The sequence below is a fragment of the Marinirhabdus gelatinilytica genome (genome assembly GCF_003353425.1).
GTDB classification, from domain to species: domain Bacteria; phylum Bacteroidota; class Bacteroidia; order Flavobacteriales; family Flavobacteriaceae; genus Marinirhabdus; species Marinirhabdus gelatinilytica.
The window spans coordinates 407510-465180 of record NZ_QRAO01000002.1; the positions used below are offsets into that span (position 1 = coordinate 407510).

Annotated in this window: 60 protein-coding genes and 1 tRNA gene (2 of these 61 running past the window's edge); 35 read left to right on the plus strand and 26 right to left on the minus strand. The window is 41.7% G+C overall.

The genetic code is table 11. The features are described 5' to 3' along the window. The 5 genes from C8D94_RS07955 to C8D94_RS07975 form a co-directional block, all read left to right on the plus strand. Positions 1-520: the 3' portion of a non-canonical purine NTP diphosphatase gene (locus C8D94_RS07955; protein ID WP_115123394.1), read on the plus strand. It extends 56 nt beyond the left edge of the window; the window shows 520 of its 576 coding nt (coding positions 57-576); its start codon lies beyond the left edge, outside the window; it ends in the stop codon at positions 518-520. A 184-nt stretch (positions 521-704) separates the two neighbouring features. After that, complete coding sequence (locus tag C8D94_RS07960; protein ID WP_115123395.1) at positions 705-2516, plus strand: DEAD/DEAH box helicase; 1812 nt, start codon at positions 705-707, stop codon at positions 2514-2516. Positions 2517-2673: 157 nt separating this feature from the next. After that, positions 2674-3438 carry a carboxypeptidase-like regulatory domain-containing protein gene (locus C8D94_RS07965; protein ID WP_115123396.1) on the plus strand — a complete coding sequence of 255 codons (765 nt, stop codon included), beginning with the start codon at positions 2674-2676 and terminating at the stop codon, positions 3436-3438. 45 nt (positions 3439-3483) lie between these two features. Continuing rightward, positions 3484-4848 carry an aldehyde dehydrogenase gene (locus C8D94_RS07970; RefSeq protein WP_115123397.1) on the plus strand — a complete coding sequence of 455 codons (1365 nt, stop codon included), beginning with the start codon at positions 3484-3486 and terminating at the stop codon, positions 4846-4848. Next, positions 4818-5159 (plus strand): DUF6122 family protein, encoded by a 342-nt coding sequence (locus tag C8D94_RS07975; RefSeq protein WP_245946239.1) that lies wholly within the window; start codon positions 4818-4820, stop codon positions 5157-5159. Before C8D94_RS07970 ends, C8D94_RS07975 begins: the two co-directional genes overlap by 31 nt. 9 nt (positions 5160-5168) lie before the next feature. Here C8D94_RS07975 and rlmH read toward each other — a convergent pair whose 3' ends face one another. Continuing rightward, entirely contained in the window at positions 5169-5642 is a 474-nt protein-coding gene (gene rlmH, locus C8D94_RS07980; RefSeq protein WP_115123398.1) for a 23S rRNA (pseudouridine(1915)-N(3))-methyltransferase RlmH, read from the minus strand. A gap of 158 nt (positions 5643-5800) precedes the next feature. On the opposite strand from rlmH, the gene nadC reads away from it, so the two are divergent. The 5 genes from nadC to priA all read left to right on the plus strand — a co-directional run bounded on the left by nadC (position 5801) and on the right by priA (position 11330). Beyond that, positions 5801-6658, plus strand: coding sequence for a carboxylating nicotinate-nucleotide diphosphorylase (nadC, locus tag C8D94_RS07985; RefSeq protein ID WP_115123399.1), 858 nt, complete (start codon positions 5801-5803; stop codon positions 6656-6658). Continuing rightward, positions 6658-7626, plus strand: a complete 969-nt coding sequence (locus C8D94_RS07990; RefSeq protein WP_115123400.1) for a YihY/virulence factor BrkB family protein — start codon at positions 6658-6660, stop codon at positions 7624-7626. The genes nadC and C8D94_RS07990 overlap by 1 nt, the downstream gene beginning before the upstream one ends. A 22-nt stretch (positions 7627-7648) precedes the next feature. Further along, positions 7649-8212 carry a chalcone isomerase family protein gene (locus C8D94_RS07995; RefSeq protein ID WP_115123401.1) on the plus strand — a complete coding sequence of 188 codons (564 nt, stop codon included), beginning with the start codon at positions 7649-7651 and terminating at the stop codon, positions 8210-8212. 17 nt (positions 8213-8229) lie between these two features. Further along, on the plus strand, positions 8230-8658 hold the full coding sequence (locus tag C8D94_RS08000) for a DUF2147 domain-containing protein (RefSeq protein WP_115123609.1): 429 nt from the start codon (positions 8230-8232) through the stop codon (positions 8656-8658). A 221-nt stretch (positions 8659-8879) separates the two neighbouring features. After that, positions 8880-11330, plus strand: a complete 2451-nt coding sequence (priA, locus tag C8D94_RS08005) for a replication restart helicase PriA (protein ID WP_115123402.1) — start codon at positions 8880-8882, stop codon at positions 11328-11330. On the opposite strand, the gene C8D94_RS08010 is transcribed toward priA, so the two are convergent. Then, the gene (locus C8D94_RS08010; protein WP_115123403.1) at positions 11327-12040 is read right to left on the minus strand and encodes a LytR/AlgR family response regulator transcription factor; all 714 of its coding nucleotides are present in this window, start codon (positions 12038-12040) and stop codon (positions 11327-11329) included. The two genes, priA and C8D94_RS08010, sit on opposite strands and share 4 nt — an antisense overlap. Positions 12041-12293: 253 nt before the next feature. On the opposite strand from C8D94_RS08010, the gene rpsF reads away from it, so the two are divergent. The 4 genes from rpsF (at position 12294) to C8D94_RS08030 (ending at position 14006) form a co-directional block, all read left to right on the plus strand. After that, positions 12294-12641 carry a 30S ribosomal protein S6 gene (gene rpsF, locus C8D94_RS08015; RefSeq protein ID WP_115123404.1) on the plus strand — a complete coding sequence of 116 codons (348 nt, stop codon included), beginning with the start codon at positions 12294-12296 and terminating at the stop codon, positions 12639-12641. Between the two features lie 3 nt (positions 12642-12644). Next, positions 12645-12941: a 30S ribosomal protein S18 gene (rpsR, locus tag C8D94_RS08020; protein ID WP_115123405.1), complete on the plus strand. Its 297-nt coding sequence runs from the start codon at positions 12645-12647 to the stop codon at positions 12939-12941. 12 nt (positions 12942-12953) lie between these two features. After that, complete coding sequence (gene rplI, locus C8D94_RS08025) at positions 12954-13409, plus strand: 50S ribosomal protein L9 (RefSeq protein ID WP_115123406.1); 456 nt, start codon at positions 12954-12956, stop codon at positions 13407-13409. 108 nt (positions 13410-13517) lie between these two features. Next, positions 13518-14006, plus strand: a complete 489-nt coding sequence (locus C8D94_RS08030; RefSeq protein WP_115123407.1) for a DUF6495 family protein — start codon at positions 13518-13520, stop codon at positions 14004-14006. 64 nt (positions 14007-14070) lie between these two features. Here the strand turns inward: C8D94_RS08030 and C8D94_RS08035 are convergent, their stop codons facing one another. Further along, positions 14071-15312: an ABC transporter permease gene (locus tag C8D94_RS08035; protein ID WP_115123408.1), complete on the minus strand. Its 1242-nt coding sequence runs from the start codon at positions 15310-15312 to the stop codon at positions 14071-14073. A 252-nt stretch (positions 15313-15564) separates the two neighbouring features. On the opposite strand from C8D94_RS08035, the gene hisS reads away from it, so the two are divergent. From hisS to C8D94_RS08055, 4 genes are all read left to right on the plus strand, one after another. Next, entirely contained in the window at positions 15565-16932 is a 1368-nt protein-coding gene (hisS, locus tag C8D94_RS08040) for a histidine--tRNA ligase (protein ID WP_115123409.1), read from the plus strand. Positions 16933-16989: 57 nt separating this feature from the next. Continuing rightward, positions 16990-17063, plus strand: a tRNA-Met gene (locus C8D94_RS08045). A 130-nt stretch (positions 17064-17193) separates the two neighbouring features. Beyond that, positions 17194-17580, plus strand: a complete 387-nt coding sequence (locus C8D94_RS08050; RefSeq protein ID WP_115123410.1) for an START-like domain-containing protein — start codon at positions 17194-17196, stop codon at positions 17578-17580. Between the two features lie 64 nt (positions 17581-17644). Then, the gene (locus tag C8D94_RS08055) at positions 17645-18490 is read left to right on the plus strand and encodes an aminotransferase class IV (protein WP_115123411.1); all 846 of its coding nucleotides are present in this window, start codon (positions 17645-17647) and stop codon (positions 18488-18490) included. Here the strand turns inward: C8D94_RS08055 and C8D94_RS08060 are convergent. The 5 genes from C8D94_RS08060 to C8D94_RS08080 all read right to left on the minus strand — a co-directional run bounded on the left by C8D94_RS08060 (position 18487) and on the right by C8D94_RS08080 (position 23043). Beyond that, positions 18487-19047 (minus strand): YqgE/AlgH family protein, encoded by a 561-nt coding sequence (locus tag C8D94_RS08060; protein ID WP_115123412.1) that lies wholly within the window; start codon positions 19045-19047, stop codon positions 18487-18489. The two genes, C8D94_RS08055 and C8D94_RS08060, sit on opposite strands and share 4 nt — an antisense overlap. Before the next feature lie 135 nt (positions 19048-19182). After that, positions 19183-19455, minus strand: coding sequence for an HU family DNA-binding protein (locus C8D94_RS08065; RefSeq protein ID WP_115123413.1), 273 nt, complete (start codon positions 19453-19455; stop codon positions 19183-19185). A 185-nt stretch (positions 19456-19640) separates the two neighbouring features. Continuing rightward, positions 19641-20588: a methionyl-tRNA formyltransferase gene (gene fmt / locus C8D94_RS08070; RefSeq protein ID WP_115123414.1), complete on the minus strand. Its 948-nt coding sequence runs from the start codon at positions 20586-20588 to the stop codon at positions 19641-19643. Further along, a complete protein-coding gene (locus tag C8D94_RS08075; protein WP_115123415.1) occupies positions 20588-22486 on the minus strand; it encodes a RecQ family ATP-dependent DNA helicase in 1899 nt (632 codons plus the stop codon). The genes fmt and C8D94_RS08075 overlap by 1 nt, the downstream gene beginning before the upstream one ends. After that, positions 22483-23043: an AAA family ATPase gene (locus tag C8D94_RS08080; RefSeq protein ID WP_115123416.1), complete on the minus strand. Its 561-nt coding sequence runs from the start codon at positions 23041-23043 to the stop codon at positions 22483-22485. The genes C8D94_RS08075 and C8D94_RS08080 overlap by 4 nt, the downstream gene beginning before the upstream one ends. Before the next feature lie 169 nt (positions 23044-23212). Here C8D94_RS08080 and C8D94_RS08085 point away from each other — a divergent pair, with 169 nt between their 5' ends. The 3 genes from C8D94_RS08085 to murA are packed head-to-tail and all read left to right on the plus strand — an operon-like array spanning position 23213 to position 25528. Further along, positions 23213-23503 carry a DUF493 family protein gene (locus C8D94_RS08085; protein WP_115123610.1) on the plus strand — a complete coding sequence of 97 codons (291 nt, stop codon included), beginning with the start codon at positions 23213-23215 and terminating at the stop codon, positions 23501-23503. A 60-nt stretch (positions 23504-23563) separates the two neighbouring features. Then, positions 23564-24199, plus strand: a complete 636-nt coding sequence (locus C8D94_RS08090; protein ID WP_115123417.1) for a DUF4290 domain-containing protein — start codon at positions 23564-23566, stop codon at positions 24197-24199. A 15-nt stretch (positions 24200-24214) separates the two neighbouring features. Beyond that, positions 24215-25528 (plus strand): UDP-N-acetylglucosamine 1-carboxyvinyltransferase, encoded by a 1314-nt coding sequence (gene murA, locus C8D94_RS08095; protein WP_115123418.1) that lies wholly within the window; start codon positions 24215-24217, stop codon positions 25526-25528. Positions 25529-25839: 311 nt separating this feature from the next. Here the strand turns inward: murA and C8D94_RS08100 are convergent, their stop codons facing one another. From C8D94_RS08100 to C8D94_RS08125, 6 genes are all read right to left on the minus strand, one after another. Then, complete coding sequence (locus C8D94_RS08100) at positions 25840-26433, minus strand: hypothetical protein (RefSeq protein WP_147278517.1); 594 nt, start codon at positions 26431-26433, stop codon at positions 25840-25842. Between the two features lie 92 nt (positions 26434-26525). Continuing rightward, complete coding sequence (locus C8D94_RS08105; protein ID WP_115123611.1) at positions 26526-26762, minus strand: (4Fe-4S)-binding protein; 237 nt, start codon at positions 26760-26762, stop codon at positions 26526-26528. Between the two features lie 97 nt (positions 26763-26859). Then, positions 26860-28164, minus strand: coding sequence for a cryptochrome/photolyase family protein (locus C8D94_RS08110; RefSeq protein ID WP_115123420.1), 1305 nt, complete (start codon positions 28162-28164; stop codon positions 26860-26862). Between the two features lies 1 nt (position 28165). After that, the gene (locus C8D94_RS08115) at positions 28166-28858 is read right to left on the minus strand and encodes an SDR family NAD(P)-dependent oxidoreductase (RefSeq protein WP_115123421.1); all 693 of its coding nucleotides are present in this window, start codon (positions 28856-28858) and stop codon (positions 28166-28168) included. A 10-nt stretch (positions 28859-28868) separates the two neighbouring features. Next, on the minus strand, positions 28869-29330 hold the full coding sequence (locus C8D94_RS08120) for an SRPBCC family protein (protein WP_115123422.1): 462 nt from the start codon (positions 29328-29330) through the stop codon (positions 28869-28871). Positions 29331-29678: 348 nt separating this feature from the next. After that, positions 29679-30356 carry an aquaporin gene (locus C8D94_RS08125; protein WP_115123423.1) on the minus strand — a complete coding sequence of 226 codons (678 nt, stop codon included), beginning with the start codon at positions 30354-30356 and terminating at the stop codon, positions 29679-29681. A 104-nt stretch (positions 30357-30460) separates the two neighbouring features. On the opposite strand from C8D94_RS08125, the gene C8D94_RS08130 reads away from it, so the two are divergent. Continuing rightward, positions 30461-31306 carry a DUF2911 domain-containing protein gene (locus tag C8D94_RS08130; RefSeq protein WP_115123424.1) on the plus strand — a complete coding sequence of 282 codons (846 nt, stop codon included), beginning with the start codon at positions 30461-30463 and terminating at the stop codon, positions 31304-31306. Between the two features lie 50 nt (positions 31307-31356). Here the strand turns inward: C8D94_RS08130 and C8D94_RS08135 are convergent, their stop codons facing one another. Continuing rightward, positions 31357-31803, minus strand: a complete 447-nt coding sequence (locus C8D94_RS08135; RefSeq protein WP_115123425.1) for a type I restriction enzyme HsdR N-terminal domain-containing protein — start codon at positions 31801-31803, stop codon at positions 31357-31359. 70 nt (positions 31804-31873) lie between these two features. Between C8D94_RS08135 and holA the strand changes: the two genes are divergently transcribed. After that, a complete protein-coding gene (gene holA, locus C8D94_RS08140; protein ID WP_115123426.1) occupies positions 31874-32878 on the plus strand; it encodes a DNA polymerase III subunit delta in 1005 nt (334 codons plus the stop codon). A gap of 1 nt (position 32879) precedes the next feature. Here holA and C8D94_RS08145 read toward each other — a convergent pair whose 3' ends face one another. Further along, complete coding sequence (locus C8D94_RS08145; protein ID WP_115123427.1) at positions 32880-33254, minus strand: DoxX family protein; 375 nt, start codon at positions 33252-33254, stop codon at positions 32880-32882. A gap of 198 nt (positions 33255-33452) precedes the next feature. On the opposite strand from C8D94_RS08145, the gene C8D94_RS08150 reads away from it, so the two are divergent. The 11 genes from C8D94_RS08150 (at position 33453) to C8D94_RS08200 (ending at position 47622) form a co-directional block, all read left to right on the plus strand. Next, positions 33453-37334, plus strand: coding sequence for a choice-of-anchor I family protein (locus tag C8D94_RS08150; RefSeq protein WP_115123428.1), 3882 nt, complete (start codon positions 33453-33455; stop codon positions 37332-37334). A 93-nt stretch (positions 37335-37427) separates the two neighbouring features. Next, positions 37428-38330, plus strand: a complete 903-nt coding sequence (menA, locus tag C8D94_RS08155) for a 1,4-dihydroxy-2-naphthoate octaprenyltransferase (RefSeq protein ID WP_115123429.1) — start codon at positions 37428-37430, stop codon at positions 38328-38330. 225 nt (positions 38331-38555) lie between these two features. Next, positions 38556-39236 carry a metal-dependent hydrolase gene (locus C8D94_RS08160; protein WP_115123430.1) on the plus strand — a complete coding sequence of 227 codons (681 nt, stop codon included), beginning with the start codon at positions 38556-38558 and terminating at the stop codon, positions 39234-39236. Positions 39237-39474: 238 nt separating this feature from the next. Further along, complete coding sequence (locus C8D94_RS08165; RefSeq protein WP_211308905.1) at positions 39475-40524, plus strand: o-succinylbenzoate synthase; 1050 nt, start codon at positions 39475-39477, stop codon at positions 40522-40524. A gap of 51 nt (positions 40525-40575) precedes the next feature. Next, a complete protein-coding gene (locus C8D94_RS08170; RefSeq protein WP_115123431.1) occupies positions 40576-41529 on the plus strand; it encodes a CPBP family intramembrane glutamic endopeptidase in 954 nt (317 codons plus the stop codon). A 6-nt stretch (positions 41530-41535) separates the two neighbouring features. Continuing rightward, on the plus strand, positions 41536-42612 hold the full coding sequence (locus tag C8D94_RS08175) for an AMP-binding protein (protein WP_115123432.1): 1077 nt from the start codon (positions 41536-41538) through the stop codon (positions 42610-42612). A gap of 116 nt (positions 42613-42728) precedes the next feature. Beyond that, complete coding sequence (locus C8D94_RS08180; RefSeq protein ID WP_115123433.1) at positions 42729-43016, plus strand: hypothetical protein; 288 nt, start codon at positions 42729-42731, stop codon at positions 43014-43016. Between the two features lie 9 nt (positions 43017-43025). Next, positions 43026-44897 (plus strand): DNA mismatch repair endonuclease MutL, encoded by a 1872-nt coding sequence (mutL, locus tag C8D94_RS08185; protein WP_115123434.1) that lies wholly within the window; start codon positions 43026-43028, stop codon positions 44895-44897. A 35-nt stretch (positions 44898-44932) separates the two neighbouring features. Continuing rightward, complete coding sequence (locus C8D94_RS08190) at positions 44933-45709, plus strand: rhomboid family intramembrane serine protease (RefSeq protein ID WP_115123613.1); 777 nt, start codon at positions 44933-44935, stop codon at positions 45707-45709. Position 45710: 1 nt separating this feature from the next. Further along, positions 45711-46583, plus strand: a complete 873-nt coding sequence (locus C8D94_RS08195; protein ID WP_115123435.1) for a rhomboid family protein — start codon at positions 45711-45713, stop codon at positions 46581-46583. A 4-nt stretch (positions 46584-46587) separates the two neighbouring features. Beyond that, positions 46588-47622, plus strand: a complete 1035-nt coding sequence (locus C8D94_RS08200) for an endonuclease/exonuclease/phosphatase family protein (RefSeq protein WP_170134739.1) — start codon at positions 46588-46590, stop codon at positions 47620-47622. 1 nt (position 47623) lies between these two features. On the opposite strand, the gene C8D94_RS08205 is transcribed toward C8D94_RS08200, so the two are convergent. The 10 genes from C8D94_RS08205 to panB all read right to left on the minus strand — a co-directional run bounded on the left by C8D94_RS08205 (position 47624) and on the right by panB (position 57242). Further along, the gene (locus tag C8D94_RS08205) at positions 47624-48247 is read right to left on the minus strand and encodes a WbqC family protein (protein WP_115123437.1); all 624 of its coding nucleotides are present in this window, start codon (positions 48245-48247) and stop codon (positions 47624-47626) included. Between the two features lie 36 nt (positions 48248-48283). After that, positions 48284-49846, minus strand: a complete 1563-nt coding sequence (gene lepB / locus C8D94_RS08210; RefSeq protein ID WP_115123438.1) for a signal peptidase I — start codon at positions 49844-49846, stop codon at positions 48284-48286. Positions 49847-49940: 94 nt separating this feature from the next. Beyond that, positions 49941-50639 (minus strand): 4-hydroxy-tetrahydrodipicolinate reductase, encoded by a 699-nt coding sequence (gene dapB / locus C8D94_RS08215; RefSeq protein ID WP_115123439.1) that lies wholly within the window; start codon positions 50637-50639, stop codon positions 49941-49943. Further along, complete coding sequence (locus C8D94_RS08220) at positions 50636-51232, minus strand: DUF5683 domain-containing protein (RefSeq protein ID WP_115123440.1); 597 nt, start codon at positions 51230-51232, stop codon at positions 50636-50638. The genes dapB and C8D94_RS08220 overlap by 4 nt, the downstream gene beginning before the upstream one ends. Next, positions 51222-52121 (minus strand): ParB/RepB/Spo0J family partition protein, encoded by a 900-nt coding sequence (locus tag C8D94_RS08225; protein ID WP_115123441.1) that lies wholly within the window; start codon positions 52119-52121, stop codon positions 51222-51224. The genes C8D94_RS08220 and C8D94_RS08225 overlap by 11 nt, the downstream gene beginning before the upstream one ends. A gap of 32 nt (positions 52122-52153) precedes the next feature. Beyond that, positions 52154-52918: a ParA family protein gene (locus C8D94_RS08230; RefSeq protein WP_115123442.1), complete on the minus strand. Its 765-nt coding sequence runs from the start codon at positions 52916-52918 to the stop codon at positions 52154-52156. Positions 52919-53125: 207 nt separating this feature from the next. Further along, positions 53126-54259, minus strand: coding sequence for a putative porin (locus C8D94_RS08235; RefSeq protein WP_147278518.1), 1134 nt, complete (start codon positions 54257-54259; stop codon positions 53126-53128). A 112-nt stretch (positions 54260-54371) separates the two neighbouring features. Beyond that, positions 54372-55166, minus strand: coding sequence for a hypothetical protein (locus tag C8D94_RS08240; RefSeq protein WP_115123444.1), 795 nt, complete (start codon positions 55164-55166; stop codon positions 54372-54374). A 266-nt stretch (positions 55167-55432) separates the two neighbouring features. Next, complete coding sequence (locus C8D94_RS08245) at positions 55433-56317, minus strand: SDR family oxidoreductase (protein WP_115123445.1); 885 nt, start codon at positions 56315-56317, stop codon at positions 55433-55435. A 106-nt stretch (positions 56318-56423) separates the two neighbouring features. Next, entirely contained in the window at positions 56424-57242 is an 819-nt protein-coding gene (gene panB, locus C8D94_RS08250) for a 3-methyl-2-oxobutanoate hydroxymethyltransferase (RefSeq protein ID WP_115123446.1), read from the minus strand. Between the two features lie 63 nt (positions 57243-57305). Between panB and C8D94_RS08255 the strand changes: the two genes are divergently transcribed. After that, positions 57306-57671: the 5' portion of a nuclear transport factor 2 family protein gene (locus C8D94_RS08255; RefSeq protein WP_115123447.1), read on the plus strand. 99 nt of this gene lie beyond the right edge of the window; the window shows 366 of its 465 coding nt (coding positions 1-366); its start codon is at positions 57306-57308; its stop codon lies beyond the right edge, outside the window.

Here is a 57671-nt window from a genome sequence, read left to right on the forward strand (position 1 = left end):
CTTACCTCAGCACATAGAGTTATTGAGCCTAACCGATATAGGCTGTACCGAGGACATTCCAGAAACAGCCGACACGATTGAAGGTAACGCAGTATTGAAAGTGGAACACGTTCGCAACCGCTACAATTTAGATTGCTTCGCAGATGATACTGGCTTGGAGGTTTCAGCTTTAAACGGAGACCCCGGGGTGTACAGTGCCCGCTATGCCGGCGAGGGAAAAAGGGCTAACGACAATATTGATAAACTCCTTAAAAACCTATCGGGAGTAGAAGACCGTTCCGCCCGTTTTAAAACAGCCATTGCAATGACCATTAATTTAGAGTCGGTCATGTTCCTTGGGGTTTGCGACGGAACCATAACAAAATCCAGAAGAGGAGACAAGGGCTTTGGTTACGATCCTGTTTTCCTCCCGGATGGGCATAACCAGACCTTTGCCGAAATGCGTTTGGAGCAAAAAGGCAAGATAGGCCATCGTGGCAAAGCCTTACAACAACTTATTGCCTATTTGACAAAAAGTTAATTGCTAATATATTGTCAAGACCGCTCCCAGTATTAAATTAAAGAGTATCTTTGCGCCCTCGTATTCCAAAGTTTTACTGCGGAAACTTGAAAAATCCTCAGGGTGAGGTAGTACTGCACGAAGTGAGAAGGTTTATTTGTCGAGACGCTTCAGTAGGTACAAATAAACTTTTTTATCATTTTATATGACATTTTTAGACTTAGGCCTAGAGGAAAAACTCCTTCAGGCAATTACCGACATGGGCTTTGAAACCCCAAGTGAGGTACAAGAAAAAGCAATCCCAATTTTATTAGAAGAGGATACAGACCTCGTGGCACTGGCACAGACCGGAACGGGTAAAACCGCAGCGTTTGGGTTTCCTATGCTTCAAAAAATAGATGTGGATAGCCGTACTACGCAAGGGCTCATTCTTTCTCCTACTCGTGAGTTGTGTATGCAGATCACCAACGAAATGAACAACTACGGAAAGCATTTAAAAGGCCTTAATGTAGTTGCAATTTATGGAGGGGCGAGTATTACCGAACAAGCCAAACAAATTAAAAAAGGTGCCCAAATTATAGTTGCTACTCCAGGGAGGATGAAGGATATGATTGGCCGCCGGATGATAGATATCTCAAAAATTGAATATTGTGTCCTTGACGAAGCGGATGAGATGCTGAACATGGGCTTTTATGAAGATATCACCGAAATATTATCACATTCGCCACAGGATAAAAGCACTTGGTTATTTAGCGCAACAATGCCTAAAGAAGTAGCTTCCATTGCGAAAAAATTTATGCACGACCCCATCGAGGTTACCGTAGGTTCCAAAAATGTTGGGGCAGAAAACGTTTCCCACGAATATTATTTGGTAAATGCAAGGGACCGCTATCAAGCTTTGAAACGACTTGCCGATGCCAACCCAGATATATTTTCGGTAGTGTTTTGTCGTACCAAGCGAGATACCCAAAAGGTAGCCGAACAACTTATAGCCGATGGCTACAGTGCTGGAGCCATCCATGGGGATTTGAGCCAAAACCAGCGTGATATCGTGATGAAGCAGTTCCGAACGCGCCAGATACAAATGATGGTCGCTACCGATGTGGCTGCACGTGGAATTGATGTGGACGATATAACCCACGTAATCAATTACCAATTGCCGGACGAGATTGAAACCTACACCCACCGTAGTGGTCGTACAGGTCGGGCGGGAAAGGAAGGGATTTCTATGGTAATCGTTTCCAAGAGTGAGGTTCGAAAGATCAAGCAGATTGAAAAGATTATCCAACAGAAATTTGAAAAGAAGGACATCCCTTCAGGAATAGAAATTTGCGAAAAGCAGTTGATGCACCTCGCGAACAACATAAAGGAAACCGAAATAAATCACGATATAGACGCCTACCTTCCACAGATAGATGAAGCGTTAAAAGATTTCAGCAAAGAAGAACTTATAAAGAAATTCTTCTCGGTAGAGTTTACACGCTTCTTCAATTACTATCAAAAGGCGAAAGACTTGAACCTTGCTGCCGGCGATACCAATTTCAAGGACAAAGAAGACAGTGTTCGTTTCTTTTTGAACGTGGGCGAACGTGACGATTTCAACTGGATGAGCCTAAAGGATTTCTTGAAGGAGCTGCTCCAATTGGGACAAGATGAGGTATATAAAGTGGATGTAAAAGATAACTTTTCATTCTTTAATGTTGATAGTAAACACAAGGACTTGGTGCTGGGTGTATTCAACGATTTTCAGATGGACGGAAGAAATGTAAATGTTGAAATATCAACAGATACTGGCCGTGGCGGAAAAAAACGAGGTCGTGGAGGCCGTAGAGATGGCGGTGGCTTTAAGGGAAAAGGTAGAGGAGAACGACGTGGCGGAAGAAAAAGTAGCGACCGTGGCGGTTTCAACAAAAAATCTGGATCCGGCGAGGAGTCTAAATCTAAATTTTCGGGAAAGCGAAGGGGCAAGAGCAAGCCCGACAGTAAAGGTACCGGCGGAAGACGAAGAAGGGGATAACGCTATGTGGGTGTTGGAATTTCTCCAAATTTCGCTTTGGTTTGATGGAGCCAAAGTTTGCTGAATGATTTTTGGCGCATTAGCAAATAAAATTATCTCCAAGCGAAACTTTGGCATCATTTTTCAGTCTAATTAGTTACTTTTACACCGCAGCGCTATGAAAAAACTATTTTTACTTTCCTTATTTTTTATATCTACAATTGCTTTGGCACAGGATGTTGAGGTTATTGATGGTAAAGTACTCAATAGCGCTACCGATGAACCTTTGGAGAATGTGAACATAGTAAACCTGAACACCGTTAAGGGTGCTACTACCAACCTTGAAGGTGATTTCACGATTAAGGCACAGGTAAACGATACGCTGTATTTTAGCTATTTAGGGTTTAAATCCATTAGGGTTCGAGTTACGAACGATTGGTTGAAATTTGGTGACATTAAAGTAAAAATGACCGAACTGGGCATTGCACTTGAAGAAGTAGTGATTAAACCTGTGGAGTTAACGGGGTACATAGAGGTAGATGCCAAGCTCATTCCCGTTTACGACGATTATAGGTACCGGATTTCTGGTATAGGTTCCGGTTACGAGGGAGGCGATAATTCCCCTGGTGCGGTCTCAAAAGTATTGAGCGCTATTTTTAATCCAGCCGATTTTCTGTATAATGTTTTTGGGAAACGCCCCAAACAAATGCGGAAGCTACGAAAGATGAAGGAGGACGACGAGATACGCAACCTGCTGCAATCCAAATACGACCGTGAGACACTTATGGCTGTACTACAACTGGAAAAGGTGGATATTGATGAAATACTGAACAAGTGCAACTACTCCAAGAATTTTATCACTACCGCAAACGACCTTCAAATTTTGGATGCCATTAGCGATTGCTACGAAGAATATCGCGTGTTGAATAGGGGAAAGGAGTAGGTTCAATTTTTGTAACTTTACTGAAACCCAAGAGATCCCCAAAAAATGCACCATATAGTAGAGAACCAGCGTAATTTTTTCAATACAAATACCACTAAAAATTTACAGTTCAGGCTTACACAACTGGACAAACTCTATTCGGTTTTAAAGAATAACGAACAAGCACTCTACGATGCTATTTACAAGGATTTTAAAAAATCTGAGTTCGATACCTACACCAGCGAACTGGCCTTGATATTCCACGATATTAAAGATGCCAAGCGTAATATCTATAAATGGGCCCGTAGGAAAAAGGTAAGAACCAATTTAATGAATTTTCCCGGCAAGAGCTATATAATCAAGGAACCCTTGGGCGTTTGCTTGGTCATTGGTGCTTGGAACTATCCCTATCAACTATCGCTCTCGCCAGTCGTGGCGGCACTGGCAGCAGGAAATACCGTTATTTTAAAACCCAGTGAATTACCAGCACATTCAAGTAAGGTAATGGCAACACTCATCAACAAAACCTTCGATCCAAAAATCCTTAAAGTGGTAGAAGGCGGCGTTCCCGAAACTACCGAACTATTGGAACAGGACTTCGATAAAATATTTTTTACGGGAAGTACAAGAGTGGGGAGGATTGTATATGAAGCAGCTGCCAAAAATCTTACGCCCGTTACCTTGGAACTGGGAGGCAAGAGTCCCGCCTTTATTACGAAGGATTGTAATTTAAAAATAACGGTAAAACGTTTGGTGTGGGCAAAATTCCTCAATGCCGGACAAACCTGTATTGCGCCAGATTATGTTTTTGTAGAGAAGGCAATTGAGCAAAATTTTATGGAAGCCATAAAAGCCGAAATTGAAAAAGAACAGTTTGCCTTTGAAAACAACAACTACGTTCAGATTATTAACGATAAAAATTTTGAACGCTTAGAAAAAATGATAGTCCCTGATAAGGTCGCTTACGGTGGATCTACAAATGCTCCTGAAAGATATATCCAGCCCACTATCCTTCACAAAGTAACTTTTAACGATCCTTCGATGCAGGAGGAGATATTTGGTCCTATTTTGCCTGTGCTTAGCTATACGACACTTCAGGAAGCCATTGAAAGATCAAGGCAGCTTCCAAAGCCTCTTTCGGCCTATATTTTCACTGGCTCAAAAAAAAATAGAGAAGAAGTCTTGCAGCAACTTTCTTTTGGTGGTGGCGCCGTAAACGATGCCGTAATGCATATAAGCAATCCTAAATTGCCTTTTGGTGGAGTGGGCCATAGTGGTATAGGCAGTTACCACGGTAAGGCCGGCTTCGATGGTTTTTCGCACAAGAAGAGTATCCTGCACAGGGCTACGTGGTTGGAGTTGCCTTTAAAATACTTTCCGCATTCAGCTTCAAAACTCAAATGGATCAAACGCTTAATGAAACTACAATAATGCTTCAACAATTGGTACATTATGGGTTGCATTTTGTTGCACCATTGCTTATTGCACTGCTCTTATTTAAGGGCCACTGGTTGCGTGTGTATCTAATCCTTTTGGCTACAATGTTAGTAGATTTGGACCATTTGTTCGCTACCCCAATGTTCGATCCCAACCGTTGCAGTATCGGTTTCCATTTCTTGCACAGCTATTGGGCTATTGCGGTTTATTTACTACTATTGTTTTTCCCAAGAACTAGAATTTTAGGCATTGGCCTCACACTCCACATGGCTACCGATTATCTGGATTGTTTGTGGATGGGTTAAAATGGCAAACTACCTGTGGTGATAGGGTTCGTTACGTAAAATGGTAAAGCCGCGGTACAGTTGTTCTACCACGAACAAACGCACCATTTGGTGTGAAAAGGTCATTGCAGAGAGGGATACTTTCCCCTGCGCACGGTCATATATTTCTTGGCTAAAACCATAGGGGCCACCTATTACAAAGACAAGGTTTTTTAATCCGCTGTTCATTTTCTTCTGAAGAAAGTTCGCAAATTTTATTGATGAATAAGAAACCCCTTTCTCATCCAGAAGGATAAGGTGGTCGGTAGTACTGGTTCTTTTAAGTATTTCGTTCCCTTCCAATTGCTTTTGTTGCTCCTCGCTCAAGTTTTTGGTTTTCTTTATATCGGGGATCACCTCTAGCGTAAATGGAACGTAATGGGATAAGCGCTTTTGGTAAACATCAATAAGCTTCTGAAGGTTTTTATCATCGGTTTTTCCAATGGCTAACAGGGTTATCTTCATAGTGCAAAAGTAGTGATTCTGAACTTTGGAGTACTTCAAAAAAGTTTCGATTTTAAATGTATGTACCTTTCTGAAATACTTCCGCACACAAAAAATCCTTTGCCGTCAAGGCATAATGCTACGCTTTTCCTACCTTAGCTAAAAATTGATTTTAGAAAATGATTTCAGAAAAAAAATTTCAGAAAGAAATAGATGGTATCATTGCCAATGCCATTAGAGAGGATGTAGGAAATGGTGATCACAGTTCCTTGGCGTGCATTCCCGAAGACGCAACCGGGACAGCAAAATTGCTCGTAAAGGATGAAGGTATTATCGCAGGGGTAGATTTTGCAAGGCAAGTGTTCGATTATGTGGACAACGGGCTTGAGGTAGATGTAAAGATTCAGGATGGTGAGACAGTGTCTTATGGAGATATTGCCTTTTTTGTCTCTGGAAGTTCGCAATCTATTTTAAAAGCAGAACGTCTGGTCCTAAATGCCATGCAGCGTATGAGCGCCATTGCAACAAAAACCAATAAGTTTGTACAATTGCTCGAAGGAACGGGCACCAAGATTCTCGATACCCGAAAAACAACTCCCGGTATTCGCGCCCTGGAAAAATGGGCCGTAAAGATTGGTGGTGGCGAGAACCACCGGTTTGCATTGTACGACATGATTATGCTGAAGGACAACCACATAGATTTTTGTGGTGGAATTACAAAGGCTATCCAGACCACAAGAAATTATCTTGAAACCAACAGTCTGGATCTAAAAATAATTGTTGAGGCAAGGAACTTGGAAGAAATAGCCGAAATTCTAGAAAATGAAGGCGTTTACAGAGTGTTGATAGATAATTTTAACTACGAGGATACCCGAAAGGCCGTTGCAATGATTGGCGATACATGCCTTACCGAATCCAGCGGAGGAATCAATCTGGAAACCGTTAGAAAATATGCCGACTGTGGCGTAGACTATATTTCCAGTGGCGCCTTGACGCACTCGGTTTACAATATGGATTTGAGTTTAAAAGCTGTATAATGGTCCAAGAGGAGGTTTCTGAAAATACCGATCCTCAAAAAAGATCCTTGCTAAAAAAACTGGCATCGATTTTTTTACCTATAGGCACCTATTTTCTTAAAAAAAGTAAAAAGATAATAGTCCCGGGTTCTAATGGGCTGTCGCTTTATCAACTGCTGGATATTTATGGAACGGGTATTATAAAAGGTACGTTTTCCTCTCGTGCCAGCTCTATTGCGTACAGTTTTTTTGTGGCCCTGTTTCCGTTTTTACTTTTTATATTGAACCTGATACCCTACGTGCCCATTGAGGGGTTCCAACAACGGTTTTTGGTGTTTATCGGAGAATTGCTGCCCGCACAAACAACAGAGTTTTTCTATCCCATAATTGCAGATATTGCCGTAAATACAAGGGGAGGGTTGCTATCGGTCTCCATTATGTTGTCGCTTTTCTTGGCAGCCAATGGTGTAAATGCCATATTCAGTGCTTTTGAGTATTCCTTTCATGTAACCATTAACCGAAACTTCTTCAGACAGTACGGTATTGCCTTTCTTGTTTCTATCTTTTTGGCATTGTTGTTGTTAATTACGGTTGGGGTCATCTTGTACGGCGAATATGTAATTGCCAATTTAGTAGGAAGAGAGTATATCAGTGACGATGTTTTTTGGATAACCCTGCTGCAGTTCACGGTCTTTACCATAATGATATATATAGTAATTGCAACTCTGTACTACTATGGTACCAAAGAAGGGAAACACTCCCGTTTTGTGTCTATTGGAGCAATTGTTACAACGTTACTTTTTTTGGTAACTACCTATTTGTTCACTGTTTACATCAATAATTTTTCAAATTATAACGAACTCTACGGTTCTATTGGAGCATTATTGATTATGATGTTATATATTTGGATAAATTCGAACCTCTTGCTGCTAGGGTTCGAGCTCAATATTTCACTGCAGCGATTAAAGGATAAAAATTCAAACACTTAAATAAACCTTAACACTCAAAACCATGAAAAAAATACTAATACTTCTCGCCATTGTCTTCACGGCAAACACTGCTGTGGCCCAAACCCAAGTTGGTGCTGTAACACTTCCAAACTCTGTTAATTTTGGTGGTGAAGATCTGGCCTTGAACGGTGCCGGGATACGTAAAAAGGCCTTTGTGCTTAAATTGTATTCAGGAGGATTGTACCTTCAAGATAAATCTTCTAATGCAAAGAGCATTATAAATGCAGATGAGACCATGGCCATAAAGCTGCACATTACCTCCAGTTTTGTTTCCAGTGAGGCTATGAGCGATGCTGTTCGTGAAGGATTTGATGCTTCCTTGGATGGTAACACTTCTTCTCTTTCTTCTGAAATAGAAAAATTCATTGGCTTCTTCAGCGATGAAATAGTTGAAAACAATGTTTTTGATATTACTTACCAAAAAGGAAAAGGCGTAGTTGCCTACAAAAATGGTAAAGAATTGGGAACCATCTCTGGTATGGCCTTTAAGAAAGCACTATTCGGGATTTGGTTGGGAGATGATCCAGCCGACAGCAAACTGAAAAAAGCAATGTTAGGTAAATAAAAAATTAAATGAAAATTATGAATAAATTATGCACTACCCTTGCAGTCCTATTGATTGCAGCAACTTCTGTTACTGCACAAAGTGTATTGGGTAAATGGAAAACTATTGACGATAACACAGGGGTTGCAAAATCTATTGTAGAAATTTACGAACAAGACGGTAAAGTATACGGAAAGGTTGCCGAAATCCTTAACGAAGACCGTGTGGATGCCGTTTGTACCGAATGCGAAGGAGACGATAAGGATAAGCCTATCCTTGGTCTAGTGATCATAAGAGGTCTCGAAAAAGATGGAGACGAGTATAACGACGGTAAGATCCTGGATCCGGAAAGTGGAACCCTTTACAAATGCTATATAGAACTAGAAGAACCCAATAAACTGAAAGTGCGCGGTTACGTAGGTTTTTCACTACTGGGAAGAACACAATACTGGTTAAGGGCAGAATAACCCTGTTGATAAGTAACACCAAAGGTCGTCCAAATACTGGACGGCCTTTTTTATTTTTACCTTGTTGCTAAGGCATCCCTCTAGCCCCCTTCAAGGGGAAGATAAAATCCCTCCCCTTCGAAGGGGAGGTAAGGAGGGGGTGTTTTTATTCAATTTTCAGTTAGTAAGATAAAAAAAGTAAATCCTAACTCACCAATTAACAAACCCACCAACCCGCCACCGTGTACTTCATAAACGTAATACTGCCCATTCCTTTAAAGCAAACTTTTACCTACAGCGTAAACAAGGACGAAGCACATTTTTTACGCCCGGGGATGCGGGTAGCGGTGCCATTTGGGAAGACCAAGGTGTATACTGCAATAGTGTACAATGTACACAGTAACAATCCCCCTGCCTATGAGACCAAGGACATACACCAGATCCTTGATGAAGATCCAATTATAACACCAAAACAGTTGCAACATTGGGAGTGGATAGCATCGTATTATATGTGTACGTTGGGAGAGGTGGTCCGCGCAGCACTGCCAAGTGCATATTTGCTGGAAAGTGAGACCATTATTGTATTGAACGAAGAAAGTTCGGTGGACGAGTCGAAATTTTCAGACGATGAGTTTATGGTGTTGGAAGCCCTTCGCAACCAATCCTCGCTGCATATAAACGATGTTAGAAATATTTTGGACCGAAAAAATGTGGTTTCGGTTACCAAAGCCTTATATGAAAAAGGGGTAATTACTATTGAAGAGGAAGTGTACGAGCAATATGTCCCAAAAATGAAACGGTACGTGAAACTCGCTCCCCAATATACTTCCGAAGAAAATCTGAGATCGCTTCTAGATAAAATGAACAGTGCCCCCAAGCAAAAAGAAGTGTTAATGACGCTCTTTATGCTTTCTTCCCAACAAAAAAAACCAATAGAGGCACTCGCACTACAAAAAAAGAGCAATACTACCGCTACGGTAATCAAGGCACTATTGGACAAGAACATTTTAGAGGAATTTTACGAGCAACGGGATAGGGTTCAATATTCCGGGGAAGAGACCAAGCCCATTAAAGCACTCAGCGAGCAACAGGAACAGGTTTTTAATGCGATTAAAAAATCCTTTGATGAAAAAGAGATTACGCTCCTTCACGGTGTTACCTCTAGCGGAAAAACTGAAATATACGTAAAACTAATTGCTGAAACTTTAAAGAAAGGAAGACAGGTGCTGTACATGCTTCCTGAAATTGCCCTAACTACCCAACTCATAACACGTTTGCAAAATTATTTTGGTGAAAAGGTTTCTGTGTACCACTCAAAATATTCTGTGAATGAGCGTGTTGAAGTATGGAACAACGTGCTGGAAAACTTACAAAAAGCACAAATTATAATAGGGGCAAGGTCTTCCTTGTTTTTACCGTTCCAGGATTTGGGCTTGGTAGTGGTGGACGAGGAGCACGAACCCTCTTTTAAACAATTCAATCCATCACCACGTTATCACGGTAGGGATGCGGCCATAGTGCTGGCTGGTCTTCACGGGGCAAAAACACTTTTGGGAAGCGCCACTCCTTCTTTGGAAAGCTACTACAATGCCCAACATGATAAATATGGTTTTACCGAACTGAAACAACGTTTCGGGAATGTATTGATGCCTGAGATTGAATTGGTGGACATTAAGGAGAAGCACAAAAAAAAGTTGATGAAGGGGCATTTTAGCGATAGGTTGTTAGAAGCTATACAAGAAGCGTTGGCTAATGAAGAACAAGTAATTTTGTTCCAGAACAGGCGTGGGTTTTCGCCATTTGTAGAGTGTACGACTTGTGGAACCGCCCCCCAATGTCCCAATTGCGATGTAAGCCTCACGTATCATAAACACAAGGGGCAGTTGCGTTGCCATTATTGTGGTTACCATATGCAAATGATGGCTGCCTGCTTTGCTTGTGGAAGCCCAACGCTGGATACCAAGGGTTTTGGCACCGAACAAATTGAAACAGAATTAAAAGCCATTTTCCCAGAACACTCCATTGCTAGGATGGACCAAGATACTACGCGTGGGAAACACGCCTACGCAAAACTTATTGAAAAACTGGAAAACCGTGATATAGATATTTTGGTGGGTACCCAAATGGTGGCAAAAGGCTTGGATTTTAGGAATGTGAGTTTGGTGGGAGTGATGAATGCAGATACATTGCTCAACTTTCCAGATTTCAGGGCGCACGAGCGTTGCTTTCAGCTTTTACAGCAAGTGTCGGGTAGGGCAGGACGTACCAAAAAGAGGGGGACAGTGTTGGTACAAACCTTTAATCCGTACCACCAAATATTGCAAATGGTGAGCACGAACGATTATGGAGGAATGTACAAACAACAAACCGAGGATAGGTACCAGTTTAAATATCCACCCTTTTACAGAACGATAAAGTTTACATTTAAGCACCGTAATTACGATACCATGCAAAAGGCTTCCCAATGGTTCGCTAAAGCATTGCAACTTCAGTTTAGGGAATATGTGCTAGGACCAGAGCCTCCTCCAGTAGGTAGAGTGCGAAACCAATTTATCAGCAATGTAATGGTTAAGATTCCCAAACAACAATCTTTGGCAAAAACCAAGGCCGTCATTCAAAAAGTTGAACACAGTTTCAACGCCATCAAAGATTTTTCGGGCGTTAGGTTAATAATAGATGTAGATAATTATTAAGCGCGCATATTGGCTGCAAGGGCTTCTACGAGATCGGTTTTTCGGTTTCGGCTCAGCGGTAATTGCTCGGTATCCAACTCGATGATCTTACTGTTGTATTTTTCTACTTTTTCAAGATTTACAATGTAGGATTTGTGGATTCGAAGAAAACGGTCCGAGGGCAACAACTTTTCAAAAGCCTTCATGGTAGAGAGTACCACAAGTGCGTCGTGCTCGGTCACCAATTTCACATAATCGCCAAGGGCTTCAATATAGCGAAGTTCGTTAAGGAAAACCTTTCTTTTTTTAAGGTTGCTCTTCACAAAGATGAAATCTTCATCATCAAAGCCATCGTCGTTTTTCAGCTTGTAGTTGGTGATGGCCTTGTGAACGGCATTCAGGAATCTATCTTTTGAAATAGGTTTCCTTAAATAGTCCACCGCATCATAATCAAAAGCTTTAAAGGCATACTTGGTTTTACCCGTGACAAATATTATTTGTGGCTTGTTGGTAAGGTCGTCCAACAGGTCAAACCCAGATAAGATTGGCATCTCGATATCAAGAAATACCAGATCTATCTCATTGGTCGCCAGCCCCATTTTTGCTTCAATGGCATTATTATATTCTGCTACAAGATCCAAAGAAGGATGGTTCTCGATTAATTTTACTATTGAAAGGCGTTGCAATGTAGAGTCGTCCACAATTGCACATTTTAATATAGGTTTTTCCACGGTTGCGTTAAATTGATATACAATAATATTAAAAAAAATCGACGAATGGTAGTTATTTTTAACTTTTGTCGTGTGAAAATCGCATTTTAACTATTCAAGAAAGTAAAATCTTACAAATTGAAATTGAACAACTTGCTTCATATTTTATGCAAATAGATAGCGCAAGGGTTTGTTGTTTTTAAGAAAAATAGTATTTTTGCACGCTCATTAGCAAGGTGCTGGTGTGTTTATAGTATTAATTAATAGATTTTTTATGAATCATTACGAAACTGTTTTCATCTTGAATCCCGTTTTATCTGAAGAGCAGATAAAGGAAACAGTAAAGAAATACGAAGACCTTCTTGTTTCTAAAGGTGCAAAGATGATATCGAAAGAAGATTGGGGGCTAAAGAAATTGGCCTACGCGATCCAACACAAAAAAAGTGGCTTTTACCACTTGTTTGAGTACACCGTAGACGGTGAGGCAATAAACCCCCTCGAGGTGGAATTTAGACGTGACGAGCGCGTTATGCGTTACCTTACCGTAAGTCTGGACAAGCATGCGATTGCTTGGGCAGAGAAGAGAAGAAACCGAAACAAGAAACAAAAACAAACTGCATAAGCTATGGCAACATTACAGCAGCAAGCAAAAGGAAAAAAAGACGGTGAGATACGATATCTTACCCCTTTGAACATAGAGACAAGCAAGGCAAAGAAGTACTGCCGTTTCAAGAAATCTGGTATCAAGTACGTAGATTACAAGGACGCAGACTGGTTATCTAGTTTTGTGAACGAGCAAGGTAAATTGTTACCGCGCCGCTTAACAGGAACTTCATTAAAGTACCAACGTAAAGTGGCCGTTGCCGTTAAGAGAGCACGTCACTTGGCATTGATGCCTTACGTAACCGATTTGTATAAATAAAACAGGACAACCATGGAATTGATTTTAAAGAAAGACGTAGAACACCTAGGGTTTACAGACGATGTTGTTACTGTAAAGAACGGGTACGGAAGAAACTACTTGATCCCAAACGGTATGGCTGTATTGGCAACCCCGTCTGCGAGAAAAGTATTGGAAGAAACGTTGAAGCAACGTGCTTTTAAAGAAAAGAAAGTAATCGAGGACGCCCAAAAGCAAGCTGATAAATTGAACGAATTGTTAGAGTTCAAGATTTCTGCAAAGACCGGCGAAGGTGATAAGCTTTTCGGTTCGGTAACGAATGCCGATTTGGCCAATGCTCTTGAAAAAGAAGACGTGTCCATTGATAAGAAGTATATCTCTATTGCCGGTGGAGCCATTAAGCGTACCGGACAGTATGAGGCCACTATCCGTTTTCACAGAGAAGTGGTAGAGACATTTACTTTTGATGTTGTAGCGGAAGCTAACTAAAAAGTATCTCAAATTTACAGGAAGACCTTTTCATTTTTTTGAAAGGGTCTTTTTTATATTCAGTTTTTACTGAAATGAATAGCTAACGATTTCCCGAAAAAAGAAGCCATGAAATATTCAAGACTCACCAAAGAACAATTTGAAGAACTGCAGCAAGAATTCATTAATTTTTTAGCTACCCAATCCATCACGGCGCAGGAGTGGCAAGAGATAAAGGCCAAAAAGCCCGAAGTTGCCGAGGAAGAACTGGACATATTCAGCGACCTGGTATGGGAAGGGGTGTTGCAAAAGGCACAATATCTTGAAAATCTATCACCACAGCAACTGTTTCTATTTAAGGTAGCTGAAAAGGAAATGCACTTGATTTCCTTAAAGATCACAGAACCAGAAATAGATATCACCACTACTGAAGGCTATCGATGGCTTCAGCAAAACTATGCAGAGGATTCGGTAGAGTTCTTTACCGCCAGCAAGCCCTTTTCAGAGGACAAGAGTGGCGATATTTTCAGTTTGATACAACAGGGAGCCGTGATTACGAAAGGGGAGTTGTACCAATTTTTTGAGGATATTTTAAGGCTTGCGAAAGAAGGAGAGTGATTTAAAACGATAGCTTCTTCAGAAGAATCTGTTTTTTTTCCTGAAGGTACCACTCTTTCCAGTATTACTCATAGCGCAAACTCTCAATCGGGTCCAATTTTGCAGCTTTGGTGGCTGGATAAGAACCAGCTATAACAGCGGTTACAAATGAAATAATGGTAGCCCCAATCATTGCGTCCCAAGGTAAGCTGAAATCGAACCCAGTAAAATACGCAAACAACCACCCGGTTATCAATCCCAGTACAATTCCTAAAACACTCCCCAATTGTCCAATAACGATAGTTTCCATAAAAAACTGAAGGGAAATGGTTTTACGCTTCGCGCCAAGTGCCTTTCGAACACCAATTTCACGGGTACGTTCAGTAACTGAAACGAGCATAATATTCATAAGCGCAATAGAAGAGCCTAAAATGGTGATGATACTAATAATCCAGGCGGCAATAGATAAGGCCCCGGTAATACTCCCAATACGATTAATAAGATCGTCGCTACGCTCAATCCCAAAATTGTTTTCCTCAATTGGGCTCAGGCCACGTACATTTCTGAATTTTACTATCGCCTCGTCCTGTGCTCCCTGCAACATTTCCTTATCGTCCACCCGTATGCTAATGGTGTAATTAATATTGGCATTGGTATAAATGCCCCTCGCCACCTGTATGGGGATGAGCACTTTAAGGTCTTGGTTGTTACCAAAGGTACTTCCCTTACTTTCCAAGAGACCAATAACCTTAAATTTTACTCCGCGAATGCTTATGGTCTTATTAATGGGGTTGTCGTCCTTGAATAGGTTTTTGGTGAAATCTGCTCCCAGCAAACATACCTTTGCATTGTTCTGTATGTCAAAAAATGTGAAATTTCGGCCACGATCAATCTTGGTACCCGTATTTTCCAGATAGTTTTCGTTAACGCCATATACCTGGGCCTCGGGGTCGGTTTTTTCGCTTTCATACTTTACTTCGGCTGCATTGGTCCCCAGAAATGAAACCGATGTTTGCGAAAAGGGGTATTCGTAAATATCTAAAAACTCACGAATGTTGTTGTAGCTAATAATGGGGTTCACCTTTCGCTTCTCACCGCCGCGGTTACTGTTCACTTGAAACTCGTAGCGTTGTATATTAAAGGTATTGGCACCCATGGAGGCAAAATCGCCCGAGATGGTATTCTCCAGTGCCTTTACCGCACTCAGGATGCCCACCAGTGCCCAGATACCAATCCCAATAATGATTATGGTGAGGATGGTGCGCAACAGCTGGCTCCTGATGCTGTCCAGCGCAATACGGATATTTTCCCGAAAGAGTGAAAACATAGGTTGGTGGTAAGGATTTATCGTTAGACTACAAAACTGAAATAAAGTTACAGATTAATTCCCCTTGATTTACCTCCGACGAATGAGGCACAAACGAGGGGAAGGCACTTTTTGGAATGTTTGTAATTTATTATCCTAAATTCTATACAAATGAAACGATTTCAAAACATGTTTTCAATTAGAAATTAGGATATTTGTAAAATATTTGTCACCCTGGGCCTGTCGAAGGGCCTACACTTAAATTGAATACTTTTGAAAAAACCCAGCATCCCAAAAGGTACCCGCGATTTTTCCCCTGTTGAAGTAACCCGCCGTAACTATATTATGGACACTATTAAAGGTGCGTTCCACAATTTTGGTTTTCAGCCTATCGAGACCCCCAGTTTTGAGAACAGCGAAACCTTGATGGGAAAATATGGAGAAGAAGGGGACAGATTGATTTTTAAGATTTTGAATAGTGGGGACTATCTTCGGAAAGTGGACGATGCTACCTATACTGAAAAGGACAGCGGGAAACTCACCCCGAAAATTTCAGAAAAAGCCCTCCGCTACGATTTAACAGTACCATTTGCGCGCTATGTAGTGCAGCACCAAAACGATATTACCTTTCCTTTTAAACGCTACCAGATCCAGCCGGTTTGGCGGGCAGATAGGCCCCAAAAAGGACGTTTCCGGGAATTTTACCAGTGCGATGCAGATGTGGTGGGAAGTACCTCGCTATGGCAGGAAGTAGAGTTTGTGCAATTGTACGACACCGTGTTCAACAAGCTGAAATTGGACGGGGTTACCATAAAAATGAACAACCGCAAGATCCTGAGCGGTATAGCCGAAATGATTGGCGCGGAGGACAAACTAATAGACTTTACCGTTGCCCTCGACAAGCTGGACAAGATAGGCGAAGAAAAAGTAAAAGCCGAAATGCTGGAAAAGGGTATCTCACAAGATGCCATAGAAAAACTGAAGCCTTTGTTTTCGGTAAGCGGGAATGCTTCGGAAAAATTAGCTACGTTAAAAACTTTGTTGTCCGTTTCAACAATTGGGATGGAGGGGATTTCGGAAATGGAATGTATCGTAAACGCAATTGAAACCTTAAAACTTTCAGCAGCCACTCTTGAAATAGATGTAACCTTGGCCCGTGGACTCAACTACTACACAGGTGCCATTTTTGAAGTTGCCGCCCCCAAAAATGTAGCTATGGGCAGTATAGGTGGTGGTGGCCGGTATGACGATCTTACAGGAATATTCGGGATGAAGGATATGAGCGGGGTAGGAATTTCTTTTGGTTTGGATAGAATATACCTTGTCCTGGAAGAGCTCGATTTATTTCCGAAAACCGTTACAGCAAATACCAGGGTGCTCTTCATCAACTTTGGTGAAAAAGAAGCATTGTATGCGATGCAGGCCATTTCAGCATTGCGGAAAGAGGGTATTCCCGCAGAGCTATACCCAGATAGTACCAAGATGGGCAAACAAATGGGCTATGCGGACAAACGTGACATTCCCTTTGTTGTGTTGGCTGGCGAGAGTGAGATGAGCGATGGTAACTACACCCTAAAAAATATGAAAAGTGGGGAGCAGCTAAAGTTGGATCGTGCACAGTTACTTTCCAAGCTTAAATAACCTAAATTTATCTTTGCACCAGCAATAATTTGTTTCTATATTTGCAACCGCAAAAACGGCGAGGTAGCTCAGGTGGTTAGAGCGTCGGATTCATAACCCGGAGGTCAGGAGTTCAAGTCTCCTTCTCGCTACAAAATCCCTTCAGGAAACTGGGGGGATTTTTTTTAGTGCCTTACTAAATAATCTTCTTCACAAAAAATAGAACAAACAAACCTGTTTTTTAAAATTAATCTATATATTGGGCAAGAACTAACAAGTACTATGGAAGAAAAAGTAAAATACGAAATGGAGTTTGTCATCAAGGCCTCTCCATCGCTTTTGTACCAATATATCTCAACACCTTCGGGGATGAGCGAGTGGTATGCAGACAATGTAAACTCCCGTGGAGAATTCTTCACCTTTATCTGGGACGGAAGCGAAGAAAAAGCAAAGCTACTGGGCAAAAAGACCAACGAGCGCATCAAGTTTCGCTGGATGACAGACGAGGAGACCGATTACTTTTTTGAACTCCGTATACAAGTAGACGAGATTACCAAGGACGTTTCCCTCATGGTAACCGATTTTGCCGAAGAAGACGAAGTGGAAGAAGGTAAGATGCTATGGGAGAATATGGTTTCGGACCTAAAACAAATCCTAGGTTCTACCTAAACAATTTTCCATACGGAAAGAATTATAATATCTTTGCGCCGTCCCAAAAAGGGGCGGTTTTTTTATGGTAAATCACAACACACAACTGCTCTCAGAATCTGAAACTACCATCTCTTATGCCAACAGGGGTTTAAACTACGGCGATGCTGTTTTTGAGACCCTACGTGTATCCGCTGGCAAGGTATTGTTTTGGGAGGACCACTATTTTAGGCTCATGGCCTCCATGCGTATCATGCGTATGGAAATCCCAATGACCTATACCCCAGAGTTTCTCGAAGCTGAAATTTTAAAAACTGTTGAAGCTGAGGGCCAAAAAAACAAAACCTACCGTATAAAGCTTTTAGTTTGGCGTGAGGAAGGGGGGAAGTATACTCCCACTGCAAAGGATGTTTCGTTTTGTATCACTACTGAAATCCTAGAGAATCCTTTCTATACCATTTCAGGAGATTTCTATGAGGTAGAACTTTTTAAGGACCATTACGTTACGGCCGGTTTGCTGTCCACCCTAAAGTCCAATAACCGGATCATAAACGTTTTGGGAAGTATCTATGCACAAGAGAACGACTATGCCAACTGTTTGCTCCTTAACGATAAAAGACAAGTGGTTGAGGCCCTTAACGGTAATATCTTTTTAGTGAACGGTTATAAGATAAAGACACCTCCACTGTCCGATGGTTGTTTAAATGGTATTCTTCGGAAACAAATCATCAAGATTTTGGGACAGGTGCCAGATTATATCTTGGAAGAAGCTTCTGTATCTCCCTTTGAGCTCCAAAAGGCAGACGAAATTTTTATTACCAATACCATTGTGGGAATTCAGCCTATTTCAAAATACCGAAAGAAAGAATACGGCAATACGGTAGCAAAGGAATTGCTCCAAAAACTGAATGTAAAGGCTAGACTGGGCTAATTATAGTTGGGGTTTTCCGGAGCATTGCTCCAAATAACGTAGTCACCGCCAAACTCGATCATTTTTTCTTTCCAAAAATCGAAATAGGATTTACCAATAATCTTATTTTCATACTTATTTGGGGTTACCACCCAACTGTTCAATTCCAGCTCTTGTTCCAGTTGCAAATGGTCCCATCCAGAATACCCCAAGAAAAACCGAATCTGGTCATCCTTGATTTGGTTGTTTTTCAGTAAATCGGCTATTGCGGCAAAATCGCCTCCCCAATAGATACCGTTGGAAATCTCGATACTACCCGGAACAAGGTGTGGAACAGTATGGATAAAATAGAGATTATCTTGTTCTACAGGACCGCCATTGTACACAATGAGTTCAGAATTTATCTCGGGGATAAAGTCCTTTAGGGTGTATTCCAAGGGCTTGTTGAGTATAAAACCTACCGATCCTTCTGTATTGTACTCAGCCAACAGAACAACGGAGCGATTAAAGGATACATCGCCTATTATAGAGGGTTCTGCAACGAGTAGGACGCCTTTGGTTGGTTTTAGAGAGGTCATTTCTAGTTGGTTTCTAAAATAAATCTAACTATTAATTTTTTAATAACCAATTAAAAAGCACACCAAACGTATTTTCTTACAAATAAAAAATCCCGCCAAGGGGCGGGATTTCAATTTTTTGCCAAGTTGTAAAGGTTAGTTTACAGCGCTAGAAAGATCAGATCCAGCCTTGAACTTTACTACGTTCTTAGCAGCAATCTTAATTGTTTTTCCAGTTTGTGGGTTTCTTCCTTCTCTTGCAGCTCTTCTAGAAACTGACCAAGATCCGAATCCTACTAGAGATACGCGGTTTCCTTTTTTTAGTGATTTCTCAACATTTCCTAAAAAAGACTCTAATGCTTTTTTTGCGGCTGCTTTTGTAATTCCGGCATCTGCTGCCATTCCATCGATTAAATCTGATTTGTTCATAGTTTAGTAATTAAATTAAAAATTGTTGGTTAAACTTTATTGATTTGCTCTACAAATTTAATCGGATTATCCATTCACGCAAGGAATGACGGGGTAAATCGCCGTTTTTGTTGATAACTTCGATGGTTTGTTGATAACCAAGCCCCGTTTTTTGTGCTTTTTAAAGACATGAGCATTCACGGGGGCTACGTGAGTTTTGCGCCATCTTTAAACGAAAACCCATTTAAGAGTGAAGCAGCATCCATTTTTCTTTTCCCGGGTAACTGCAGCTCTTTAATATAAAGGTAGCCATTTTGGCAAGCTACTTTAATGGTTCTCTTGGTGGTGATAATGCTCCCAATAGTTTCGGGAGGTTTGCAAGATTCTATATTGGTTTTATAAATCTTTACCTTCAACTTTTCTTCGTCTTGGCGCAAGTAACACCAGGCAACAGGATAGGGGGAGAGTCCTCTTACCAAAGCATCAATTTTCTCTATGGGTTGGGACCAGTCTATCTTCGTATTTTCGGCGTGTAGCTTTGGTGCCTCCTTATAGGTCTCGTTTTTTGGTTGTGCTAGAGTAGTTATGTTGCCTTCAGCAATGGTTTCAACAGTTTTTAGTACAAGTTTACTACCCACCTCCATTAACGTGTCGTGGAGACTCCCTGCGGTCTCTCTTTCTGAAATTGGCACTTCTTCAGAAAAAATGATTTCTCCGGTATCTATCTTTTCATCTATAAAAAAAGTGGTCACGCCTGTTTTCTCCTCTTGGTTTATGACGGCCCAATTAATAGGTGCAGCGCCACGGTATTCGGGCAGTAATGAAGCGTGAAGATTAAAGGTACCGTATCTTGGGAGCTCCCAAACCACCTTGGGCAACATTCTAAACGCTACTACCACTTGCACAGTAGCATTGTAGGAGCTAAGGTTCGCTATAAAATCTTCATCTTTTAGGTTGGTGGGTTGCAGCACCGGGATGTCCTGCTCTTGGGCATATTGCTTTACGGCAGAGGCGTGCAGTTTCCTCCCACGGCCCGCAGGTTTGTCCGGAGCGGTGACCACGGCCACTACATTCTTATTGTTCTCTACCAAGTGTTGTAGGACACCCACTGCAAAACCAGGGGTGCCCATAAATACTATTCTTAAGTCTTCCATTATTTTAAAAAATATCGATTCCCTGCGCCCAGAGTAACTTTCTTGTTGTCCAATAACAGTCGTAGTGTGGCGAGAATTTCGGTTTCTGCAAAAGTAAGTTTTTCTGAAAGTTCACGGGAACTTTGCGGCATTTCTTCCAAGAGCAACAGTATTTTTTCTGAAAGTTGCTTTCGTTCTGTTTCTGAAATTTTTTGTCCTTTAACGTTGCATACCGAACAAGTGCCACAGGGTTGCGCATCCTCCTCGCCAAAATACCGAAGCAATTGTATGCTCCTGCACACGTCCTTATTTTCAATATACCGCAATACGGCGTGTACCTGCTGCTCCTTTTTTTTCTTTTGCAATGCTATTTCCTTGCTCAAGGGATTTATGGTTTTTTCGTCTTCCCGCGGGGCTATAAATGTTAGGACAGCATCGGTCAACTGTAGTTTAAGCTCAAGCAGTCCATCCCGTTCCATCTGCTCCAGGACTTGGATTACCTTTGGAATGTCCTGTCCAGATTTTGTGGCGACCAATTGAAGGTTTACCTGTGTCTCTGTTTCAAAGATCCCACCGTAGAGTCTCAGGATGGTTTTTCCAACTACCGATGCCAGTATATCTTTGTTGAAATACGCTAGCACAACAGCCGATGTTGCCGTGAAATGGACAATAGATTTTCTACCGAAAGTTCTGGTGAGTTGTAACACCCCCAATCTGTCCAATAATTGCAAACAGTTGTATGCCAACAGGGAATTGAGCTTGTACGTACTGCAAAATTTTGAAAAATTGAAAGGGTGGGAGGTGTATTCACCTTCGCCGTATGGAACCTGGAAATAGTTGTTCAATTTTTTGTATACATATTTTACGTCCTTGGTGCTTGGATAGGAATCTACAAACTGTTTTTTAACCAATTGTATATCATACTCGCTCCACAGTACAATGGCTCTTGCTTTGGAGCCGTCCCTGCCAGCACGACCTGCCTCTTGGAAATAGGCCTCTAAACTATCTGGCAATTGTAGGTGGATTACCAAGTGTACGTCTGGCTGGTCTATTCCCATACCAAAGGCATTTGTAGCCACTATATTTGGGGTTTTTCCATGTTGCCAAGAGGTCATTTTTTCTTCCTTCGTTTCGGTTGGAAGACCGCCGTGGTAAAATGTGCTTGCTATTCCTAAGGTGTTCAGTTGTTTGCTCGTCTCTACGGTTGCATTTCTACTGCGTACATACAATATGGACTTCCCTGTGCAATGCTTTAACAACTGTTGTACGCGGTATAGCTTGTCTTCAACTTTATACACTTCAAAGCGTATGTTCTCTCTTGCAAAGGATGCTTTAAAGACCTTGGGCAGTTCTAGTTTTAATTCGGTTATGGTGTCCTCGAGTACTTTGGGTGGAGCAGTGGCGGTAAGGGCAATGATTGGGACCAAAGAATGTATTTCCCTTAGTAGCGTTATATTTTTGTACGCTGGACGAAAATCGTTTCCCCATTGTGAGATACAATGCGCCTCGTCTACAGCGACAAGGTTTACGGGCATTTGCTTTATTGCATTCTGTACCAGTTCCTGTTGTAATCTTTCAGGCGAGAGGTACAGGAACTTATAGTTGCCATATTTGGCATTGTCCAGCAACGTTTGCAATTCCTGAAACGATATCCCCCCCGAGATTTGCAAGGCTTTTATGCCTTGCTTTTTAAGAGTTGCTACTTGCTCTGTCATAAGGGCCACCAATGGTGAAACTACAACGCATATTCCCTCGTTCACCAATGCGGGTACTTGGAAACAAACAGATTTCCCGCCCCCGGTGGGCAAAAGTGCAACGGTGTCTTGCCCAGCCAGTATAGAATTTATAATTTCTTCCTGTAAAGGTCTAAAGGTACTATGGCCCCAGTATTTCTCAAGAATGTGGTGGGGGCTGGTCAAAATAAGGTTCGTAAATTTTGCAAGATAAAATCTTTGCGTTGTGCTATGTCTCCAATGGGGACTTCAATGGGGTTATAATTAAAATTTCTATACCCCTTTTTTAGAAATTCGTATAATTTTTGGGCAGTCTCAAAATCTTCGTAGCGCTCGTTGTCCTGTTCGTATATTGCTTCCCAAGGCGGTAAGAGAAAAACAGTATCGTAAGTGTGTTTTTTACAAGTTTCAGTAAAATGGTCAGGGTAGGAGGTGCCAAGATAGTCCATGTAAATTGGAACGTCTGGCAAGCCCCTATCGTAAAAGAGGTAGCCTGTCTTGTATTCCTCAGCCTCTTTAAATTGCTGTAGCCTACCTTCCAAGAGTTTTTGGCTAAACAGGATGGGGTTGGTCAAAAACAATTGGTCTATTCCTTCCTTTTGTGCCTGCAATGTTACTTGTCTTGAAATTTCATGCATGCATGGGTAACCATCTTTTTCCAAAGCGACTATAAGTGTGCTCTTGCCCGAGCCAGGGCCACCAATTATAACGATTCTTTTGGGTGCGTTTTCCGTTTTTTTCATTTTAAGGTAAAATCTTGAATCCTACGCCGTAAATCTCTTTTTCATCTCTAACTCCATTTGAGTTCATCTTTCACTTCAAGTTCAGGTTAGATTTCATCTCCAAAAGTACAAATCCCCAATGTATTTACTTCCTGCAAGAAAACGTATCTTTGTAGAAAATGAAAATTGTATGAGTTCCGAAAGCAAATCTGAAGCATTCTACGCACGACTCCGCGAACAATTGGAGGGTGACACCCAATGGCCAGCACCGTACCTTTATAAATTTATAGTGCCTGCCAGCAATGAAAAAATAGCCGAGATTGAAGCTATTTTCGACCGTATGGGAGCAGAAATACAAACCCGAGACTCCTCTAAAGGCACTTATACGAGCGTATCTATTAAGGTTACAATGGATTCGCCAGATGCGGTAATTGAGAAATATTTGCAAGTTTCGGAGGTGGAAGGTGTTATTTCGCTATAATTTTTAGTATTTTGCAAGCGTTATTACTTCAACCAGATTACATTTCCTAAACCTATTATTTTGATAGAAGCTATAGAATACAATACGGAGCGCCCGCATCTTATTATTCCAGAATACGGTCGCCATATCCAAAAAATGGTAGACCAAGCGGTTGCCGAGAAAGACCCCGAAAAACGGAACAAACAAGCAAAGAGTATCATTGCCGTAATGGGTAACCTAAACCCCCATTTGCGCGATGTGCCGGACTTTCAGCATATGCTGTGGGACCAGTTGTTCATTATCTCAAAATTTCAACTGGATGTAGACTCTCCCTTTGAGAAACCTACTCCAGAAGAGTTGTACGCAAAGCCAGACCCGCTTGCATATCCACAAAACCATCCAAAATATCGGTTCTACGGAAATAATATAAAGCGTATGATTGATGTAGCTGTACAATGGGAAGAAGGTGACAAAAAGGAGGGGCTTATCCTCACCATTGCCAACCATATGAAAAAGTGCTTCCTTAACTGGAACAAGGATACGGTTGAAGACGACGTGATTTTTGAACACCTCTACGAACTTTCAGGAGGTAAGATAAACCTGAAGAACAGCGATGAGGATCTTCGTGACGCACAAAAACTTATGAAGAACAAAAAACGCTTTAATACCAACAGCAAAAAAAGCCACAAAAACAATAGAGGCCGTAAGCGCTACTAACCTCCAAGAATATTTATGGGAACATTTCAAATTGAAGGCGGTCACAAACTGAAAGGTGAAATCCGTCCGCAGGGTGCCAAAAATGAAGCCCTGCAGATACTCTGTGCCGTATTGGCAACTCCAGAAGAAGTTATCATTGAAAACATCCCAGATATTAGGGATGTAAACAAGCTTATTGAAATCCTTGGGAACCTAGGTGTGAAAATACAAAAACTGGGCAAGGGAAAATATTCCTTTGTGGCGGACGACCTGAAACTGGAATACCTGGAATCTAAGCTTTTCAAAAAAGAAGGAAGCTCTCTCCGTGGTTCCATCATGATCGTTGGGCCTTTGTTGGGACGTTTTGGAAAAGGATACATTCCAAGACCGGGAGGCGATAAGATAGGTAGAAGAAGGTTGGACACCCACTTTGAAGGGTTTATAAATTTGGGCGCAACGTTTCGCTACAATCGTGAAGAACGTTTTTATGGCGTGGAAGCACCGGACGGACTTACGGGAACCAATATGTTGTTGGACCAAGCTTCGGTTACGGGAACTGCCAATATTATACTTGCGGCCGTGTTTGCAAAAGGCACTACTACCATTTATAACGCCGCGTGCGAACCTTACTTACAGCAACTATGTAAAATGCTGAACAGTATGGGGGCCAGAATCAAAGGCGTAGGTTCCAATTTGCTCACTATTGAAGGGGTGGAAAGCCTACACGGTTGCCACCACCGTATCCTTCCGGATATGATTGAAATAGGGAGCTGGATAGGTCTTGCGGCTATGACACAAAGTGAGATTACCATCAAGGATGTGAGTTGGAAAGATTTGGGACTGATTCCTGATACCTTTAGAAAATTAGGGATTACCCTAGAGAAAAAAGGAGACGATATTTACATTCCTGCTCATGACGACGGGTACGAAATCCAAGGCTATATAGACGGTTCTACCTTGACAGTGGCAGACGCTCCCTGGCCAGGATTTACACCAGATTTGCTTAGCATTGTTCTTGTAGTGTGTACCCAAGCCAAAGGAAATGTATTGATACACCAAAAGATGTTTGAGAGCCGCTTGTTCTTTGTAGATAAACTAATTGATATGGGAGCACGTATCATCTTGTGCGACCCACACCGTGCAACTGTAATGGGACATGATTTTAAATCACAGTTAAAGGCAACCACGATGGTATCACCGGATATCCGTGCGGGAATTTCCTTGCTTATTGCAGCGCTTTCGGCCAAGGGGACCAGTATTATCCATAATATCGAACAAATAGACCGTGGTTACGAAAATATTGATGAGCGATTACGAGCCATTGGGGCGAAGATTACTAGGATAGACTAGGTTTTGGTGAATTAGTGAGCCGATAAATCTGTAAATTGGTTATTTAGCGACTCAGCTAGACATTAAAACAATCATAGAGAATTTATTAAGAAATCCCTTTAATTTTAAGTTGAAGGGCAATAATAATCTATAATTCCTTTATTCGTATTCTACCGAATATTCAATTAAAAGAAATTTATCAAGAAGAAATTATTAGTTCCAATTTCTATTTTTAAATTTCGTCAGTCGTCAGTCGTCAGTCGTCAGTCGTCAGTCGTCAGTCGTCAGTCGTCAGTCGTCAGTCGTCATTCATTCATCATTCGTACTTCCTCCTAGCCTTGTAATTTTCTGTTCTTATTAATTTCATCCTGAAGTTTTCTGCGGAGCATTTGCTGTTCCTCGATTCGTGTTTGGCGGGCCTTTTCAAACTCGATTTCGGTTTCGGCCAGTTTTAAGCGTACGTTTCGGGTAACCGCATGGCTGTTCTTGAATTTATATATGAAGAAAGCCAGGGCTACTAACAAAATGCCTACAACACTCCACATAATAGTATTGTAGGTGCTTTTTTGGGTCAGGATACCGAAAATCTCTATTCCGTTTTCCTTTTTTTGGCTCAGTGCCAAATCTTCTTCGGTTCTCTTCAAATTTTGGGATAGAGAGGCAATTTCATTCTTTTGAGAGTCTATTTCGGTATTGAGGGAGGTTATTTTACCTTCCAAGCCTGAAATGGTGTCCAAAATATTGGAACGCAGTTTGTTTATTTCGGTTTTTTTGATCACCTTGAATTCTTGGTAGCTGTTAGAGCCATCTACTACCTCTACAAACTGATTTTCAATAGTGTTGGGAGATTCTTGGGGGTTTTCCTGTGCAGCTAACTGGGATATACACAGGAATACGGCTGCTGCTGTACTAATAATTTTGTTCATTTGTTTTTTTGTTGGGTTTGTTATGAAAGTGATAACAGCGCAAGTGTAGAAAAATTGTGCTAAAACTCCCAAAAATAAAGGCAAATTACCATTTATTTAACAAGTACCCGTTTGTTGTTGTAACAAAAAGACAGAGCGCCGGAAGGACACTTTTGTATTTGCTCGATCACTTGTTCGGTTTCTGCGGCATCCAAGTCTATCCACGGTATCACTGTAGTCCTGAAGACATCTGAAAGTCCTTTGGCACAGGCTTGGGCGTGGATACATTTTTTGGGTTCATAAGTAACGGTTATCTCACCGTTGGTGAATTTGTTTTCGTAAGACTGCATAAGGCTAGATTTTGGGGGCAAGGCCATTAATACATCGATAAATATATGAAAAATATCGATAAAAAGTAATATTAGGGAATATTCTTACGGCTAAATGTTAATTTATTGCTTTTTTATAGGTTTCCAACGCTCTCTCCCGCGCTTCTTTATGGTCTACCATCTTTTCGGGGTAGTCGTCGGTATCAAATTCTGGGACCCATTCTTTTATGTAAGAATGGTGCTTATCAAACTTTTCGATTTGTGTGGTTGGGTTAAAAATCCTGAAATAAGGTGCCGCATCTACGCCACTACCTGCGGCCCACTGCCAGTTCCCCACGTTGCTCGAGAGCTCATAATCCAATAATTTTTCAGCAAAATAGGCCTCGCCCCAGCGCCAGTCTATAAGTAGATGTTTGCACAAAAAACTGGCTACTAACATTCTAACGCGGTTGTGCATGTATCCAGATTGATTTAGCTGTCGCATCCCAGCATCCACTAAGGGGTAGCCGGTCTTTCCTTCTTTCCATTTTTCAAAATCAGCCTTTGCATTGCGCCACGGGACATGGTCATATTTTTTTCTGAAGGCATTGTCCACCGTTTTTGGAAAATGCCATAAGATTTGCATAAAGAATTCACGCCAGATAAGTTCTTCCCAAAAGGTTTCGTTTTTTTTGGCAATGGCTTTCTTCACCATTTTCCGTACGCTAACAGTGCCAAACCGAAGATGGGGGCCCAATCTGGAAGTGCCCTCCTGTGCAGGGAAATTGCGGGTTTTTTCGTATTCCTGAATGGTTGTGGGGGTAACGTCGTAATCTGGCACCTCAATCTTTGAGCGTTTAAAACCCATATCCGAAAGGCTTACATTGGGCAAGAGGGAGTGTTGGACCAAATTGTCCAAAACTTGGGAAGTGTAGTAAATCTTTACATGCTTGTCTTCAGAAAAAGTAGCTTTCCATTTCTTCATATAGGGCGTGTAAACAACATATGGGTCTCCATCGTTCTTCACGATCTCATCCTTTTCGAAGATGACTTGGTCTTTGTAGGTAAAAAAGCCAACATCTTTTTTTTCCAATAATGCTGAAATTTCAGCATCCCGATCTTTGGCATACGGTTCATAATCGTGATTTGTTATTACGTTTTGCACTTCAAATTCTGAAATAATATTCTCAAAAACCTTTTTTGGGGTACCGTGATACATAGCAAGGCTACTTCCATGCTCTTGCAATTGGTTTCTCATTTTTTGGAGTTCGTCAAAGATGAAGGTGACCCGCGCATCGTCCTCGGGGAGTTCCCCCAATATATTTTCGTCAAAAATGAAGAGCGGCAATACAGGATGTTTTCCGTGAAGCGCTTTGTAGAAACCAACGTTGTCATCCAACCGAAGATCGCGTCTAAACCAGAATATATTTACTTTATCTACCATCTTACTGGATATTTAATGTGGACATCCCACCATCTACGCCCAATACCTGCCCGGTCATCCAGGAGGAGTCCTCAGAAAGTAGAAAGGTAGCCAAATTTGCGATATCTTTTGTGTCTCCAACGCGTTTTAAGGGGTGGCGCTCGCCCATTTTTTCTTTCTTTTCCTCGCTGCTCAATAATGTACCGGCGAGAGGTGTATCGGTAAGTGAGGGTGCTATTACGTTTACCCTAAAGTTGGGTGCGTATTCTGCTGCAAGTGCTTTTGCAAAGCCTTCGATGGCTCCTTTAGCGGCCGCTACACTGGTGTGGAAAGGCATACCCACTTTTACTGCTACAGTACTGAAGAAGACCAAGCTTGCCTGATCAGATTTTTTTAACTGCGGAAGTAAGCCGTGGACAGTCTTTATCATCGAAATAAAGTTGATGTCCAGATCTTTCTGAAAGGCTTCAGGAGAGAGCATTTTAAATGGTTTTAGATTTATGCTTCCTGGACAATATACCAATCCGTCGATGCTTTCTGGGAGTTCTTTTTCTGATAGGGTGTCGCTAGAGACATCAAATGATATGTGCTCAATCCCTTCGGGAATGTCTTTGTTGGTTCTGGAAGCAATAGTTACATTATGGTTCTTGCTCATTTTTTTGGCTATTTCAAGTCCAATACCGTAGGATCCGCCAATCAAAAGTATGTTTTTCATAGTATTGCTATTATAGTGTGCCGAACAATTCGGTCAATTTTTTTTTGCGGTAATCGAAAATCTCTTTCAATTTCGGTTGTACGAGAATTGGGTGTGCCAGCTGCCCCAACCAACCGAAGGGAAGTTTGTAATCTATGATATCTTCCATTTCAACACCGCCATCAATTTCCTTTATGAAATGTTTGTGGTGCCATAGTGCATAGGGTCCAAAGCGTTGTTCGTCCACGAAATAGTTGTTATTCTTTACGTGTGTAATTTCGGTGACCCACTTCGTTTTTATCCCTAGGACAGGAGTGACAATGTATTGAATGATTTGCCCTGGATACATAGGTTTATCGGCTCCCGAAAGTATGTGGAATCCCATATAATCTGGGGTGATTACCTTCAGGTTCTCTGGGTTTGATAAAAATTCCCAAGCCTCAGCTTTGGAGATGGGTAGATTTTGTTTGGAATGAAGCGTATAGATTTTCAATGTACTGGATTATACGCTAAAAATACATTTTGTTTAATAAAAATAGAAGAGGATTAAACAAAGTTTAACAATAGTGTCTTGTGTAGGTTAAGCAAAAAAATCCCCTTAAGGTATCTTTCGATGACTTTTGGGAGTAATAAGTGGCGGTAGCTTGACCTTTACTTTCGTAGCGATATCACGCGTTTGTTCATACGCAGGATTCTGTACAAATCTCTGTTTATCGTAGGTTTTGAAACGCGATTAAATCTAAAAAATTTTTTGATAAATCGTAGCATTGTTTTCTTTTTCAGTAAAAATACATCAGAAAAATACTACGAGTCAATAGGCAAGTTAAAGATTAACAATTAATTAGCAATCGTCATCACAACAGTGCTCGTCTTTCACCAATTTACAACTCATCACCGCCAAAATACAACCGATAATCGGTGCAGTGAGATACAACCATAAGTGCTGCAAATTTCCAGAGACCAGCGCAGGTGACAAGGAGCGTGCTGGATTCATAGATGCTCCAGTAATAGGACCTGCAAACATTGCTTCCAATAGCACAATACCACCAATGGCAATACCGGCTATTACGCCTATTTCCTTAGCGCCGGTAGAAACATTGATGATCACCACCATTAAAAAGAAAGATAACAGTACTTCAAGAATGAATACCTTTAACACCTCGATTTGTGGAAGTGTGGCTCCCAATAGTTCGTTGTCGGGAAAAAGGTAAAGTAATAACCCGCTAGCTGCCAGGGCACCCGCACATTGGGCGACAGCATAGAGGGGTACTTCTTTCCAAGGAAACTTTTTGGCATACGCAAAACCAATAGTAACTGCAGGATTAATATGGGCGCCGCTTATGTCGCCAAAAGCATAAATCATTCCCATGACAATGAGGCCAAAGGTAAATGCAATGCCTGGGTGGGTAACGGTACCCCCCGTAAACTCATTGATTACTATGGCTCCCGTACCGCAAAAAACCAAGGCAAAGGTACCAATGGCTTCGGCTATGAGTCGTTTTGAAATGCTGCTCTTCATAGTGCAAAGGTACACGGATTTAAATATTCTTTTTTAAGGTTTTGTTAACTCTTTTAAACTGACTGCGTTGTAACTTCGCAGAAACCATAATCAAAACCAAAATCATGAAAAAAATAATCCTCTTTGTTTGTGCCATAGCAACAACTTTTGCCGTGCAAGCACAACTCGAAACCCCTGCGCCCAGCCCATCACAAAAAATTGAACAGAAAGTTGGACTTACCGATGTTACTGTTGAATATTCAAGACCCTCAATGAAGGGACGTACTATATTTGGAGGCTTGGTGCCTTACGATAAAATATGGCGTACCGGAGCCAACGCCAATACCAAGATTACCTTTAGTGACGATGTAATGGTAGGAGGTAAAGAAGTAAAAGCAGGAACGTATGCCATCTATACAAGGCCTGGTGTACAGAGCTGGGATGTGATGTTGTATTCAGACAGTAATAACTGGGGAACTCCACAAAAATGGGACGATAGTAAAGTTGCGGCAACCGCAAAAGCACAAGTATTTCCATTACCAATTGATATTGAAACATTTACAATGTCTTTTGATGATATTACGAACAACTCTGCAAACCTAGGAATGATGTGGGAAAAGAGCTATGTAGCGTTGCCTATTGAGTTTATGACCGATAAGCAAGTTTCTGCAAGTATTGATAGAGTGATGAACGGCCCATCTGCTAACGATTATTACCAAGCGGCCGTGTATTATCTTAATGCAGGTAAAGACATAAACAAAGCAAAAACATGGATAGATAAAGCCATTGAGATGCGCGAGCAACCAGCTTTTTGGTTTCACAGACAACAATCGCTTATCTATGCCAAAGCAGGTGATAAAAAAGGAGCTATTAGCGCTGCGAAGAAATCTTTGGAAATGGCAAAAGAAGCTGGAAACGACGATTATGTAGCTTTAAATACAAAAAGCTTGAAAGAATGGGGAGCAATGTAAACTGTTCTATATTCTTTTAAAAAAAACGCTCCTGATGTGGGAGCGTTTTTTTATGGAGTATATTCTGGAAGTTGCCTTAAAAAGATATAGCGTTCGTTGCTGTAATCCAATTGGCAGAAATAATGTTGTATTCCGTTGCTTACCATCAAATAACTGGCATTTGTAACAAGGTTATAGCGGGCAATCTGGTCAAAGGTATCTTGCGTAATCTTAACTGAGGGAGCTTTACATTCAACAATAATTTCTATTGAGCCGTTATTGTTGTATACAACTACATCGTATCTTTTTTTTGTCCCGTTGAGGAGTAGTTGTTTTTCAACGTTAATGTGGGATTTAGGATATTTTTTTTCTGAGATTAAATACTGTACCACGTGCTGGCGTACCCATTCCTCAGGAGTGAGCACCATAAATTTTTTTCGTATTTCGTCAAAAATGAAACGTTTGTTTTCGTTACTTTTGAAACGGAACGAATAGCCAGGGAAATTAAGTTTCAGCATAGCGCAATTTACAGTTTTTGATTTATCCTGTTTCTATCTACAATCTAAAAATCTACAATCTAAAACTTCCATGTCCTTAGACAAAGCTAAAGCCATCATCACCGATATAAAGAGGGGAAACATTTCACCAATCTATTTTTTGATGGGGGAGGAGCCTTATTATATTGATGGTGTTTCAAATTATATTGAAGAAACCCTGCTTACCGAAGAAGAAAAAGGCTTTAACCAAATGGTGCTCTACGGAAGGGATGTTACCATAGACGAGATTGTGAGCAATGCAAAGCGCTATCCCATGATGGCCGAAAGACAGGTAGTAATCGTAAAAGAAGCACAAGACCTGTCCCGTACCATCGAAAATTTAGTCTCCTATGCCGAAAATCCACAGCCCACCACCGTTTTGGTTTTTTGCTATAAATACAAAAAGCTGGACGCCCGAAAAAAACTTGCTAAGACACTGAAGAAAAACGCGGTGCTTTTTGAGAGCAAGAAAATGTACGACGACAAACTCCCGGGATGGATCATACAGGTACTCAAGGGCAGGGGATATTCCATTACCCCCAAGGCAGCACAAATGCTCAGCGAGTTTTTGGGTAACGACCTTAGCAAGATCAATAACGAGTTGGAAAAGCTACAGCTCATCATCAAGCCCGAACAGCAAATTACCCCTCAACTGGTTGAGCAGAATATTGGGATTAGTAAGGACTTTAACAACTTCGAGTTGCAAAATGCCATTGGCGCAAAGAACATAAAAAAAGCCTTCGCTATTGTACAGTATTTTGCACAAAACCCCAAGAACCACCCATTGGTGATGACGGTGGCACTATTGTACAGTTTCTTCTCTAAATTGCTAAAATACCACGCACTATCCAATAAAGCGGAAGCCTCGAAAGTACTGGGAGTGAATCCCTATTTTATAAAGGATTACCAAACGGCCGCCCGCAACTATTCCATGAAAGAGGTAAGCGCCATAATCGCTAGCATACGTGAGGTAGACCTAAAGAGTAAAGGAGTAGGCGCCGCAAATCTCACTCCCGCAGATCTTTTTAAGGAGTTATTGACGTCTATTTTTAAATAACTTATTTTTTATCTACCGAAATACTTCCAGCGCCCATAAGTGCTATGGAAATAAAGCCTATCAAATAAAGCAGGGCCATTTCCTTTTTGGCCAAGGGATCCGCCCCGTGTACCACAAAGGCAGCAACGGCCATGGTAATTGCTGAGATTATTGCCGCAAACCTTGTTTTGATTCCTATAATAATCAGGACAGGAGCTACCAATTCACCTAGCAGTACCAATATGGAAGATAGCAACCCGCCAATTCCCAACGGGTCTCCAACTACGGAGAGGTCGCCACCAATAAAAGCTAAAAATTTGGGCACACCGTGGGTGAGCATAAGTCCGGCAACGCCAATTCGTAGTACTAATAATCCTAGGTCGTAATTTCTTTTCATGTTTGGGGTTTTAAAGAAGTCTAAAAGTATAAAAATTATTGAATTTACAATTTCAAATTGTAAAGTTTACACTAAATTAAATTAAGAATCCATTTTGGCCAAAGTAACGGTATTGATTTCAAGGTAACTTAATATTCAGTTAAGAAAAAGGGTACATAGTCATTGTAGTTTAGCGCAAATAAAAACAACAAACTACTAATGAAAAAAATTACACTTATCGCACTACTGTTTTCAGTAGCAATCGTAAAAGCACAAACAACAGTCTCTTCCACGAGTTTCGAGGAGCCAACCGCAGCTTCACAGTATGTGGACACAGGAGATGCAAATGTTGCACATGACCTAATTAACAACGCAGGCCAATCTATGGTAGATTTTACCACAACCGCCACAGAAATGGGTTTCGACGCCCGTTACGAGCCGTATGACACACCGGACGTAGGCCTTACCGATGGTGATTTTGTGGGAGCCACTTCCTTTACCGGGGATGTAGGGGCATATACCGATGGTGTTCAGGGATACAACTTGTCCGATACGGACGGAAACATGATTCTTGAATTTGATGTTGTGGATTTTTCAGGATTAACCAATCCTACAGTTTCAATAGATTATTTTATTACCGAAACTGGATATGAAGGCGACGGAACTGTAAATGAGAGCGGCTCTGATAGAATTCGTATATACGTTAAGGATCTGACCAACAATACCGAAATTGACATTCTCAATACCGAAGGATCTGATATTGATGATCTGGGAATTGAAGGGGTATTTACAACAGGTACTGCAACTGTTCCAAACGGTGTTATGGTACAACTGGTCGTGGAGGTTCGCACAAATGCCGGGGGAGAAGCTGTTTATCTGGATAACGTAAAATTTGAAGCAACGGGAACTTTCGATCTAAACATAACCGAAGTTTTCCCAGGTCAAGAAGGTGACGATTTAACAGCCGATTGGTTTGAAATTAGAAACGATGGTAATGCCGCGTGGGTTTCTGGTGTAGATCCGGATCTTTATTACGATGATGAGTCTGCCGATGGTGCAACAGCAGATATCATTCAGGGAATAACCAATATACAGCCCGGCGAGTATGTAATCGTTTTGGTGACGGACAACACCAATAACGAAGTAGCCACATTTACCAATGTTTGGGGAGAGGTGGTAAACCTTAGTGGTCTGGAAATTGGATTTACAGATGGTGCTGGACTTGGCGGCGGCGGCGATGCCGTGAACATTTGGGCTGGAGACCCTACATCCACTTCGGTTATAGATACTGCTACCTATCCGGATACCGTAACAAATGACGGACAGAGTTTCGATGTAGATTTGAACGAATTTAGTACTGTAGGAAATACCAGTAATGCCGTGGAGACATTACAACAGGGAGGTGCAGCATCAAATGTGCCTAATATAGGTTCCCCGGGAAACGTACCGCTAATGCCTAACCTCGTGATTACTGAAGTCTTTGCAGGACAGGAAGGAACAGACCTTACCGAGGATTGGTTCGAAATAAAGAATGAAGGTCAAGCAGCATGGGTTTCAGGTATTGATGCAGATTTATACTACGATGATGAGTCTGCCGATGGAAACGCAGCCGATATTATCCAAGGTCTTACAGACATCCAACCGGGCGAGTATGTAATCGTGCTGGTAACCGATAATGCAAATGGTGAAGTAGCAACTTTTGTGGATGTTTGGGACGATGTGGTAGACCTAACAAACGTAGAGGTAGGATTCACCGATGGTGCAGGATTGGGCCAGGGTGGAGATAGCGTGACCCTTTGGATGGGAGACCCAACCACCACCTTGCCTGTAGATATGGGCGCATACCCAGATACAGCTGCTAACGATGGTGAGTCGTACGATATAGAATTGGCATCCTTCAGTGTAGCAGGTAACGCGAATGGCGCTGTGGCAACCCTTTTATTGGGCGGAACCGCAAGCGACACTCCAAACATTGGTTCTCCAGGAAATGTAATTCCTAACGTAAATGTTGAAGTAGCATTTGACGGTGCTTTTACCTCTGTTTCTGAAGACGGAGCCGAAGTGACCATTTCCATAATCATTTCAGAAGCACCAGATACCGAAGGTACAGTAGAAGTGGCACTGCTCACAGGGGGAACAGCCGTAGAAGGAACCGATTTTACGTTCTCAGCTACAGAGACAATTACATTCCCCGTAGGCAGCACCACGCCACAAGAAATTACAATACCCATTATAAACAATACCGAAGATGGCAGCGATGTGTTTTTTATTGTACGGTTAGCCAATGCGACCACGTTGCAAATTGGTGAAAATGACACCTTTTCAACATATATATTGGATGACGACACCCAGGTCCCTACAGGAGATGCAACCCAATTGGACATGAATTATTTAGCCAGCTATGTTGTAGATGCAGATGGGACAGCAGAGATTGTAGCCTACGACCCAGCCTCGCAACAATTGTTCGTCACCAATGCAGATAAGGTTGAAGTGCTGGACTTTTCAGACCCCTCAAATATTACCAGCTTGGCTACAGTTACTTTACCAGCTGGAACTTCTGGAGTACAGAGCGTAGCTGTTAACAACGGTATAGTGGCAGCAGCAGTAGCAGCAGATCCTGCTACCAATAATGGTTTTGTGGTTTTTAGCGACACCAATGGTGCCAACCAAACCATGGTAGAGGTTGGTTCCTTACCAGATATGCTTACCTTTTCTCCAGATGGAAACTACGTACTGGTAGCAAACGAGGGGCAACCCAATGACGATTACACAATAGACCCAGAAGGCAGTGTTTCCATAATAGATGTGAGTGGTGGGTTGGGAGCTATTTCCCAATCAAATGTTAGCACGGCAAACTTTAATGCTTTCGATGCACAACAAGCTACTTTGGAGGCGGACGGAGTTAGAATCTACGGTCCCGGAGCTACGGTATCACAGGATTTGGAACCGGAGTATATCACGGTTTCAGCAGATTCACAAACGGCTTATGTAACGCTTCAGGAGAACAATGCCTATGCCATAGTAGATATAGCAAATGCTGAAATTTCTGAAATTATTTCTTTCGGTTTAAAAGATCACAGTATTGCTGAAAACTCTCTGGATGTAAGCAACGATACCGATTTTATTTTTGATGCATCCTGGCCAATTAAAGGGTTGTATATGCCAGATGCCATTAGTTTCTATTCGGCAAACGGAACCGATTATATTGTTACGGCAAACGAAGGTGACGCACGGGAGTACAATGCCTTGGAAGAAGAAAGAAACCTTGGAGATGCAGATTATATACTGGATCCAACAGTTTTCTCAAATATTGATGTATTGGAAATGGAAAGTAACCTTGGCGCTATTAACCTAACAAACGCATCTGGAGATACCGATGACGATGGTGATTTTGATGAGATCCATGTATTTGGTGGGCGTTCTTTTTCAATTTTTGAAGCGGTAACGGGAACCCTGGTGTACGATAGTGGTAACGATTTTGAAATTATCACTGCAAATGATCCAACATACGGACCCATATTTAACGCTAGCAATAGTAACAATAGTTATAAAGACCGAAGCGACAATAAGGGGCCAGAACCAGAAGGTGTGCTGGTTCAGGAGATTAATGGTGAGCAATATGCTTTTATACTTTTGGAAAGAATTGGAGGGGTAATGGTATACAATATTACCGACCCTACAAACCCTGTATTCCTTCAATATCTGAACAATCGTGAGGCTACACCGGGGGGTGACGAAATGGGCGACTTAGGACCAGAGGGACTTGTGTATGTTCCATTTGCCGATAGCCCAACCAATACTGGATTGATCGTAGTGGCCAATGAGGTTAGTGGTACCTTGAGTATATATTCTCTCGATAATGATGTATTGGGAGTTGATGAGTTTGAATTGGCAAACAATACAAACTTCAGCATGTATCCCAATCCAGCCAATGGAATAGTGTTTTTGAGTAAAAGAGGAGATTACACTATTTACGATGTTACCGGAAGGAAGATTAACCAATATACAAATGTAACTAGCTTAGATATACAAGGGCTCACTGCGGGTATTTATGTGGTTGTTAACCAAGATGGAGTGGCGAAACGACTTATCGTTAAGTAGCATGCCGCTGGTATTAGTAATTGGAAAGCCACCTTTTTTGGGTGGCTTTTTCTTTTTTAGTGTACTTTTGAAACTTTAAAAATCCAATTTTAGATGAATAAAGTCCGCGCTTGGATAGCTGCCGCTCGCTTACGTACATTACCGCTATCAATTTCTGGGATCTTGGTGGCCAGCGGAGCCGCCGCAAAAGTTGATGCCTTCTCTTTGCCCATCATGGTGTTGGCTTTGCTCACTACTTTAGGGTTCCAGATACTCTCCAACTTTGCAAACGATTATGGCGACGGTGTAAAAGGAACCGATAATGCCGATAGAGTAGGACCCGCACGTGCCTTGCAAAGCGGATTGCTTACAGCAAAGGAGCTTAAACGGGGCATGATAGTGACTACGGTTCTAACGCTGTTCTTGGCCAGCTTACTTATTTTTATCGCTTTCGGTAATGAAAACTTCATTCTTTCGGTAGTATTCTTCAATTTGGGAATTGCTGCTGTTATTGCCGCCGTAACCTATACCGTTGGGAAAAGAGCGTACGGATACCGCGCTATGGGCGATCTGTTCGTGTTCGTTTTTTTTGGATTGGTAGGGGTATTGGGGTGTTACTTTTTGTTCACCCAAAAAATTTCAGACTTAATCATCCTACCGGCTATTACCATAGGTTTGTTGAGTGCAGCCGTGCTCAACCTGAACAACATGCGTGATAGGCTTGCAGATGCCAAGGTGAACAAAAACACGCTCGCTGTGGTATTGGGGGAGAAGCCTGTAAAGCTGTATCACTGCCTATTGATACTAGTAGCCTTTTTATGTGCTTTGGTCTATGCTTTCTTTAAAGGAGAACCTTGGCTGGGGTATTTACCTATGGTGGCATTTATCCCTTTGTTTTTGAATGTTATAAAGGTTTTTAAAAGCCAGTCGCCACCCTTGTTGGACCCAGAGTTGAAAAAGGTAGCATTGAGCACTTTTTTGTATGCAGCCCTGTTTTTTGCAATTGCAATGTTTTGAGTATAATTTTCAGGAAATTTCCTTGTCCCCAGCGACGGTAGCATCATAGGAAGTTTTGTTCTTTTGTTCCCTAAGATCCAAATTCAGGTTTTATGGGTCTTGTAAGTATGGTGTGTATTTTCCTTGCCGTTCTTAGAAATTTCTGCTGATCAATTTTAAAAAATTTACAAATATTTAACATTATTCTCTCTCGCAGACTTTACTTTTAAAGAAAAACACAGCAATATGAAAATTACATTTTACGGTCAAAATTCCTTGGCACTGCAAATAGGAGAAACCCACATCGTCGTAGACCCATTCATTACAGGAAACGACCTGTCCAAGGACAAGGTGGATATCGACAAATTAAAAGCAGACTACATCCTGCTCACCCACGCACACCAAGATCATATTTTGGATGCCGAAGCGATTGCTAAAAATACAGGCGCCACTATTTTAAGCAATTACGAAATAGCCAACCATTACGAAGAAAAAGGACTTGAAGTACACCCTATGAACCACGGCGGTTGGTGGGAATTCGATTTTGGACGTGTAAAATATGTAAATGCCATACATACCAGCTCCTTTCCGGATGGCAGTTATGGCGGCCAACCTGGCGGATTTGTTATTGAAAGTACCAACGCAAACATCTACATTGCAGGAGATACAGCCCTCACGATGGATATGAAATTAATACCCATGCATACCAAGCTCGACCTAGCCATTTTGCCCATTGGAGACAACTTTACCATGGGGGTGGACGATGCCATTGTGGCCTGCAATTTTGTAGAGTGTGATAAGGTATTGGGAGTACATTATGATACCTTTGGCTATATTGAAATTGATCATGGGGAAGCTAAAAGAAAATTCGATCAAGCTGGAAAGGACCTTATGTTGCTCGATATTGGAGACTCTATTGAGTTGTAAAAAGAACAAGTTACAAGCAAGTTTAAACTCCATAACCACTATTTATAGCTTGGTCAGGTTGAGTGCAGTCAAAACCTCAATACTTATTAGTTTAAAAACTACTTGAAGTATTCCATCACTTTTTTTATTCTTTAAGCCAAACCTTATCGTATTTTTACTCGATTATCGAGATGTTACCGCTCCGAGGCTTGCCCTGAAGTAAAAATTGTTTCAACCGGGGCCTCGAGATAATTTACTGATGAAAGCCACTTGGAAAAAAAATACACTACAATTTAAAAGGCCTGCTGGCACTTCTCGCGGTACCCTCAAAACCAAGGATACTTGGTATTTGAAAATTGAAAGTGGAGACAGCTGGGGTGTTGGAGAGTGCGGCATGTTTCGGGGGTTGAGCGTTGACGATAGACCAGATTTCGAGGAAAAACTACAATGGACCTGTAACCATATTCAACTTGGTGAGTCGCAGCTATTAGATGAACTCACAGGGTTTCCGGCCATACAGATAGGGGTTGAAACCGCGTTCCATTCGTTACGGGCCAAGGATGCCTTTCAGATCTTTCCTTCGGGATTTGTCTCAGGCAAGCAACCCATCACCATTAACGGCCTGGTTTGGATGGGGGACAAGGCGTTTATGAAGCAACAGATTTCAGAAAAACTGAAACAGGGTTTCAACTGTATAAAGATGAAGATTGGTGCCATAGCTTTTGAAACTGAACTCGCACTGTTAAAAAGTATCCGTAGCGAATTTTCCCCTTCAGAAATTGAACTCCGGGTAGATGCCAATGGAGCATTTGCAGCTTCCGAAGCATTGGAAAAACTGAAGATACTCTCAGATTTACAACTACATTCCATCGAGCAACCTATTAAACAAGGGCAATGGCAGGAAATGGCACATCTCTGCGACGCAACGCCGCTGCCTATTGCACTGGACGAGGAACTTATTGGAATAGTTACTTCCGCAGACAAAGAAAAGCTCCTACAAACCATACAACCACAATACATTATCTTAAAGCCAACGCTGGTAGGTGGATTTGGAGGCAGTGATACGTGGATACAATTTACTGAAAAACACCATATAGGCTGGTGGATTACCTCGGCATTGGAAAGTAACGTTGGCCTAAACGCCATTGCACAATATACGGCCATAAAAAACAATACCATGCCGCAAGGTTTGGGAACTGGAAGTCTTTTTACCAATAATATTGCCTCTCCCTTGCAGGTCACCGATGGAAAACTTCACTACAACAAAAACAAAAATTGGGATACCTCCCATCTAAAAGAACTTTTGTAAATTTCCACGAAATATAAAGGTCACCTAATCCCTCACACCTAATCCCTGATTATGTACATAAAACAAGCTTTTAACTACTTGCACGACTGGTGGCGCTACCTTGTGGGCGCTATTTTAATTTTTATAATCTCGCAAATAGGCACCATTCCATTTGTATTGATAGCTTTTTTAAAAGTAATTAACTCTGGAGGTTCCTTGGAGGATTTACAGGACGAACAGAATTTAATGACCATCCTAGACTCCAACCTAACCCTGTTCTTGATGTTACTGGGGTTTGCCGTAGGACTTGTAGGACTTTATTATGTGGTTAAATTATTACACAAGCAACCCTTTGTTACGCTTACCACTTCGAGAAAAAATACAGACTGGGGTAGGGTTTGGTTTGGTTTTGGGCTTATAGCAATAGTGACCGTGGTTCTCACGGTGTTGGATTATTATAACAACCCACAGGATTATGTGTTGCAGTTTGAAGCTGTCCCTTTTCTAATACTGGCAGTGATCGCTATTGTGTTCATACCGTTACAAACCAGTTTTGAGGAATACCTCTTTCGTGGATACTTAATGCAGGGATTGGGGGTTATGGCAAAAAATAGATGGCTTCCGCTCATAGTTACCTCGGTTGTATTTGGTGGTTTGCATTTCTTCAATCCTGAAGTTACAAAGCTAGGTCCAATCATCATGGTGTATTATATAGGCACAGGTTTCCTATTGGGGATCATGACCTTGATGGACGAAGGAATGGAGCTTGCCCTTGGGTTCCACGCTGGAAACAACTTGGTGGGTGCGTTGCTGGTCACGGCCGATTGGACCGTTTTCCAGACCAACTCAATTTTAAAGGATATTTCCGAACCTTCGGCAGGCTTCGATATATTGTTGCCCGTAGTGGTGATGTACCCAATATTCTTGGGCATTATGGCCTGGCGCTATAAATGGACGGGTTGGGGCGAGAAGCTCTTCGGAAAGGTATCTCCTCCCGAACCCCATAACCCAATAGAAACCAGCTAGTGTATTTTGAAACCAACCTCACTTTCCCTACATCCCGCATTTAAGCTGAACGGCCTTGACTTTTCATCGCCAGAAGAAGTACTCAATTTCACGGACAACCTCTTGGAAGAAGGCAACGAGCAGGAAATTAGTGTCGCAAAATTTATTGAAAAATGGTTGGATTTTACCGAAGAGATAACAGTACACACTTCTGGCTCTACTGGAAAACCAAAAAAAATACAGCTCACCAAACAACAAATGGTGAACAGCGCCAAGGCAACGGGAACCTATTTTAAAACGGGTCCTGGCACCAAAACGCTATTATGCATTCCAGCCGAATTTATCGCAGGAAAAATGATGGTGGTACGCGCCATGGTGCTGGGTTGGGATTTGCACGTGGTACAACCCACAAAAGATGCCCTGGTAGAGTACGATAACGATTACGATTTTGTTGCCATGGTGCCCTATCAGGTATCACATTCGCTCCAGGCCCTGCCAAAGGTGAAGAAGCTCATTATAGGTGGCGGTACTATTCCCGCAAGGCTAGAGGAACAGTTACAGGACATAGATGTGGAGGCCTTCGCTACCTATGGAATGACCGAGACAATTACACACGTGGCGGTTAGGCGTGTTAATGGATTTGCAAGGAGTGATGTGTACACCGCATTACCGGACGTACGTTTTTCCCAGGATGATAGGGAGTGCCTTATAATCGATGCTCCTAAAATTTCAGACAAAAAAATTGTGACCAACGATTTGGTAGCATTGAAATCTGCTACCTCCTTTCAATGGTTAGGGCGTTGGGACAATGTGATAAACAGTGGCGGTATAAAATTATTTCCTGAAACCATCGAGGCGAAACTTTCAGAAGAAGTCCAGCTTCCTTTTATTATTGCTTCAGAGAAAGATGAAGAACTGGGCGAGCGCGTAATTTTGGTGTATGAAGGTGCTGAAACCGATACGCCAGATTTCAACAAGATTTTTACAGCTTTGGCCCCTTTTGAAAAACCTAAAAAGGTTTATCGTCTATCCCGCTTTGTATACACCGAAACTGGGAAGATAAAACGAGGAGACGTACTTCAGGTCCTTCGGAAATACAGGTAAACCATATAATTGAAGTTCCTCTTCAAGCGACTGGCACAAAGATTGTTGATACATTCCGCGTAAACCGCTTCATAGACTGATACATTTTCAGTATTTTTGAAGGTAATTCACACGAGATGAAAATTAGCTTTCTAAAACGTACAAAACCCAACAATCGCTTTAACTACACCCCTCGTTATTACAAGGGCAAGGACGAAACAAACAATTACGATTTTGCTAATAAATTCGAGAAATACTACGAGACCTATAACAAAAACGATTTTGGGTCACACTGGCGAGATGCACGTTTTGCGAGCCGAAACCGTAGTAATGGCGGCATAAACAAGACCATTGTTTACATAGCCCTTATTTTAGTCTTTCTTTGTTTGTGGATTTTAGATTTTGACCTTTCAATTTTTAGCTAGCCTTTTTACATGGCAGATATCATAGCCTTATTACCAGACCATGTTGCCAACCAGATTGCGGCCGGAGAAGTGGTACAACGCCCAGCTTCGGTAGTAAAGGAATTGCTGGAAAACGCCATAGATGCACAAGCGACCAGTATAACCCTAGTGGTTAAGGATGCAGGAAAAACCCTTATTCAAGTAACCGATAACGGTATTGGGATGTCCACGACCGATGCCCGCCTGTGCTTTGAACGCCACGCCACCAGCAAGATTAAAAAAGCTGATGACCTTTTTAACCTGCACACCAAGGGGTTTAGAGGGGAAGCGCTTGCTTCCATTGCGGCGATTGCTCATGTACAGCTTAAAACAAAAACAGAAGGTGCCGAAATTGGTACGACAATCTCCATAGAGGGAAGCGAAGTAAAAGAGCAGGAACCCGCTGTAGTTGCAACGGGGACCACAATATCAGTAAAGAATCTTTTTTATAATATTCCCGCACGCCGTAACTTCCTAAAGAGCAACCCAGTGGAAACACGGCACATTATTGATGAGTTTCACCGTGTAGCCCTGGCACACCCCCAGATTGAGTTTGTAATGCACCACAACGGTAGCCCCGTGTTTAATTTGCCAGCGAGTAATGCAAGACAGCGCATCGTGAATATCTTTGGGGGCAAGACCAATGAGAAGCTGGTGCCCGTAAGTGAGGAGACCGAAATCGTAAAGGTTTCAGGTTTTGTGCTAAAACCGCAATACAGCAAAAAGAGCAGGGGAGAACAGTTCTTTTTTGTGAACGATAGGTTTATAAAAAGCCCATATCTTCACCATGCGGTAAGTTCGGCTTTTGAAGGTTTGCTCAAACAAGGTACCCACCCTGGTTATTTCTTGTTTTTGGAAGTAGCTTCACAATCCATAGACATAAACATACATCCCACAAAAACCGAAATTAAATTTGATGACGAGCATAGTATTTATGCAATGTTACGGGCTACGGTAAAGCATAGCTTGGGGCAGTTTAGCGTGGCTCCAGTGCTGGATTTCAATAAAGATTCGGGGTTCGATACGCCCTACGAGTACAGCAAAAAACAACCGTCGACCCCAAAGATTGAAGTGGATAGCAATTTTAACCCCTTTATTGAGGATAAGAAGCCCAGGCAGGCGAATATCACATTTCCGTTTAAAAGAGAAAAGCAGGCCAATTGGGAGTCGTTGTATGTAGGATTGAAAGATGATACGCTTACATCTCCTTCTGACCAAACCGAAACAGAACATCCAGAGGCACTAGAATTTGAAAGTGACGAAATAACGGGAAGTTTGTTCACTTCTTCTGAAAATGACACCCAATTTACTACCTTTCAGTTACAACAAAAATACATAGTAAACCCTATTAAGAATGGGATGCTGGTGATCCATCAGCATTTAGCACATTATAGGATTTTATACGAAGAATTACTGAAGAACATAACGGTACAGGAAGCGGTAAGCCAACAGTTGTTGTTTCCGCTACAAGTACAGTTTTCCAAGCCAGACCTCGATATTTTGGACAAAGTGAAGGAGCAGCTGGAGCATACAGGTTTTGCTTTTGCTGAAACAAATGGAGATCACCTTGAGATAAAAGGAATCCCCGTAGCAGTTAGCGAGAGCCAAGTAGAGACTATTTTAGAGAAATTGGTTGGAGATATACGTGGGGAAGTGCCGGATGCGGGATTTAGCCAAAACGATTTGTTGGCAAAGAGTATGGCAAAGAACATGGCCATTAAAACGGGTACTCCACTAAACAGGGAAGCACAGGAACACTTGATACACCGTTTGTTCGCCTGTAAGGAACCCAGTGTTTCGCCAGACAATAGACCGGTTTTAATAACGTTGGACACAAACGAGCTGGACAAAAGATTTAATTAAAATATAAAAGTTACCCGTCTACACGGGCAATGAATATGAGAGGAATTAGCGATACGGTTAAGCACATCATCATCATAAATGTTATTTTTTGGGTGGCCACGCTGCTTATAGGAAATAAGGGTGATTTTATGGAAGGTCTTTTTGCCATGCACTTCCCCCTTAATGATGGTTTTAAGCCTTGGCAGATCATTACCCACATGTTTATGCACGCCAGCTACCAAGAGGGTGGGGGTATTGTGTTCTATCATATACTTTTCAACATGTTCGGGGTGTGGATGTTTGGGACACCCCTGGAACAGATGTGGGGAAAGAAAAAGTTTGTTTTCTTTTACATCTCGGCGGGATTGGGGTCTTTGTTACTTTACACTGGAATATTATATTTCCAGTTTACTTCGGCTTTGGACACGTTGATTGCGGCAGGTTTTGAGCGTGCTGAAATATTGGAAACCTTAAACTCTGGGGATTATATGTACGATACTCGCTGGCTTAACACGCTAGGCGAAGAAGGTGTAGCCGAACTTTTACAACCGTTTAATGGTATTATGCTGGGGGCGTCAGGTGCATTGTATGGGGTCTTGGTAGCCTTTGCCATGACCTTCCCCAACACACCGTTGATGCTTATATTTTTACCTATTCCCATAAAAGCGAAGTATTTTGTGCCCGGTGTTTTGTGTATCGATTTGTTTTTCGGGTTAACTTCGTATTCTATTGGTCCCATTGCACATTTTGCGCATATAGGAGGAGCCATAGCTGGTTTTATCATGGCCTACTATTGGAAAAAGAACAGTTTTAACAATACCCGTTGGAATTAATATGGATACCCAGAACCTGTCATATAAATTCAAGACCTCTAGCGTTATCGTTAAGTTGATAGTGATCAACTTGGCTATTTTCTTATTGGTGAACCTGATTTCTTTTTTTATGCAAATCGCTCCAGAATCACTTGTGGCTTGGTTTGTGTTACCGGATGCTTTTGGGGAACTTATCGTTCAACCTTGGTCGTTTATTAGCTATGCGTTTATCCACTTCGGGTTTTGGCATCTGCTTTTCAATATGCTATGGCTGTATTGGTTTGGGAATTTTGTCTTGAATCTCTTTGACGGAAAAAGATTTTTAACGGTGTACCTGTTGGGAGCTATTTTTGGAGGGTTGCTGTACGTGTTGAGCTACAACCTATTCCCGGTTTTTGAAAACTCTAGAAGCTACCTCATAGGGGCCTCTGGGGCTGTAACGGCCATTATGGTCTTTATTGCTACCTATACGCCCAATGCCCAAATGCGCATATTTACTTGGAACATCAAGTTGTGGCACATTGCAGTTTTTTTGGTGCTCTTGGACTTGATACGGCTTCCAACCAGTGGTAACGCAGGTGGAATGCTCGCACATTTGGGAGGTGCTATCTTTGGGTATGTGTATGGTAGCCAACTGCTAAAGGGCAACGATATAGGTAAATGGTTTGAGAATTTTATGGACTGGTTTGCCAATCTCTTTAAGACACGTAAACAAAAGCCCTTTAAAAAAGTACATCGTACCACAACACGAAAATCAAGTTCTCGTTCTAGTACTACGGACAAGACCGCTACACAAAAGAAGGTAGATGCTATCTTGGACAAAATAGGCAAGAGTGGTTACGATAGCCTGAGCAAGGAAGAAAAAGATTTTTTATTTAAAGCAGGTAAAGAATAGACCATTGAAAAAGTTGGGATTTTTTGGCAAGCTATTGTTTTGGATAAATTCCCTTGTGGTATTTGTGCTGTTCTTTTCATTTTTCTTGCCTTATATTCCGCCCAGTCAATCTCCTACACTTTCTATTTTAAGCTTGGCAGTCTCTCCCTTGTTGTGGCTCAATTTTTTCTTTTTGGTATATTGGTTATTGCGTAGAAAGAGGGCGTTCTTGCTTTCGGGGACTGCTTTGGTGCTAGCGTACTTTATCTTCAACCCTTTTTATAAATTTTCTTCAAAAGATGATCCTGATACAGAAAGCAACAGTATACAATTGCTTTCTTACAATGTGAGGTTATTCAATCTATATGAAGCAAATAGCTCCACAGGAAAAGCATCTACATCATTTTCAGAAATAATAAAAACCCAAGATGCAGATATAGTTTGCCTTCAGGAATATATAGCAGGTAATTCGGTGGACTTTTCAGCATTCCCATATCGATACATTCATTTTAAGGGAAAAAGTAAGCTAGGACATGCTATTTATTCCAAGCACAAAATCATAAACCAGGGAGCTTTCGATTTTGATGGGACACTCAACAACGTCCTATTTGCCGATGTGGTGGTGAAAAAAGATACGCTACGGGTGTATAATTTCCATTTACAATCTATTGGCATAAAGCCCTCGATGGCCACCCTACAGGGAGAGGAACAGGACAAGGTTAGAAAGCGTCTTTCCAAAGCTTTTGTATTACAGGAACAGCAGGCCAAAGAACTTATGGCCCATAGCGAGAAAGCGCCCTATCCCACCGTATTGATGGGCGACCTTAACAATACGCCGTTTTCGTATGTTTTCAAGAAACTCTCTGGCAATATGCAAGATGCCTTTCTGGAGCGGGGGACGGGATTGGGGACGACCTTTGTGTTCGATTTCTATCCACTACGGATAGATTATATCTTCGCCTCAAACCAGTTTAATGTATTGGATTTTGAGATTATTGAAACTACATTCTCAGACCATAAACCAATAATGGCCGGTCTTCAGTTTAAAAATAAAGAATAGGTCATTGTTCTATATTCTGGGATTCCAGATAGTTGAGCGTATTGGGTCCTTCGTTGAACAAGAGGTCCAATACCGAAAGGTGGGGCAACCATCCGTGCTGCGCCTCCAGCACCTGTGTATAGCGGTCTAGTGTGGTCTTTGGGGTTGTTTTGGCATCCACTAAAAACCGGAAATCCCCAATATTTGGTTCTTTTTCGTAGCTCTCGGTAAGGGTTGGTTGGCTCTCTATCCCAATAAGTTCAGTAAGTACTGTAAAAATACTTAGGTTGAAATCCATTAGTTTTTCAACTTTTTGTGTAAAAAACGGATGTAGTTCGTCTTCATAAAACTCGAAAAATGGAGAGGTGCGGTAAGCGTTCTGTATGCTACGCCAGTGTTCCTTTTGCCAGGGAAAAGCATTCTCTACTACTACCTCCTTTGTTTTTTGCCTGTTCCCACCCTTGCTGTGCTTTATGGGGATATTCAATAACAATGTACCATTTGTGTGGGCAATGTAACAGCGGTTGCGATACGTTTGCTTCTGGTAATTATCCTGTGCCTCGAACACTACATTCTTGGCCTGAGCTATGGCTGCCATTTGCTCAATGCTGGGGAAATAGGTAGGGTGGAGTAAAATAGATTCCATACGTGCTGAAAAACTTCTTTAGGCAATAGATCCCAGTTATTTCTTAGCCGATTTCTTTCTTTTTCTGAAAAAATTATACCCAAACAGCCCAATTACAGCTATTACAAAATAGATAAAGTAGGAAACGGGTTTCCCAGAACCGCCAACGGTAGTAAAAAACCTGTCCCAACGGAAAGATCCTGTATTGCTATCGTAGCTCATCCAAATAAACACGGGTTTTCCAACCACGTGGTTAAAGGGTACATAGCCCCAGGTACGTGCGTCTTGGGAGTTGTTTCGGTTATCTCCCATGAGCCAGTAATAGTCCATTTTAAAGGTATACTCGGTCAATGGCTGGCCATTAAGGAGTACTTGGGTCCCGTTTTGGGTGATCTTGTTTTCAATACCCATTTCAATTCCTTCGTACACCTCGATAATACGTTTGTAAAAAGGGATGCTCTGTGCGTTGATGGCCACGGTTTTTCCAGCTTCCGGGATATAGATGGGACCAAAGAAATTATTGTTGAATTCATACTCAGCATTATTGGGGAAGACAGAAGCATCGTACCCAACTTCCATATCCTTGTAGGCAACTACACGTTCCACATCCGGATTGTTTTTAATTTTTTCAAGCGCTTCGTCCGTTGCGTGAATTTCGTAAACAATAGGGTCTTGGTTTATGGGGCGGATATCGGTAATATCATAACGTTCTTTGACAAACTGGATGTTCAGCGGTTTTTTGGTTACGATTTGGTATCCAAACTGAACCTTCGCTCTGTCCGGTAGTTCCAAGGGTTGCCCATCAATAAACACCCTTCCGTTCCTAACCGAGAGCGAATCGCCCGGAATCCCTACACAACGCTTAACGTAATTAGATTTTTTATCAATAGGTTTTATAACGCTACCCCGCATAGAGGCAGGGTTAATATCTATAAGTGTATCTACTGGCCAGTTGAACACCACGATATCATTGCGCTTAATTTTTTGGAACCCAGGGAACCTAAAATATGGTATCTGCGGCTCTTTACTGTACGATTTTACCCCAGCAACCGGAATGGTGTCATGAACCATTGGGAAAGCAATAGGGGTCATAGGGGCTCTTGCACCGTAATGGAATTTGCTCACAAAAAGGAAATCTCCCACCAACAACGATTTTTCCAAAGAAGAAGTTGGTATGGTAAACGGTTGCATAAAATAGGTGTGTACAATGGTTGCCGCGACCACAGCAAATAATATAGAACTAACCCACTCCCCAGCCGAAGTCCTAGGTTTTAGGCTCCTATCCTCAATATGGGTAACGTCTTGGGTGTAGTTTATGTAGTATATGTACAGTCCTAATGTGATGAGTACCAAAAAGGTATCTGCATTGCTGTTTCGTCCAAAGCTACGGATAGTCTCTACCCAAACCACTGGGAACATAATCAAATTTACTATGGGGATGAACAGAAGGATGGTCCACCACCAGGGGCGGTTAATTATTTTCATCAATACAACCGCATTGTACACGGGGACTGCAGCTTCCCAAGCTTTCCTTCCTGCCTTGATGTATAGTTTCCACGTTCCAGCGAAGTGCACTACTTGCACTATTAAAATAAACACTAACCAACCGGTCCAACTCATTGTTATAATCTTTTTAATTGTAGATTTCTAAAGCAGAAATCTACGCTCTTGTTATTTTATCTTATTGCATACTGAAGTATACTATTCCTTTATTTTAAATTCCTAGCACATCCTTCATAGTAAACACGCCTTTTTTGTTTTTTAACCATTGTGCCGCTAAGATAGCACCTTTGGCAAAACCATCTCTTGTGTGCGCCTTGTGCGTTAAGGAAATAGTATCTATTGCCGAAACATACGCTACGGTGTGGGTTCCTTTTACGTCACCCTCCCGTACGGCTTCTATCTTAATTTCGTTGTCCTGTGGGGTTTCCATAGTCCAAGATTTTTTTTCTGAATGCTGTATAATCCCTTCAGCAATCGTGATGGCCGTGCCACTGGGAGCATCCAGTTTTTGGGTATGGTGAATTTCTTCAATCCCTGCTGAATACTCCTTCCAGGGAGCCATTATTTTTGCAGCATATTCATTGATACTGAAGAACAGGTTTACCCCAATACTGAAATTGGACGCATAGATAAAGCTTCCGTTACATTTTTTGCACAATTGTACCATATCATCATATTCTGAAAGCCATCCGGTAGTGCCCGAAACCACAGGAATATTTTTCTCCAGGCAGTGTGCAATATTGGTCACGGCAGCTTCAGGTATTGAAAACTCTATGGCGGCTTCGGCTCGGGTAAGCGTTCCTTCTTCAAGAGAACTTCCTTTTTTATATACAATCTCGTGCCCCATTTCTTTTGCCAAGCGCTCTATGGTCTTGCCCATTTTTCCGTACCCTAACAATGCTAGTTTCATTTCAGTTTAAATTTTAGTGCCAGACCATAACTAGGTCGGGTATCCACAGGGTTTACCTCAAAATTTGGTTCTATTGAAAGATCTTCACTTACATCGTATTGCTTTAAGTGGGCATCTACATTTGCATCGATAATATTCACAAGATAAAAAGCAATTGCCACTAGAATACTGATGTCCTTGTTTTTTTGGGCAGATTCCTGTGCATCAATAAGCCTGTCGTTGCTAATCACTGGGGTAGTGCCATCGCCATAAAATTCGTCGTCTGTAAATCCTGCAAGTCTACGTTTGTAAGCGTTTCGGAACCTGTCGTAATCATTATCATTACGTATATGGAAATAAATTCCTGAAGCTATTCCAGCATACACAATGGGTATTTTCCAGTATTTTTTGTTGTAGGCCTGCCCCAATCCGGGCAACACAGCCGAATAGAATGCAGCTTTGCTGGGCGCCAAGGGCTCATAGGGGGCTCTGGTAGCAAGCGTGTCTGGTTTAACGACTAAAGAATCTTTCTGTACGATAAGGGTGTCCTGTGCGTGGCCAAGGGAAGCAGTCGCAAATAATAAAAGTAGTATATATGCGAATTTATTTTTCACTTTTAAGGAGTGCGAGTATACGTTCAAATTCGGCTTTGTTGTTAAAGGGTATCAAGAACTGTCCTTTGCCAGATTTAGATACCTTCACATCTACTTTTGTATCCAGAATAGTGCTCAGTTCCCTTCTGGCCTTATTTGCATAGGTTGGGATTGCTTTCTTGGTAGGGGCTTTTTTTTCTTCGGGGGATTTGCTGTTGCGTACCAAGGCTTCGGTATCTCGTACCGATAATTTTTTTGAAAGTATTTTTTCGTAGATGTCCAACTGTTCGTCCACATTCTCAACATTAATGAGTGCGCGGCCGTGACCCATGGAGATAAAACCGTCACGCATCCCGGTTTGGATTATTGGATCCAATTTCAGCAATCTAAGATAGTTGGCAATAGTGGAGCGGTTTTTCCCTACACGGTCGCTTAGCTCTTCTTGCGTAATTTGTATTTCCTCGATAAGACGTTGGTAGGAAAGTGCGATCTCGATGGGATCCAGGTCTTGGCGCTGGATATTTTCAACCAAGGCCATTTCAAGCGATTCTTGGTCATTTGCAATACGTATGTAGGCGGGGATGCTTGTTAACCCGATGAGTTTTGAAGCCCTGAACCTGCGCTCACCACTTACCAGTTGGTAGCTGTTAAAGCCCAGTTTGCGAACCGTGATGGGTTGTATGACCCCCAATTCTTTTATAGATGATGCCAACTCACGAAGGGATTCTTCATTAAAGCTGGTGCGAGGCTGGAAGGGGTTCATTTCAATAAAATCCAGTTCCAGTTCTACAATGTTACCAACAACCTTATCGGCATTTTTATCTTTAACAGATTGTATATCGTTCTCAGGGTCTTTCAGCAATGCAGAGAGACCACGACCCAAGGCTTGTTTTTTTGTTGCTTTCGCCATTTTTTATGTTCCGCTTACAGCGGTATACCTTTTTATGCGTTCTTTTCAATTAATTCTTGCGCCAAACTTAAGTAATTGTTGGCTCCTTTACTACCGGCATCGTAACTAATTATGCTTTCGCCATAACTGGGGGCTTCACTTAAACGTACGTTTCGCTGGATGATTGTTTTAAAAACCATGGTATCAAAATGTTTTTTTACCTCGTCCACCACCTGGTTGGACAGGCGCAAACGTGAGTCGTACATTGTAAGTAGCAATCCTTCAATATCAAGGTCCTTGTTATGTATTTTTTGTACACTTTTTATGGTGTTTAGCAGTTTTCCCAGTCCTTCCAATGCAAAATACTCGCATTGGATGGGAATAATCACGGCATCTGCCGCTGTTAGGGCGTTGAGTGTAAGCAAGCCCAGTGATGGCGCACAATCTATTAAAATATAGTCGTACTTATCTTTTAGGTCTATAATGGCCTCCCGCATCATATATTCCCTATTCTCTTTATCTACCAGTTCAATTTCAATGGCGACCAAGTCTATATGCGCTGGGATGATATCCAGATTTGGAGACGCTGTTTTTACAATGGCCTTGGTGGCCTTAGTAGTGTGTTCCAGCAATTGATAGGTGCCAATTTCTACCGTTTCAACCTCTATGCCCAACCCAGATGTGGCATTGGCCTGTGGGTCTGCATCTATCAACAGCACTTTTTTCTCCAGCACCCCTAGGGATGCGGCTAGGTTTACACTCGTGGTAGTTTTTCCCACACCTCCTTTTTGATTGGCAATAGCAATTATTTTACCCATTAAGATACTTTCGGTTTAAAGGATAAAAATACGATTAATTATGCGGAGTGAAAATGATATTTGTTAACAGGAAGTGAACAATTTATTTGGTTGTGCAAGGAGTTTTAAAACAGTTCGTGCCCTAACGAAACATAGAGGTTTGTTTTTACGATTTTTAAAACAAGTAAGACAGCTGTCTTGTGCTATTCAGATATTGGATGGTTCTTTTCAGAATTTAACATCTATATCAAACCGTATCCTGCTACCATTTTCCTTTGCAATGCCAAGGGGAATAAGTTGTTCCACAACATAGTATTTTACTTTTAGAGTTATTTTTTCGCCAATTTTATGTCCAGCGACCAACTCAACGCCGTTATAATTGGTTAAACGTCCATCTGGAGATCCTGCCGAGGAATAGTCCCACCTGGCCCAATCGTTTTGCGCGAGAAAATCCACTATGGAATATTGCTGAAGATTCGCATAGGTAGCGCCATACGCCCAGTCTCCTTTTTTTGATAGCTTGCCATATTTCAGCCCTAGGACAAATCCAGATTTCTGGCCCCTACGATTTTTTGGGATTGAATCGTTGCTGCTATAATCCTGTAAGTTTTCATAATAATCCAACTCAATATACAAGGGAGCTTTGTCCACCACCTTGAATTTTGTACCAATGTGCGCAATGGTATAATCGAGCAAGAAGGTATCATTGCCGTCGGGAATGTTTGGGATGTTCTTGAACAGGTAAAGAGATGGAAACAGGGTGAGTCTTCCTTTAAGGAGCGTAGTTGAAACTTGAAAACCTTGAAAATAGGAGTCCTCATCAAACGATTGGTTAGTAGTGGCAATAATGTAGTGACCGCCCTTTACGCTGAAATAATCAATAACCGAGGTGTTTATATCAAATTCCTTCTGAAGAAAAACGCCTTCCGGGTACACATTGTCACTCCAAAAAAGTTCGTTGTTTTTGCTATAAGGAAAGGTGTTCTTGCCCAACCAAAAACTAAAAGTCTCCCAACTGCCTTGAAAATAAGCTTTCTCGAATCCTATGGGTAAGGTGCCAAATTCCTGGACCCCATCGCCAAGCGTTAATTGTGGGTCTTGTTGCTTACGGGGATTTCCCGTTCTTATCCTGAAGCCTACTTTATACCATTTGCCTGTATAATTTACTCCTGCTCTTACTCTATAACGCAGCCTGGTCCTGTCCTCCCTGAAGGATCCATCACTCTTTCTTGAATCCCAGTCCTGCTCTACACGAAAACGAAAATCTGCCTCAAAAGATAGCTTGGATAGTAACGAGTCTAGTTGTGCCGTTACGCTCATGGGAACAACAAACAATGCTAATAAAAGTAATGGTGCTTTCACCTATATCGTAATGTACTAGTTATAATGTACTATATAAATATAGGTAAACTTTTTTGGGTGCGGCTTACTTGCTGTTTGCTGTCAATACCTCGCTGGTATTAAACGCTGTGCTTTATTTTAACTGAAAATGTATATGGTCGTCATGTCTAACAGCTTGACAGCCGTGAAAACGTACCTTTCCGTTGGTTAGAATTAAGCGATCTTTAAGATGTGGCTCAATAAATACTTTGCCTACCTCGCCTTGCTTTACTATTGATAAAACCAGATCACGAGTTCCTTTTTTTGAAAATACTATCTGTTTGTTTATGGCTCCAAAGCTGAGATATTTTGGAAAGTCGTACTGCCAGTTCCCACGATTTTTACATACAGTGTTTTGGTCGTACTCGTTAGCTTTTGGAGGTTCGTAAATACCATATCCGCTAACAGAAGGCTTTTTGTTGGTTAGTTGTCCATTTGGATTTTCATAGATAAGCGAAACGTCAATTTTTTTTCCATCGTTGTGACTCAAGTGTGGCAGAAGCGGAAACTTATCTATGAAGGGAAAGTTCGCATCTAGGTACATCAACTTTATACCGCTGTTTTGTTCTTCAAATTGTACTGCTATTTGCTTTAGGGTTTCGTTTAGCTCTGGCCGTACGTAATTCCTATTTGCAAGTTTGTAAAAGAAGGAATGCGCTTTCAATAATTCTGTTTCCTTTAACTTTACTCGCCCGAAAATTGGCGCCACATTGGGAATAATTAAAAAAGTAGAGAGCAAGTACAGGCCTGCAAAAGTTCCAATACGTTTTAATTTACTTTTAGTATCTGTTCTTTTAACGAGTAGTACTGAAACTACATATACCACCCCACCAATTTGAGTCACGACAGTTAACAATACAAAGATGATGATGTGTAGGATTATTTTCAAAGGGTGTGAACTGTAATACTTGGCAAGTGTTATTCTACTTTTTCTGAATTATCTTATGCATGTTAATGGCAAAAGCCCCAAAACAACTGCTGCGCAAATTGGTTGTTTTGTTGCTTTCACCACCCACAAAAAATGTGGGATATACTACGATTTATTCTTCTTTGACCGAATCATTTTATGGGGGTTAACGGCAAAAGCCCCAAAACAACTGCTGCGCAAATTGGTTGTTTTGTTGCTTTCACCACCCACAAAAAATGTGGGATATACTACGATTTATTCTTCTTTGACCGAATCATTTGCTCTAGCATATCCCACATTTGTTCGGGGACTTCCTCTAGGAGGTTCATCTGCCCGGCTCCTTTTAACCATTCGCCGCCATCTATGGTAATAACTTCCCCATTCACATAAGCAGAAAAATCTGACACCAAATAAGCCGCAAGGTTTGCCAGTTCTTGATGGTCTCCCACACGCTTAAGGGGTACTTTTTTTGCAAGATCGAATTTCTCCTTTAGATCTCCTGGCAATAACCTATCCCAAGCGCCCTTGGTAGGGAAGGGGCCAGGGGCAATAGCGTTAAAGCGCATCCCGTACTTTGCCCATTCTACCGCAAGGGAGCGGGTCATGGCCAGTACACCTGCTTTCGCCGTAGCGCTGGGCACTACATAAGCCGATCCTGTAAAGGCATAGGTAGTTACAATGTTGAGTACGGTCTTATTGGTTTCTTTTTTTTCAATCCAATGTTTTCCAAAGGCGAGCGTGCAGTTTTTTGTACCTTTTAAAACAATGTCTATAATAGTATCAAAGGCATTGGCCGAAAGTCGTTCGGTAGGGGAGATAAAGTTTCCAGCTGCGTTGTTGAGAAGCACATCTACGGTACCAAATTCTTTTGTTGAGGCCTGTACCATAGCCTCCACTTCGTCGTAATTACGCACGTCGCATTGAACAGGAAGCACCGTGCCGCCAGTGGAAGTTTCCAACTCTTGTTTTACAGTTTGTAGCTTTTCAATATTTCTGGAGGTAATCACCACATTGGCGCCAAGCTCCAAAAAATAGGTAGTCATAGATTTTCCCAAACCACTGCCACCGCCCGTTACTACGATTGTTTTTCCTTTTAGTGCGTCGTCGCGCAGCATTTTTGCTTTTAGGTCCATTGTTTTCTTGTTTATTATGAAATGTAAAAATACTTGAAATTTCAGCAGATACTATGCTTGCATAGTAATTATTTCTAAAATTTATAAAGAGAATAGGCAGCAAGGCTTAATACTGCTCCTTATTGTTAGGGAAGTCACCAGATTTTACATCGGTACTGTATTGCTCAAATGCTTTGGTCATTTCGGCATACAAATCTAGATAACGACGCAAAAACCGTGGATTGAACTCATAGGTCATCCCTACCATATCGTGGGTTACAAGTACTTGGCCGTCCACACCATTCCCAGCACCAATTCCAATTATGGGGATAGAAACACTCTTGGCAACCTCTTCGGCAAGTTTTGCGGGTACTTTTTCTAGCACGATGGCAAAACAACCTGCTTTCTCAAGGAGCAGGGCGTCACTCTTCAGTTTTTCGGCTTCTGCTTCTTCCTTGGCCCGTACCGTGTAGGTACCAAATTTGTAGATGGATTGCGGGGTCAATCCCAAATGTCCCATCACGGGAATACCTGCGTTTAAAATCCGTTTTACAGATTCCTTAATTTCTTTTCCACCTTCAACCTTTACAGCGTGGGCACCGCTTTCTTTCATAATTCGTATGGCCGAACGCAATGCCTCCTTGGGGTCACTTTGGTAGCTTCCAAAGGGGATGTCTACCACTACAAGACTACGGTTTATGCCCCGCACTACCGAGGAGGCATGGTAAATCATCTGGTCCAACGTAATGGGTAGGGTAGTCTCGTGTCCGGCCATCACGTTGGAGGCCGAATCTCCCACCAAAATTACGTCTATACCAGCTCCATCAACAATTTTTGCCATGGTAAAATCGTAAGCCGTAAGCATGGAGATTTTTTCACCTTTCTCCTTCATATCAACCAGGGTCTTGGTGGTAATTCTTTTATATTCTTTTTTAGCAACGCTCATACTGTAACAATTTGAAATGTAAAAGTACTAATTTTGGTACTGAAACCATTACACATTCCAATTATGAAACTTTCACTCTCACTTCTTTTTTTCTGTTTTACCATTACAATACATGCACAAGCTACTTTTTCTGAAAAAGATGCAAAACAACTGGTTGAAACTTTTTTTGAAGGTTTCCACAAGGGCGATACTACCTTGATGCTAAGTGTCCTTGCAAAAGACGTAAGGCTGCAAACTGCTTCTGCCAACAAACAAGGTGTAGCGCAATTGAGCGATGCGAGTATCGATGGACTATTGACCGCCATTGCAAACCGTCCCGAAGACCAAAAATGGGAGGAGAAACTATTGGGATATACCATACATAAGGATGGCAACTTGGCGCACGTTTGGACGCCGTATCAGTTTTGGTTCAACGGAAACTTTAGCCAT

Bases quoted from the DNA above. Each gene is read 5' to 3' on its own strand.
- C8D94_RS07960 (WP_115123395.1), top strand. From the start codon at position 705: ATGACATTTTTAGACTTAGGCCTAGAGGAAAAACTCCTTCAGGCAATT.
- C8D94_RS07965 (WP_115123396.1), top strand. From the start codon at position 2,674: ATGAAAAAACTATTTTTACTTTCCTTATTTTTTATATCTACAATTGCT.
- C8D94_RS07970 (WP_115123397.1), top strand. From the start codon at position 3,484: ATGCACCATATAGTAGAGAACCAGCGTAATTTTTTCAATACAAATACC.
- C8D94_RS07975 (WP_245946239.1), top strand. From the start codon at position 4,818: ATGGATCAAACGCTTAATGAAACTACAATAATGCTTCAACAATTGGTA.
- rlmH (WP_115123398.1), bottom strand. From the start codon at position 5,642: ATGAAGATAACCCTGTTAGCCATTGGAAAAACCGATGATAAAAACCTT.
- nadC (WP_115123399.1), top strand. From the start codon at position 5,801: ATGATTTCAGAAAAAAAATTTCAGAAAGAAATAGATGGTATCATTGCC.
- C8D94_RS07990 (WP_115123400.1), top strand. From the start codon at position 6,658: ATGGTCCAAGAGGAGGTTTCTGAAAATACCGATCCTCAAAAAAGATCC.
- C8D94_RS07995 (WP_115123401.1), top strand. From the start codon at position 7,649: ATGAAAAAAATACTAATACTTCTCGCCATTGTCTTCACGGCAAACACT.
- C8D94_RS08000 (WP_115123609.1), top strand. From the start codon at position 8,230: ATGAATAAATTATGCACTACCCTTGCAGTCCTATTGATTGCAGCAACT.
- rpsF (WP_115123404.1), top strand. From the start codon at position 12,294: ATGAATCATTACGAAACTGTTTTCATCTTGAATCCCGTTTTATCTGAA.
- rpsR (WP_115123405.1), top strand. From the start codon at position 12,645: ATGGCAACATTACAGCAGCAAGCAAAAGGAAAAAAAGACGGTGAGATA.
- rplI (WP_115123406.1), top strand. From the start codon at position 12,954: ATGGAATTGATTTTAAAGAAAGACGTAGAACACCTAGGGTTTACAGAC.
- C8D94_RS08030 (WP_115123407.1), top strand. From the start codon at position 13,518: ATGAAATATTCAAGACTCACCAAAGAACAATTTGAAGAACTGCAGCAA.
- C8D94_RS08035 (WP_115123408.1), bottom strand. From the start codon at position 15,312: ATGTTTTCACTCTTTCGGGAAAATATCCGTATTGCGCTGGACAGCATC.
- C8D94_RS08050 (WP_115123410.1), top strand. From the start codon at position 17,194: ATGGAAGAAAAAGTAAAATACGAAATGGAGTTTGTCATCAAGGCCTCT.
- C8D94_RS08055 (WP_115123411.1), top strand. From the start codon at position 17,645: ATGGTAAATCACAACACACAACTGCTCTCAGAATCTGAAACTACCATC.
- C8D94_RS08060 (WP_115123412.1), bottom strand. From the start codon at position 19,047: ATGACCTCTCTAAAACCAACCAAAGGCGTCCTACTCGTTGCAGAACCC.
- C8D94_RS08065 (WP_115123413.1), bottom strand. From the start codon at position 19,455: ATGAACAAATCAGATTTAATCGATGGAATGGCAGCAGATGCCGGAATT.
- fmt (WP_115123414.1), bottom strand. From the start codon at position 20,588: ATGGAAGACTTAAGAATAGTATTTATGGGCACCCCTGGTTTTGCAGTG.
- C8D94_RS08080 (WP_115123416.1), bottom strand. From the start codon at position 23,043: ATGAAAAAAACGGAAAACGCACCCAAAAGAATCGTTATAATTGGTGGC.
- C8D94_RS08085 (WP_115123610.1), top strand. From the start codon at position 23,213: ATGAGTTCCGAAAGCAAATCTGAAGCATTCTACGCACGACTCCGCGAA.
- murA (WP_115123418.1), top strand. From the start codon at position 24,215: ATGGGAACATTTCAAATTGAAGGCGGTCACAAACTGAAAGGTGAAATC.
- C8D94_RS08100 (WP_147278517.1), bottom strand. From the start codon at position 26,433: ATGAACAAAATTATTAGTACAGCAGCAGCCGTATTCCTGTGTATATCC.
- C8D94_RS08105 (WP_115123611.1), bottom strand. From the start codon at position 26,762: ATGCAGTCTTACGAAAACAAATTCACCAACGGTGAGATAACCGTTACT.
- C8D94_RS08110 (WP_115123420.1), bottom strand. From the start codon at position 28,164: ATGGTAGATAAAGTAAATATATTCTGGTTTAGACGCGATCTTCGGTTG.
- C8D94_RS08115 (WP_115123421.1), bottom strand. From the start codon at position 28,858: ATGAAAAACATACTTTTGATTGGCGGATCCTACGGTATTGGACTTGAA.
- C8D94_RS08125 (WP_115123423.1), bottom strand. From the start codon at position 30,356: ATGAAGAGCAGCATTTCAAAACGACTCATAGCCGAAGCCATTGGTACC.
- C8D94_RS08130 (WP_115123424.1), top strand. From the start codon at position 30,461: ATGAAAAAAATAATCCTCTTTGTTTGTGCCATAGCAACAACTTTTGCC.
- C8D94_RS08135 (WP_115123425.1), bottom strand. From the start codon at position 31,803: ATGCTGAAACTTAATTTCCCTGGCTATTCGTTCCGTTTCAAAAGTAAC.
- holA (WP_115123426.1), top strand. From the start codon at position 31,874: ATGTCCTTAGACAAAGCTAAAGCCATCATCACCGATATAAAGAGGGGA.
- C8D94_RS08145 (WP_115123427.1), bottom strand. From the start codon at position 33,254: ATGAAAAGAAATTACGACCTAGGATTATTAGTACTACGAATTGGCGTT.
- C8D94_RS08150 (WP_115123428.1), top strand. From the start codon at position 33,453: ATGAAAAAAATTACACTTATCGCACTACTGTTTTCAGTAGCAATCGTA.
- menA (WP_115123429.1), top strand. From the start codon at position 37,428: ATGAATAAAGTCCGCGCTTGGATAGCTGCCGCTCGCTTACGTACATTA.
- C8D94_RS08160 (WP_115123430.1), top strand. From the start codon at position 38,556: ATGAAAATTACATTTTACGGTCAAAATTCCTTGGCACTGCAAATAGGA.
- C8D94_RS08165 (WP_211308905.1), top strand. From the start codon at position 39,475: ATGAAAGCCACTTGGAAAAAAAATACACTACAATTTAAAAGGCCTGCT.
- C8D94_RS08170 (WP_115123431.1), top strand. From the start codon at position 40,576: ATGTACATAAAACAAGCTTTTAACTACTTGCACGACTGGTGGCGCTAC.
- C8D94_RS08180 (WP_115123433.1), top strand. From the start codon at position 42,729: ATGAAAATTAGCTTTCTAAAACGTACAAAACCCAACAATCGCTTTAAC.
- mutL (WP_115123434.1), top strand. From the start codon at position 43,026: ATGGCAGATATCATAGCCTTATTACCAGACCATGTTGCCAACCAGATT.
- C8D94_RS08190 (WP_115123613.1), top strand. From the start codon at position 44,933: ATGAGAGGAATTAGCGATACGGTTAAGCACATCATCATCATAAATGTT.
- C8D94_RS08195 (WP_115123435.1), top strand. From the start codon at position 45,711: ATGGATACCCAGAACCTGTCATATAAATTCAAGACCTCTAGCGTTATC.
- C8D94_RS08205 (WP_115123437.1), bottom strand. From the start codon at position 48,247: ATGGAATCTATTTTACTCCACCCTACCTATTTCCCCAGCATTGAGCAA.
- lepB (WP_115123438.1), bottom strand. From the start codon at position 49,846: ATGAGTTGGACCGGTTGGTTAGTGTTTATTTTAATAGTGCAAGTAGTG.
- dapB (WP_115123439.1), bottom strand. From the start codon at position 50,639: ATGAAACTAGCATTGTTAGGGTACGGAAAAATGGGCAAGACCATAGAG.
- C8D94_RS08225 (WP_115123441.1), bottom strand. From the start codon at position 52,121: ATGGCGAAAGCAACAAAAAAACAAGCCTTGGGTCGTGGTCTCTCTGCA.
- C8D94_RS08230 (WP_115123442.1), bottom strand. From the start codon at position 52,918: ATGGGTAAAATAATTGCTATTGCCAATCAAAAAGGAGGTGTGGGAAAA.
- C8D94_RS08245 (WP_115123445.1), bottom strand. From the start codon at position 56,317: ATGGACCTAAAAGCAAAAATGCTGCGCGACGACGCACTAAAAGGAAAA.
- panB (WP_115123446.1), bottom strand. From the start codon at position 57,242: ATGAGCGTTGCTAAAAAAGAATATAAAAGAATTACCACCAAGACCCTG.